The sequence below is a fragment of the Kineococcus sp. AC630 genome, from assembly GCF_979255925.1.
In genome coordinates, this window is the sequence record NZ_CEEDMJ010000002.1 from 56,486 (window position 1) to 111,147 (window position 54,662).

Consider the following 54,662-nt stretch of genomic DNA (forward strand, 5'->3'; position numbering starts at 1 on the left):
CGAGGAGCACGAGGTCGACGCCCGCGACACCAAGCTCGGGCCCGAGGAGATCACGCGGGACATCCCGAACGTGGCCGAGGAGGTGCTGGCCGACCTCGACGAGCGCGGGATCATCCGCATCGGCGCCGAGGTCCGTGACGGCGACCTGCTCGTCGGCAAGGTCACGCCCAAGGGCGAGACCGAGCTCACCCCGGAGGAGCGCCTGCTGCGCGCCATCTTCGGCGAGAAGGCCCGTGAGGTCCGCGACACCTCGCTGAAGGTGCCCCACGGCGAGACCGGCACCGTCATCGGCGTCAAGGTCTTCGACCGCGACGAGGGCGACGAACTGCCCCCGGGCGTGAACCAGCTGGTCCGCGTCTACGTGGCGAACAAGCGCAAGATCACCGACGGTGACAAGCTCGCCGGTCGTCACGGCAACAAGGGCGTCATCTCGAAGATCCTCCCCGTCGAGGACATGCCCTTCCTCGAGGACGGCACGCCCGTCGACGTCATCCTCAACCCGCTCGGTGTCCCGTCCCGCATGAACGTGGGTCAGGTCCTCGAGCTCCACCTCGGCTGGATCGCCAGCCGCGGCTGGAAGATCGAGGGCGAGCCGGACTGGGCGAAGCTCATCCCCGAGGAGATCCGCTCGGCCCCGGCCGGCTCCCGCATCGCGACCCCCGTCTTCGACGGTGCGCGCGAGGAGGAGATCACCGGTCTGCTCAGCTCGACCATCCCGACCCGGGACGGGGACCGTCTGGTCCAGGGCGACGGCAAGGCGCAGTTGTTCGACGGTCGCTCCGGGGAGCCCTTCCCGGAGCCGGTCGCGGTCGGCTACATGTACATCCTGAAGCTCCACCACCTGGTCGACGACAAGATCCACGCCCGTTCGACCGGTCCGTACTCGATGATCACCCAGCAGCCGCTGGGTGGTAAGGCGCAGTTCGGTGGACAGCGCTTCGGCGAGATGGAGGTCTGGGCCCTCGAGGCCTACGGCGCCGCCTACGCCCTGCAGGAGCTGCTGACGATCAAGTCCGACGACGTGCTCGGCCGCGTGAAGGTCTACGAGGCCATCGTCAAGGGCGAGAACATCCCTGAACCGGGCATCCCCGAGTCCTTCAAGGTGCTCATCAAGGAGATGCAGTCGCTCTGCCTGAACGTGGAGGTCCTCTCCTCCGACGGCATGGCCATCGAGATGCGCGACAGCGACGAGGACGTCTTCCGGGCGGCCGAGGAACTGGGCATCGACCTGGCCCGACGCGAGCCCAGCAGCGTCGAAGAGGTCTGACGGGGTGCGGGCCGGGGGAGTACCCCCGGCCCGCCACCGCCGGACGAACGGAGCCCCTGAGGGGTTCCACGGACAGAGTCAGACCTCGGAACACACGACAGAAAGAAGATTCCGTTGCTCGACGTCAACTTCTTCGACGAGCTGCGCATCGGGCTTGCCACCGCGGACGACATCCGCACGTGGTCGCACGGTGAGGTCAAGAAGCCCGAAACCATCAACTACCGCACCCTGAAGCCCGAGAAGGACGGACTCTTCTGCGAGAAGATCTTCGGCCCCACCCGGGACTGGGAGTGCTACTGCGGCAAGTACAAGCGCGTCCGCTTCAAGGGCATCATCTGCGAACGCTGTGGTGTCGAGGTCACGCGCGCCAAGGTGCGTCGTGAGCGCATGGGCCACATCGAGCTCGCCGCTCCCGTCACCCACATCTGGTACTTCAAGGGTGTCCCGAGCCGTCTGGGCTACCTGCTCGACCTCGCGCCGAAGGACCTCGAGAAGGTCATCTACTTCGCCGCGTACATGATCACGTCGGTCGACGACGAGGGACGTCAGCGCGACTTCTCCTCGCTCGAGGCCCAGATCGAGGTCGAGAAGCGTGAGGTCGAGAACCGTCGGGACTCCGACGTCGAGACCCGCGCCAAGACGCTCGAGACCGACCTGGCCGAGCTCGAGGCCGAGGGCGCGAAGTCGGACGTGCGCCGCAAGGTGCGCGAGTCCGCCGAACGCGAGATGGCGCAGATCCGCCGTCGCGCCGACGCGGAGATCGACCGTCTGACCACGATCTGGGACCGCTTCCGCACCCTCAAGGTCCAGGACCTCGAGGGTGACGAGGTGCTCTACCGCGCCATGCGCGAGCGCTTCGGCCTGTACTTCGAGGGCGGCATGGGTGCGGCGGCGCTGCAGAAGCGTCTGCAGGACTTCGACCTCGAGGCCGAAGCCGAGTCCCTGCGCGAGACCATCGCCACCGGCAAGGGGCAGCGCAAGACGCGTGCGCTCAAGCGCCTCAAGGTCGTCTCGGCGTTCCTCACCACCCGGAACTCGCCCGAGGGCATGGTCCTCGACTGCGTCCCGGTCATCCCGCCGGACCTGCGCCCGATGGTGCAGCTCGACGGTGGCCGCTTCGCGACGTCGGACCTGAACGACCTCTACCGCCGCGTCATCAACCGCAACAACCGGTTGAAGCGCCTGCTCGACCTCGGGGCTCCCGAGATCATCGTGAACAACGAGAAGCGCATGCTGCAGGAGGCCGTCGACGCGCTGTTCGACAACGGCCGCCGCGGCCGGCCGGTGACCGGGCCGGGCAACCGCCCGTTGAAGTCGCTGTCCGACATGCTCAAGGGCAAGCAGGGCCGGTTCCGCCAGAACCTGCTCGGCAAGCGCGTCGACTACTCGGGCCGTTCGGTCATCGTCGTCGGCCCGCAGCTGAAGCTGCACCAGTGCGGTCTGCCCAAGCAGATGGCCCTGGAGCTCTTCAAGCCCTTCGTCATGAAGCGGCTCGTCGACCTCAGCCACGCGCAGAACATCAAGTCGGCCAAGCGCATGGTCGAGCGCGCCCGCCCGGTGGTCTGGGACGTCCTGTCCGAGGTCATCACCGAGCACCCCGTGCTGCTCAACCGCGCGCCCACGCTGCACCGCCTCGGCATCCAGGCCTTCGAGCCCCAGCTGGTCGAGGGCAAGGCCATCCAGATCCACCCGCTCGTCTGCACCGCGTTCAACGCGGACTTCGACGGTGACCAGATGGCCGTGCACGTGCCGCTGAGCGCGGAGGCGCAGGCCGAGGCCCGCATCCTCATGCTGTCGTCGAACAACATCCTCAAGCCGGCGGACGGTCGCCCGGTGACCATGCCCACCCAGGACATGATCATCGGTCTGTACCACCTGACCGCCGACCGGGACGACGTCGCCGGGGAGGGCCGTCAGTTCTCCTCGCTGGCCGAGGCGATCATGGCCTTCGACGGCAAGCAGATGAACCTCAACGCCAAGGTGCGCATCCGTCTCTCGGGTGTCGTCCCGACGGCGAACATGGCGCTGCCCGAGGGCTGGGAGCAGGGCCAGGACCTCGACGTGGAGACCACGCTGGGTCGGGCGCTGTTCAACGAGACGCTGCCCGTCGACTACGAGTACGTGAACGTCGTCGTCGACAAGAAGCAGCTCTCGACGATCGTCAACGACCTCGCCGAGCGCTACCCGAAGGTCCAGGTGGCGGCGACGCTGGACGCCCTCAAGGAGGCCGGTTTCCACTGGGCCACCCGGTCGGGCACCACCGTCTCCATCGCCGACGTCGTGACCCCGCCCAACAAGCAGGCGATCCTCGAGCGCTACGAGGCCAAGGCCGAGAAGGTCCAGCAGCAGTACGAGCGCGGTCTGATCACCGACGACGAGCGTCGCCAGGAGCTCATCGAGATCTGGACCCAGGCCACCAACGAGGTCGCGAAGGACCTCGAGGCGGCGATGCCGACGCACAACACGATCCACCGCATGGTGAGCTCGGGTGCGCGAGGCAACTGGATGCAGATGCGTCAGCTCGCCGGCATGCGTGGCCTGATGGCGAACCCGAAGGGCGAGATCATCCCCCGCCCGGTCAAGGCCTCGTTCCGCGAGGGCCTGACCGTGGGTGAGTTCTTCATCACCACGCACGGCGCCCGCAAGGGGCTGGCGGACACCGCGCTGCGGACCGCCGACTCCGGGTACCTGACCCGTCGTCTCGTCGACGTCTCCCAGGACGTCATCGTCCGCGAGGACGACTGCGGCACCTTCCGCGGTCTGGCCATGCCCATCGCGGAGAAGAACTCCGACGGCACCCTGCGTCGCCACGACGACGTCGAGACCAGCGTCTACGCACGCACGCTGGCCACCGACGTCTCCGTCGACGGCGAGGTCGTGCTGCCGGCCGGTTCCGACCTCGGTGACGTGGTCATCGACGCCCTGGTCGCCCAGGGGGTCGAGAGCCTCAAGGTCCGCTCGGTGCTCACGTGCGAGTCGCGCGTCGGCACCTGTGCCCGCTGCTACGGCCGTTCGCTGGCCAGCGGCAAGCTCGTCGACATCGGCGAGGCCGTCGGCATCGTCGCGGCCCAGTCGATCGGCGAGCCCGGTACCCAGCTGACGATGCGTACCTTCCACACCGGTGGTGCCGCGTCCGAGGCCGGTGACATCACGCACGGTCTGCCGCGCGTGGTCGAGCTCTTCGAGGCCCGCACCCCCAAGGGGAACGCGCCGATCTCCGAGGTGTCGGGACGCACCCGCATCGAGGACACCGACAAGGGTCGCAAGATCGTCGTGACCCCCGACGACGGTGCCGAAGAGGTCGAGTACCCGGTGACGCGTCGTCAGCGGCTCCTGGTCGAGGACGGCACGCACGTCGAGGTCGGGCAGAAGCTCGTCCAGGGTGCGGTCGACCCCAAGCAGGTGCTGCGCATCCTCGGCCCGCGCCGGGTGCAGATGCACCTGGTCGACGAGGTGCAGGAGGTCTACCGCTCCCAGGGCGTGTCGATCCACGACAAGCACATCGAGGTCATCGTCCGCCAGATGCTCAAGCGGGTGACGATCATCGAGCAGAACGGCTCCGAGCTGCTGCCCGGTGAGCTCGTCGAACGTGCGCGCTTCGAGGAGGAGAACCGTCGGGTCATGGCCGAGGGCGGTCAGCCGTCCTCCGGTCGTCCGGAGCTGATGGGGATCACGAAGGCGTCGCTCGCGACGGACTCGTGGCTCTCCGCCGCCTCCTTCCAGGAGACGACGCGGGTCCTCACCAACGCCGCCATGGAGGGCAAGAGCGACCCGCTCCTGGGCCTCAAGGAGAACGTCATCATCGGCAAGCTCATCCCGGCCGGCACGGGGCTTCCCCGCTACCGCAACGTCCGGGTCGAGCCCACCGAGGAGGCCAAGGCGCAGATGTACTCGGTGCCCGGCTACGACGACGTGGACTACGCGCAGTTCGGTGTGGGCTCCGGCCAGGCCGTCCCGCTCGAGGAGTTCGACTACGGCTCCAGCGACTACCGCTGAGCAGTCCCACCGGGCCGTCCCCGTCCCCCGCAGCGGGGGAGGGGGACGGCCCCTCGGTGGGGGCTGCCCGAGCGTCCCCCACCTCGTTTTGACCATCGCCAGACGCGGCGGGTAGTCTCGTGTCCGCTTGACACGAGCGCGCCCGCAGCCCGGTGACAGGACGTCACCACCGCGGGACCTCGACCGAACGACACGCCCGACCTCGTGGGTCGGCGGGGGTCGAGCGCCGCCCACGACGGGTAGCGCGTCCCGATGACATCAGCCGACACACAAGATCGAAAAAGACGGAGACAGGGTGCCCACCATCCAGCAGCTGGTCCGCAAGGGCCGGGAGGACAAGGTCGTCAAGACCAAGACGCCCGCCCTGAAGGGCAGCCCGCAGCGACGCGGCGTGTGCACGCGCGTGTACACAACGACCCCGAAGAAGCCGAACTCGGCTCTGCGCAAGGTCGCCCGCGTCAAGCTGACGAGCGGCATCGAGGTCACCGCCTACATCCCGGGCGTCGGCCACAACCTCCAGGAGCACTCGATGGTCCTGGTGCGTGGCGGTCGAGTGAAGGACCTCCCCGGTGTCCGCTACAAGATCGTCCGCGGGTCGCTCGACACGCAGGGCGTGAAGAACCGCAAGCAGGCCCGCAGCCGCTACGGCGCGAAGAAGGAGAAGAGCTGACATGCCGCGCAAGGGCCCCGCACCCAAGCGTCCCCTCGTGGTGGACCCCGTCTACCAGTCTCCCCTGGTGACGCAGCTCGTGAACAAGATCCTCCTCGACGGCAAGAAGTCCGTCGCCGAGTCCATCGTCTACGGCGCGCTCGAGGGTGCCCGTGAGAAGACCGGTGGCGACCCCGTCGTCGTGCTGAAGCGCGCGCTGGACAACGTCAAGCCTGCGATCGAGGTCAAGTCCCGCCGCGTCGGTGGTTCGACCTACCAGGTGCCCATCGAGGTGCGCCCCACGCGTTCCACGACGCTGGCGCTGCGCTGGCTCGTGGGCTACTCGCGTCAGCGTCGCGAGAAGACGATGACCGAGCGTCTGCTCAACGAGATCCTGGACGCCTCGAACGGCCTCGGTGCCGCGGTGAAGCGTCGCGAGGACACCCACAAGATGGCCGAGTCGAACCGGGCCTTCGCGCACTACCGCTGGTGACCCCAGCGCCTGGCACGGTCGGCTCGTCCGACCGTGCCGGCCGACTCACCCCCTCGATCCCAGGGAAGAGGCAGTAAACCGTGGCACAGGACGTGCTGACGGACCTGACCAAGGTCCGCAACATCGGCATCATGGCTCACATCGACGCCGGCAAGACCACGACGACGGAGCGGATCCTCTTCTACACGGGGATCAACTACAAGATCGGCGAAGTGCACGACGGCGCGGCCACGATGGACTGGATGGCGCAGGAGCAGGAGCGGGGCATCACCATCACCTCCGCAGCCACCACCTGCTTCTGGGAGGGCACCCAGATCAACATCATCGACACCCCGGGCCACGTGGACTTCACGGTCGAGGTCGAGCGCTCGCTGCGCGTCCTCGACGGCGCGGTCGCCGTCTTCGACGGCAAGGAAGGTGTCGAACCGCAGTCCGAGACGGTGTGGCGGCAGGCGGACAAGTACGACGTCCCCCGCATCTGCTTCGTCAACAAGATGGACAAGCTGGGCGCCGACTTCTTCTTCACCGTCGACACCATCAAGGACCGCCTTGGTGCGGAACCCCTCGTGATGCAGCTCCCGATCGGTGCCGAGAACACGTTCTCCGGCATGATCGACCTCGTCTACATGCGTGCTCTCACGTGGCACGGTGAGGTCCAGATCGGTGCGGACTACACCATCGAGGAGATCCCGGCCGAGCTGCAGGAGCAGGCCGAGGAGTACCGCGCGAAGCTCGTCGAGCGCGTCGCGGAGACCGACGAGACCCTCCTGGAGAAGTACCTCGGCGGCGAGGAGATCACGCCCGAGGAGATCAAGGCTGCGGTCCGCAAGCTGACGATCAACTCCGAGCTGTACCCGATCTTCTGCGGCTCCGCGTTCAAGAACAAGGGCGTGCAGCCCATGCTCGACGCGGTCATCGACTACCTGCCCTCGCCGCTCGACGTGAAGCCGATGGTGGGCCACAAGGTCGGCGACGAGTCCGTCGAGATCATCCGCAAGCCCGACGCGACGGAGCCGTTCTCGGCCCTGGCGTTCAAGGTCGCGGCACACCCCTTCTTCGGCAAGCTGACCTACGTCCGGGTGTACTCCGGCGTGGTCGCGGCCGGCTCCGCGGTCGTGAACTCGACCAAGGGGAAGAAGGAGCGCATCGGGAAGCTCTTCCAGATGCACTCCAACAAGGAGAACCCCGTGGACGAGGCCCGTGCGGGTCACATCTACGCGATGATCGGCCTGAAGGAGACGACGACGGGGGACACCCTCTCCGACGCCGCCCAGCAGGTCGTCCTCGAGTCGATGACCTTCCCGGAGCCCGTGATCTCGGTCGCCATCGAGCCGAAGACCAAGGGCGACCAGGAGAAGCTCGGTACCGCGATCCAGCGCCTGGCCGAAGAGGACCCGACCTTCCAGGTCGAGCTCGACCAGGAGACCGGTCAGACGATCATCAAGGGGATGGGCGAGCTCCACCTCGACATCCTCGTCGACCGGATGAAGCGCGAGTACAAGGTCGAGGCCAACGTCGGCAAGCCCCAGGTGGCTTACCGCGAGACCATCCGTCGGGCGGTCCTCAAGGAGGACTACGTCCACAAGAAGCAGACGGGTGGTTCGGGCCAGTACGCGAAGGTCCAGGTCTCCATCGAGCCGCTGGACACCGCCGACGGCACGTTCTACGAGTTCGTGAACGCCGTCACCGGTGGTCGCGTCCCGCGTGAGTACATCCCCTCCGTGGACCAGGGCATCCAGGAAGCCATGCAGGAGGGTGTCGTCGCGGGTTACCCGCTCGTCGGCATCAAGGCCTCCCTCAACGACGGTGCGGCGCACGACGTCGACTCGTCGGAGATGGCCTTCAAGATCGCCGGCAAGATGGTTCTGCGCGAAGCTGTCCGCAAGGCGCAGCCCGTGCTCCTCGAGCCGGTCATGGCCGTCGAGGTGCGCACGCCCGCCGACTACATGGGCGAAGTCATCGGCGACCTGAACTCCCGCCGTGGGCAGATCGAGTCCATGGACGACGTCAGCGGGGCCAAGCTCGTCAAGGCCACCGTCCCGTTGTCGGAGATGTTCGGCTACGTCGGCGACCTCCGGTCCAAGACCCAGGGCCGCGCGGTCTACTCGATGCAGTTCTCCAACTACGCTGAAGTTCCGCGGAACGTGGCGGAAGAGATCGTCAAGAAGGTCCGCGGGGAATGACCCGCTCCTGACAGACCCGGGGGAGCGGTCCACCAGGACCGCTTCCCCACCCTGCACGACCCCTGGACCACCACCGCGTGGGCCAGTGACCAGCCAGGTCACCCACCCACCCGTTGACCGGGTCGGGAAGAAAACGATAGTCCGAGGAGGACCCCCAGTGGCGAAGGCGAAGTTCGAGCGGACCAAGCCGCACGTCAACATCGGCACGATTGGTCACATCGACCACGGGAAGACGACGTTGACCGCGGCGATCACCCGCGTGCTGCACGACAAGTTCCCGGAGCTGAACAAGGCCTCGGCGTTCGACCAGATCGACAAGGCCCCTGAGGAACGTCAGCGCGGCATCACGATCTCGATCGCACACGTCGAGTACCAGACCGAGGCGCGTCACTACGCCCACGTCGACTGCCCGGGTCACGCGGACTACATCAAGAACATGATCACGGGTGCGGCCCAGATGGACGGTGCGATCCTCGTGGTCGCGGCGACCGACGGCCCGATGCCGCAGACCAAGGAGCACGTCATCCTGGCTCGCCAGGTCGGCGTCCCCTACATCGTGGTCGCGCTGAACAAGGCCGACATGGTCGAGGACGAGGAACTCCTCGAGCTCGTCGAGATGGAGGTGCGTGAGCTCCTCACGTCCTACGAGTTCCCCGGTGACGACCTCCCCGTCGTCCGCGTCTCGGCGCTGAAGGCGCTCGAGGGCGACGCCGAGTGGGGCGAGAAGCTCATGGAGCTCATGGACGCGGTCGACACCGCGATCCCCGAGCCCGAGCGCGCCATCGACCAGCCGTTCCTGATGCCGATCGAGGACGTCTTCACGATCACCGGCCGCGGCACCGTCGTGACCGGGCGCATCGAGCGTGGCGTCCTGAACGTCAACCAGGAGGTCGAGGTCGTCGGCATCCGTCCGACGTCCGCCAAGACCACCGTGACCAGCATCGAGATGTTCAACAAGATGCTGGACAGCGGCCAGGCCGGCGACAACGCCGCCCTGCTCCTGCGTGGCCTCAAGCGTGACGACGTCGAGCGTGGCCAGGTCGTGGTCAAGCCCGGCAGCATCACGCCGCACACCGAGTTCGAGGGCCAGGCGTACATCCTGTCCAAGGACGAGGGTGGCCGTCACACGCCGTTCTACAACAACTACCGTCCGCAGTTCTACTTCCGGACGACCGACGTCACCGGCGTCGTCTCGCTGCCCGAGGGCACCGAGATGGTCATGCCCGGCGACAACACTGAGATGAAGGTCGACCTCATCCAGCCGATCGCCATGGAAGAGGGCCTGAAGTTCGCCATCCGTGAAGGTGGCCGCACCGTCGGCGCCGGCCGGGTCGTGAAGATCCTCAAGTGAGTTGATCCGTCGGGGGAGGTCCACCCTCTCCCGACGGGACGCTCCGCCAGACGGAGGGGCGGGTCCACTCGGACCCGCCCCTTCGTCGTGCAGCGCAACGCGTTGCAGACCACGCAGTAGCCACCACCGTTGCTGCCGCTGACTCGATTCGCCAACGGCCCCCTCCGTCTGGCAAACTGTCGGAGTTGCCGCGCCGCTGGTCCGCGCCTGGATCACGATTCCACCCGATCCGGGGACCGGACCAGGACCACGGAGCGTCAACCGCGAACGTCGAACGTCTCGTACGGGCGGCGGACGGTTCACCTGGACCTCCAGGGCAACCTGAACAGGACGACAGGACCAATCCGGGCAACCGGGAGACGGTGAAGATCGTGCGGAAGTGCGACACGCCCGACCTCGGGGGTCGGAGCACCAGCAGGTGCACCGCGCCGTGCGCGAGTCAGTAGCGGTACGAAGAGAGAGAGTCAGACGACGCCATGGCGGGACAGAAGATCCGCATCAGGCTCAAGGCCTACGACCACGAGGTCATCGACAGTTCGGCGCGCAAGATCGTCGACACGGTGACCCGGACGGGCGCCTCGGTCGCTGGGCCCGTGCCGCTGCCGACCGAGAAGAACGTCTACTGCGTCATCCGCTCGCCGCACAAGTACAAGGACAGCCGCGAGCACTTCGAGATGCGCACACACAAGCGCCTCATCGACATCATCGACCCCACGCCGAAGACCGTCGACTCGCTCATGCGACTCGACCTCCCGGCCGGTGTCGACATCGAGATCAAGCTCTGAGGGATTCCAACACCATGAGCGACAGGCAAGTGCGAGGGGTGCTCGGCACCAAGCTCGGCATGACGCAGCTGTGGGACGCGGACAACCGCATCGTTCCCGTGACCGTCGTCAAGGTCGAGCCCAACGTCGTCACCCAGATCCGCACCACTACCGACGACGGCTACGAAGCCGTCCAGCTGGCCACCACGGCCATCGCGCAGCGCAAGGCGAACAAGCCTGCTGCCGGCCACTTCGAGAAGGCCGGCGTCGCGCCGCGCCGTCACCTGGTGGAACTGCGCACGACGGACGCCGCGGAGTACTCCCTGGGACAGGAAGTCACCGCTGAGGCCTTCGCGGCCGGCGCCACCGTCGACGTGGTGGGCACCACCAAGGGCAAGGGCTTCGCCGGTGTCATGAAGCGTCACGGCTTCCACGGCGTCGGCGCCTCCCACGGTGCGCACCGCAACCACCGCAAGCCCGGGTCGATCGGCGGCTGCGCCACCCCGGGTCGCGTGTTCAAGGGCATGCGCATGGCCGGCCGCATGGGTGCGGCTCGCCAGACCACCCAGAACCTGACCGTGCAGGCCATCGACGTGGAGAAGGGTCTGCTGCTCATCACGGGCGCGATCCCCGGTCCCCGCGGCGGCCTCGTGCTCGTCAAGAGCGCGTCCAAGGCGCGCGTGAAGGAGGCCTGAGCCTGATGACAACCGAAACCGCTCAGACCGAGGCCATCACCGTCCCGCTGCGGACCGTCGACGGCGGCAGCAACGGCACCGTCGAGCTCCCCGCGAAGGACTTCGGCCGCCAGGCGAACATCTCGCTGATCCACCAGGTCGTGACCGCGCAGCTCGCGGCGGCACGCCAGGGCACGCACTCGACCAAGCGTCGTGGCGAGGTCCGTGGTGGCGGCAAGAAGCCGTACAAGCAGAAGGGCACCGGCCGCGCCCGTCAGGGTTCGCTGCGCGCCCCCCAGTTCACCGGCGGCGGGATCGTCCACGGGCCTAAGCCCCGCGACTACTCCCAGCGCACCCCGAAGAAGATGAAGGCGGCCGCTCTGCGCGGTGCCCTCTCCGACCGGGTGCGTCACGACCGTCTGCACGTCGTCGAAGGCCTCGCCTCGGGTGACGCCCCCTCGACGAAGACCGCGCGGACGCTCATCGCCACGCTGTCCGGTCGCAAGAACGTGCTCGTCGTGCTCACCCGCGACGACGAGGTGGCGGTCAAGAGCCTCCGCAACCTCGACAACGTGCACGTCCTGCCCCAGGACCAGCTGAACACCTACGACGTCATGAAGAGCGACGACGTCGTCTTCACCCGCGCGGCGCTCGACGCCTTCGTCGCGGGGCCGCCGACGGGTCGCAGCGCGACCGCGGTGGCAGCGGAGTCGGAAGGGAGCACCCTGTGAGTGCCATCGGTGGAACCCAGAAGGACCCGCGCGACATCCTGCTCGCGCCGGTCGTCTCGGAGAAGAGCTACGCGCTCATCGACGAGGGGAAGTACACGTTCCTGGTCGACCCGGGCGCGAACAAGACCGAGATCAAGGTCGCGGTCGAACGCGTCTTCGGCGTCAAGGTCTCGTCGGTGAACACCGCGAACCGGCAGGGCAAGAGCCGGCGCACCCGGTACGGCACGGGTAAGCGCAAGGACACCAAGCGGGCCATCGTGACGTTGCGCGAGGGCACGATCGACATCTTCGGCGGCTCGGTCGCCTGAGCCTGCGGGCTCGCACGACTGCCGTAGACAACCTTCGAACCCGAGGAAACGCTGCAATGGGAATCCGCAAGTACAAGCCGACGACACCGGGCCGCCGCGGCTCGTCCGTCGCCGACTTCGTCGAGATCACGCGGAGCGAGCCTGAGAAGTCGCTCGTTCGCCCGCTGTCCAAGACCGGTGGTCGCAACTCGTCCGGCCGCATCACCACCCGCCACATCGGTGGTGGCCACAAGCGCGCCTACCGCGTGATCGACTTCCGTCGTCACGACAAGGACGGCGTGCCGGCCAAGGTCGCGCACATCGAGTACGACCCGAACCGCACCGCGCGCATCGCGCTGCTGCACTACGTGGACGGCGAGAAGCGCTACATCATCGCGCCGGCCAAGCTCAAGCAGGGCGACCGGATCGAGAACGGCCCCGAGGCCGACATCAAGCCCGGCAACAACCTGCCGCTGCGCAACATCCCCGTCGGTACGGTGATCCACGCGATCGAGATCCGTCCCGGTGGGGGAGCGAAGATCGCCCGTTCCGCAGGCGCCAGCGTTCAGCTGGTCGCCCGCGAGGGCCGCTTCGCCCAGCTGCGCATGCCGTCCGGTGAGATCCGGAACGTCGACGTCCGCTGCCGCGCCACCATCGGCGAGGTCGGCAACGCCGAGCAGTCCAACATCAACTGGGGCAAGGCCGGCCGCATGCGCTGGAAGGGCAAGCGCCCGACCGTCCGTGGTGTCGCCATGAACCCGATCGACCACCCCCACGGTGGTGGTGAGGGGAAGACGTCCGGTGGTCGTCACCCCGTCAGCCCGTGGGGTCAGCCTGAGGGCCGTACGCGGCGTCCGGGCAAGGAGAGCGACAAGCTCATCGTTCGTCGCCGCCGCACCGGCAAGAAGCGCTGATAGGGAGTTCAGGCCATGCCTCGCAGCTTGAAGAAGGGCCCGTTCGTCGACGACCACCTTCAGAAGAAGGTGGACGCTCAGAACGAGGCCGGTACGCACAACGTCATCCGGACCTGGTCCCGCCGTTCGGTCGTCACGCCGGACTTCCTGGGCCACACGTTCGCGGTGCACGACGGCCGCAAGCACACCCCCGTCTTCGTCACTGAGTCGATGGTGGGGCACAAGCTCGGCGAGTTCGCGCCCACGCGCACGTTCAAGGGCCATGAGAAGGACGACCGCAAGGGTCGTCGCCGCTGAGCCTCCCGGCTCCGCGAGACAACCTTTCGAGACCGAAACCAGGAAGCAGGACAAGGATGGAAGCCAAGGCGCAGACGCGGTACCTCCGCGTCACGCCCCAGAAGGCGCGCCGAGTCGTCGACCTCGTCCGGGGCAAGCAGGCCACTGAGGCCGTCGCTGTGCTCTCGTTCGCCCCGCAGTCCGCGGCGGAACCCGTTCGCAAGCTCGTCGAGAGCGCCATGGCGAACGCGAAGTTCCACGCTGACAAGCACTCTGAGGCGTTCGACCCGGCCGAGTACGTCGTCAAGGCGATCCACGTCGACGAGGGCCCGACGATGAAGCGCTTCCGTCCCCGTGCCCAAGGGCGCGCGGGGCGCATCTTGAAGCGCACCAGCCACATCACCGTGGTCGTCGCACCCGCCGTCAAGGGCGCCAAGAAGACGAGGAGGACCCGCTGATGGGACAGAAGGTCAACCCGTTCGGGTTCCGACTGGGCATCACCACCGATCACCGCAGCCGGTGGTTCGCCGACTCCACCAAGACTGGTCAGCGTTACGCCGACTACGTCAAGGAAGACGTCGCGATCCGCAAGCTCATGGCCAAGGGCATGGAGCGGGCCGGCATCTCCAAGGTGGAGATCGAGCGCACCCGTGACCGGGTCCGCGTCGACATCCACACCGCACGACCGGGCATCGTCATCGGTCGTCGTGGGGCGGAAGCCGACCGCATCCGGACCGAGCTGGAGAAGCTCACCGGCAAGCAGGTGCAGCTGAACATCCTCGAGGTCAAGAACCCCGAGACCGATGCGCAGCTCGTCGCCCAGGGTGTCGCCGAGCAGCTCGCCAGCCGCGTCTCGTTCCGTCGCGCCATGCGCAAGGGGATGCAGACCACGATGCGTTCCGGGGCCAAGGGCATCCGTGTCCAGTGCGCCGGTCGTCTCGGCGGCGCCGAGATGAGCCGTTCCGAGTTCTACCGCGAAGGCCGTGTGCCGCTGCACACCCTCCGCGCGAACATCGACTACGGCTTCTACGAGGCCCGCACCACCTTCGGCCGCATCGGCGTGAAGGTCTGGATCTACCACGGCGACATCACCAGCCGTGAGCTCGCCCAGTCGCAGGCCGCCAACCCGCGCGCCCCGCGTCGTGGCGAGCGCAGCGACCGCCCCGACCGTGGTGCGCGTCGTCCTCGTCCCACCAGCGACGCCCCCGCGGCGGAGGCGGCCCCGGCCGCTGCCGCAGCGCCGGCGACCACCGGATCGGAGGCCTGAGTCGTGCTCATTCCGCGCCGAGTCAAGCACCGCAAGCAGCACCACCCCACGCGGCGTGGTGCGGCCTCCGGCGGCACCCGGGTCACCTTCGGTGAGTACGGGATCATGGCCGTCGAGGGCGGTTACGTCACCAACCGGCAGATCGAGTCCGCTCGTATCGCCATCACCCGCCACATCCGTCGTGGCGGCAAGGTCTGGATCAACATCTACCCGGACCGGCCGCTGACCAAGAAGCCCGCCGAGACCCGCATGGGTTCCGGCAAGGGCTCGCCGGAGTGGTGGATCGCGAACATCAAGCCCGGACGCGTGATGTTCGAACTGTCCTTCCCGACCGAGAAGATCGCTACGGAGGCGCTGACGCGCGCCATCCACAAGCTCCCGGTCAAGTGCAAGATCGTGCGTCGCGAGGGTGGTGAATGATGGCCGTCGGGACGAAGGGCCTGGGCGCCGACGAGCTGCGTGAGTTCGAGGACGCGAAGCTGGTCGACGAGCTCAAGAAGGCCAAGGAAGAGCTGTTCAACCTGCGCTTCCAGTCGGCGACCGGTCAGCTGGAGAACAACTCCCGGCTGAAGGCCGTCAAGCGGGACATCTCCCGCATCTACACGACGATGCGCGAGCGCGAGCTCGGCATCACCGAGGCGCCGATCACGAAGGAGGCTGCGAAGTGAGCGAGCAGACCAGCGCCGCCAGCACCACCGATCGTGGCGACCGCAAGACGCGCCGCGGTTACGTCGTCAGCGACAAGATGCAGAAGACCGTCGTGGTTGAGGTCGAGGACCGCGTGAAGCACCCGCTCTACGCGAAGGTCATCCGCCGCACCACGAAGGTCAAGGCGCACGACGAGGTCGAGACGGCCGGTGTGGGCGACCTCGTCCTCATCGCCGAGACTCGTCCCACGTCGGCGACCAAGCGCTGGCGCGTCGTCGAGGTCCTCGAACGCGCGAAGTGATTCGCGCGCTCTCGAGCGCAGCGACTGACGTCGGGTGGGCCGCTGTCGCGGCCCACCCCCAGATTCCATGTCCGTTCGGCCAGGCTCGCCCCCTCAACGGGTGGTCGAGAACCGGCGCGACGAAGGAGTAGAGAGTGATCCAGCAGGAGTCGCGGCTCAAGGTCGCCGACAACACGGGTGCCAAGGAGATCTTGTGCATCCGCGTGCTCGGTGGCTCCGGCCGCCGCTACGCCGGCATCGGTGACGTGATCGTGGCAACGGTCAAGGACGCCATCCCCGGTGGAAACGTCAAGAAGGGCGATGTGGTCAAGGCCGTCATCGTCCGTACCAAGAAGGAGCGTCGGCGCGCCGACGGTTCGTACATCCGATTCGACGAGAACGCTGCGGTGATCCTCCGCGCGGACGGCGACCCGCGTGGCACCCGAATCTTCGGGCCCGTCGGTCGTGAACTGCGCGAGAAGAAGTTCATGCGCATCATCTCGCTGGCGCCGGAGGTGCTCTGACCATGGGGAAGACCCGCATCAAGAAGGGTGACCTGGTCCAGGTCATCACCCGCGTTCGCGGTCGTCGCAACGAGGACGGGACCAAGACGTCCGACCTCGGCAAGCAGGGCAAGGTCCTGGACGTCAACGGGGAGACCCAGCGCGTCCTCGTCGAGGGTGTGAACCGCATCAAGCGTCACACCAAGGCTCGTCCGGGCACGGAGGGTGGCATCGTCGAGCGCGAGGCCCCCATTCACATCTCGAACGTGCAGCTCGTCGACCCGGAGACCAAGAAGCCGACCCGTGTGGGCATCCGCACGGAGCAGGTGGAACGCGACGGTCGCACCAAGACCAACCGCATCCGCGTCGCCAAGCGTTCCGGCAAGGACATCTGATGACCACGACGACTGAAACCCGTGCGTTGCCGCGTCTGAAGCAGCGCTACCGCGAAGAGATCAAGGGTCAGCTGCACGAGCAGTTCGCCTACCCGAACGTCATGCAGATCCCCGGCCTGGTCAAGGTCGTGGTGAACATGGGTGTCGGCGAGGCGGCTCGTGACTCCAAGCTCATCGACGGCGCTGTCCGCGACCTGACGGCCATCACCGGTCAGAAGCCGCAGGTCACCAAGGCCCGCAAGTCGATCGCGCAGTTCAAGCTGCGCGAGGGCATGCCGATCGGTTGCCACACCACGCTGCGGGGCGACCGCATGTGGGAGTTCCTCGACCGTCTGACGTCGCTGGCGCTCCCGCGCATCCGCGACTTCCGTGGTCTCTCGCCGAAGCAGTTCGACGGGAACGGCAACTACACCTTCGGTCTCAACGAGCAGTCCATGTTCCACGAGATCGACCAGGACAGGATCGACCGCGTCCGCGGTATGGACATCACGGTCGTGACGACGGCGAAGACCGACGACGAAGGCCGTGCGCTGCTGCGTGCTCTGGGCTTCCCGTTCAAGGAGAACTGACCGTGGCGAAGACCGCTCTGATCACCAAGGCCGCACGCAAGCCGAAGTTCAAGGTTCGTGGCTACACCCGTTGCCAGAAGTGCGGGCGTCCCCACGCCGTGTACAAGAAGTTCGGCCTGTGCCGAATCTGTGTGCGCGAGATGGCACACGCGGGCGAGCTGCCCGGTGTGACCAAGAGCAGCTGGTGAGTGGGATCGACCTGCTGGTGACTCCTGACATCATTTCGACGACGCCGAAGGTCCGGAGCGCACACCGCGCACCGGAAACCCCGGCGAGGAAGGGCGGACGAGCCCGATGACGATGACTGACCCCATCGCCGACATGTTGACGCGCTTGCGTAACGCCAACTCGGCGTACCACGACACCGTGTCCATGCCGTACAGCAAGCTGAAGTCGCACATCGCCGAGATCCTGCAGGCCGAGGGCTACATCGCCTCCTGGTCCGTGGAGGACGCCGAAGTCGGCAAGAAGCTGTCCATGGAGCTGAAGTTCGGCCCCAACCGCGAGCGTTCGATCGCCGGCCTGCGCCGTGTGAGCAAGCCCGGTCTCCGGGTGTACGCGAAGTCGACCAACCTGCCCCGCGTTCTGGGCGGCCTGGGCGTGGCGATCCTGTCCACCTCCTCGGGTCTCCTGACCGACAAGCAGGCCAACAAGAAGGGCGTGGGTGGGGAAGTCCTCGCCTACGTCTGGTGAGGGAGGAGGACTCATGTCGCGCATCGGTCGACTCCCGATCACCGTCCCCACGGGCGTGGACGTGACCATCGACGGCCTCGCCGTCACGGTCAAGGGCCCCAAGGGCGAGCTGAACCACACCATCGCGTCCCCGATCTCCGTCGAACGTGGCGAAGACGGCACGCTGCTGGTCAAGCGTCCGGACGACGAGCGCGTCTCGCGCTCGCTGCACGGACTCACCCGCACCCTGCTGGCCAACATGGTCGAGGGTGTGACGAAGGGCTACGAGAAGAAGCTCGAGATCGTCGGTACCGGTTACCGCGTGACGCCGAAGGGTTCGGACCTCGAGTTCGCCCTCGGCTTCAGCCACCCGGTCGTGGTGAAGGCTCCGGCCGGCATCACCTTCGCCGTCGAGAACAACACGCGCTTCTCCGTCGCCGGCATCGACAAGCAGCAGGTGGGCGAGATCGCCGCCAACATCCGCAAGCTGCGCAAGCCCGACCCCTACAAGGGCAAGGGCGTTCGCTACGCCGGCGAGCAGATCCGCCGCAAGGTCGGAAAGGCTGGTAAGTGACGATGGGTCTCTCCACTCAGCGCACCACGAAGGGCAAGGCGGCTTCGCTCAAGCGCCGTCACACCCGAGTGCGCAAGAAGGTCGTGGGCACCGCAGTGCGTCCGCGTCTCGTCGTCACCCGGTCCGCCCGGCACGTGTTCGTCCAGGTCATCGACGACGCACAGGGTCACACCCTCGCGTCGGCCTCGACCATGGAGACGGACCTGCGCGCGAGCAGCGACGACAAGTCGGCCAAGGCGAAGGCTGTCGGCGTCCTCGTCGGCGAGCGGGCCAAGGCGGCCGGCATCGAAGCCGTGGTCTTCGACCGCGGTGGGAACCGGTACGCGGGTCGAGTCGCGGCCATCGCCGACGGCGCCCGGGAAGCCGGGTTGGCCCTGTGACCCGAGCACTCGAAGAGATGAGGAACGTCTGATGCCTGGACCCCAGCGCCGAGGCGCCGGTGGCGCCGGTGCGGCCGGCGGAAACAACGACAACCGTGGTGGCGGCAGCGGCGACAACCGCGGCCGTCGCGACAACGCCGGTGGCGGCCGTGACCGCGGACGGGGCGATGCGGGCGACCGCAGCAACTTCGTCGAGCGCGTCGTGACCATCAACCGTGTCGCCAAGGTCGTCAAGGGCGGCCGTCGCTTCAGCTTCACGGCCCTCGTGGTCGTGGGTGACGGCGACGGAACCGTCGGTGTCGGCTACGGCAAGGCCAAGGAGGTGCCCGCGGCGATCGCCAAGGGTGTCGAAGAGGCCAAGAAGAACTTCTTCCGCGTGCCGCGGATCCAGGGCACCATCCCGCACCCCATCCAGGGTGAGAAGGCGGCCGGCGTGGTCATGCTGCGTCCGGCTTCCCCGGGCACCGGCGTCATCGCCGGTGGTCCCGTCCGCGCGGTGCTCGAGTGCGCCGGCGTGCACGACGTCCTGTCGAAGTCCCTGGGCAGCAGCAACGCGATCAACATCGTGCACGCGACGATCGAGGCCCTCCGTGGCCTCGAGCGTCCCGAGCAGGTGGCGGCGCGTCGTGGTCTGCCCGTCGAGCACGTCGCCCCGGTCGCGCTGCTGCGCGCCCAGGCTGCGGGGGTGACCTCCTGATGGCTCGTCTCAAGGTGACCCAGATCAACTCGGGCATCGGCCGCAAGCAGAACCAGCGCGAGACGCTGCGCAGCCTCGGCCTGCACAAGATCGGGCAGTCGGTCGTCAAGGACGACAAGCCCGAGTTCCGCGGGATGGTCAACACCGTCTCGCACCTCGTGACCGTGGAGGAGGTCGACTGATGGCCAACCAGGGTGAACACGTCCTGAAGCTGCACCACCTGCGTCCGGCTCCGGGTTCGAACACCGCCAAGACCCGTGTGGGTCGCGGTGAGGGCAGCAAGGGCAAGACCGCCGGTCGTGGGACCAAGGGCACCAAGGCTCGTTACTCGGTGCCCGAGGCCTTCGAGGGCGGCCAGATGCCCCTGCACATGCGCCTGCCGAAGCTGCGCGGGTTCAAGAACCCGTTCCGCGTCGAGTACCAGGTCGTCAACCTCGACAAGCTCGGCTCCCTCTTCCCCGAGGGCGGCACCATCGGTGTCGACGAGCTCGTCGCCAGTGGCGCGGTCCGCAAGGGCCAGCTCGTCAAGGTGCTGGGCACGGGGGAGATCTCCGTGGCTCTGCAGGTGACGGCCGACAAGTTCTCGACGTCGGCGGCCGAGAAGATCGCGGCTGCGGGCGGTTCCACCACCGTTCGCTGACCCAGCGACGACACAGCCCACGCGGCGGTAGCGACGAGTGATCGTCCGCTACCGCCGCGTGTGCGTTTGTGGCGAGGTAGGGTCCTCTGTGGGCTGCGTGCGTGCGACGTGTCGCACGTCCGGCCCAACCGTCCGATCTGTCAGTGACGAACCCGCCCTTCCCGCGCACCGCGGGGGAGTGCGGTGCAGGAGGTTGTAGTGCTCACCGCAATCGGTCGCGCCTTCCGGACGCCCGACCTGCGCCGCAAGCTGCTCTTCACGCTGGGGATCATCGTGCTGGTGCGGCTCGGCTCGTTCGTCCCGGCCCCAGGGGTCTCCTACAGCGCCGTCCAGTCGTGCATCAAGGCGTCGCAGTCGGGCAACGACCTGCTGGGCCTGGTGAACCTGTTCTCCGGCGGCGCGCTGCTGCAGCTGAGCATCTTCGCGCTCGGGATCATGCCGTACATCACAGCGAGCATCATCATCCAGCTGCTGACGGTGGTCATCCCGCGCTTCGAGGACCTCAAGAAGGAGGGCCAGCAGGGGACGACCAAGCTCACGCAGTACACGCGGTACCTGACGATCGGTCTCGCGGTCCTGCAGTCGACCACCTACGTGACCATCGCCAAGGACCCCTCGCGCCTCTTCGGCACGGCGTGCAACGCCCAGGTCCTCCCCGACCAGAGCGTCCAGACGATCGTGCTGATGGTCATGACCATGACCGCAGGCACCGGCCTGATCATGTGGATGGGTGAGCTCGTCACCGAGCGCGGCATCGGCAACGGCATGTCCCTGCTGATCTTCGCCCAGATCGCCGCGGGCTTCCCCTCCGCGCTCTGGGGCATCCAGAACCAGCAGGGCTGGGGCACCTTCGTCGCGGTCCTCGCGATCATCGTCGTGGTGGTCGCCCTCGTCGTGGCCGTCGAGCAGTCCCAGCGCCGGGTGCCCGTCCAGTACGCCAAACGGATGATCGGCCGCCGCATGTACGGGGGCACCTCGACCTACATCCCGCTCAAGGTCAACATGGCCGGCGTCATCCCGGTGATCTTCGCGTCGTCGCTGCTGTACCTGCCGGCGCTGGTGGGCCAGTTCAGCGACCCGAACGCGGGTTGGGTCATCTGGATCAACGACAACCTGACCAAGGGCGACCACCCGCTGTACATGGTCACGTACTTCTTGCTGATCATCTTCTTCGCGTACTTCTACGTCGCGATCACGTTCAACCCGGACGAGGTCGCCGAGAACATGCGCAAGTACGGCGGTTTCATCCCCGGGGTGCGCGCCGGCCGGCCCACCGCCGAGTACCTGGACTACATCCTCACCCGCATCACCCTGCCAGGATCGCTGTACCTGGGACTGATCGCACTGCTCCCGCTCATCGCTATCGTGCTCTTCAACGCCAGCACGAACCTGCCCTTCGGGGGCACGTCGATCCTGATCATTGTCGGGGTCGGGCTCGAGACGGTGAAGCAGATCGAGTCCCAGCTCCAACAGCGCAACTACGAAGGGTTCTTGCGATGACTCGTCTCGTCCTCCTCGGTCCGCCGGGTGCCGGCAAGGGCACCCAGGCCAAGCTCCTCTCCGCCCGCCTGGGGGTGCCGGCCATCTCCACCGGCGACATCTTCCGGACCCACGTCGCGGAGCAGACCGAACTGGGCAAGACCGTCCAGGAGTACCTGGACGCCGGCAAGTACGTGCCGGACACCGTGACCAACGCGATGGTCCACGACCGCCTCGAGCAGCCCGACGCCACCGAGGGCTTCATCCTCGACGGCTACCCCCGCACGACGGACCAGGTCCGCGAGCTCGACGAGATGCTCTCCGGGTTCGGCGTGAAGCTCGAGCACGTGCTCGAGATCACGGCGGACACCGACGAGCTCGTCCGTCGGCTGACGCACCGCGCGCTGGAGCAGGGGCGCAGCGACGACACCGAAGAGGTCGTCCGCACCCGCCAGCAGGTCTACCTGGACCAGACCGCGCCCCTCGTGAAGGTCTACTCCGACCGCGGGCTGCTGCGCAGCGTCGACGGCCTCGGCGGGATCGCCGAGGTCACCTCGCGCCTGGTCGCCGCCCTCGGCCTCCCGAACTGACGCGCCGCCACCGTGCTCGGACGTGAACGGGTCGAGATCAAGACCCCCGAACAGATCCAGAAGATGCGTGCGGCGGGGCTGCTGACGTCCGCGGCCCTGGAGTCGGTGCGGGCCGCCCTGCGGCCCGGGATCACCCCGAAGGAGCTGGACGCCATCGGCGCGGAGGTCATCCGCGCCGGTGGTGGGACGTCCAACTTCCTCGGGTACCACGGCTACCCGGCCACGCTCTGCATCTCGGTCAACGAGGTCGTCGTGCACGGGATCCCCGGCGACACCCGGCTCGTCGCGGGCGACGTCGTCTCGATCGACGGGGGAGCGGTGGTCGACGGCTGGCACGGCGACTCCGCCTTCACCGCGATCGTGGGTGAACCGGACGACGCCGGCGACGCGGAACTGGTCGAGATCACCCGCCAGGCGCTCTGGGCGGGCATCGCGGCCCTCGACGCACGGGGGAGGGTCGGCGACGTCGGCGCGGCCGTGGAGGACGCTGTGGACGGCCGCCTGGGCATCGTCGACGGCTACACCGGCCACGGGATCGGTACGGCCATGCACATGGCGCCCGACGTCCTGAACTACCGGGTCCGCGAGAAGGGCCCCAAGGTCCGTCCCGGCATGGTGCTGGCCATCGAACCGATGTGCACCCGCGGGGGGATCGAGACCGACGTCCTGCCGGACGACTGGACCGTGGTCACCTCCGACGGCACCCGCGCCGCGCACTGGGAGCACACCGTGGCCGTCCTCGACGAGGGCCTCTGGGTGCTGACCGCACCCGACGGGGGCGCCTCGGAGCTCGCGGCGTTCGGGGTCCAGGTCCCTTCCGCCTGACACCGGGAGGGGCCGCGACGCCGACCCCCGCGGTCGGGTGCGCCGTCTCTTGTGTTGCACCCCAGCCCACTTCAGCGGCATCATCGCCCGATTTCGTCTCAGGCGCGCCGTCACGTAAGCTTGACCGTCGGTCCGCCATGCCTCCTCGTTCGCACGTTCCGTGCTCACGAGGGCCGGGCTGATCCCGAACCGACACTTGATGGAAAAGCGGAGGACATGCCGAAGAAGGACGGCGTCATCGAGATCGAAGGCACCGTGATCGAAGCCCTGCCGAACGCGATGTTTCGCGTCGAGCTGAGCAACGGTCACAAGGTGCTCGCCCACATCTCGGGGAAGATGCGCCAGCACTACATCCGCATCCTCCCGGAGGACCGGGTGGTCGTCGAGCTCAGCCCCTACGACCTGTCCCGCGGGCGCATCGTCTACCGCTACAAGTGACCCACCCACTGGCCGCCGATCCCCGCTCCGCGCGGGCGGGGTCAGCACGACCGGAGAAGCGATGAAGGTCAAGCCGAGCGTCAAGAAGATCTGCGACAAGTGCAAGGTGATCCGCCGTCACGGTCGGGTCATGATCATCTGCGACAACCTGCGTCACAAGCAGCGTCAGGGCTGAGCTCCGGCTCACCCCAGCAGTCGATCCACGGAAAGGCCACCGCACGCAGACGGTGGCACCCAGCGCAGGACCCTCCGACCGCAGCACGAGCCGCGGTCGGTGACACCCCCGGTCGGAGGCCGGGGACCCGCAGGAGACGGCGGGGCAGGTCCTGCACCAGACCTCCGCGACAGATAGGGACCATCCCGCATGGCACGTCTCGTCGGCGTCGACCTCCCCCGCGAAAAGCGGCTGGAGATCGCGCTCACGTACATCTACGGCGTCGGTCGCACGCGAGCCCAGGAAACCCTGGCCGCGACGGGCGTGAGTCCGGACTTGCGCGTCCGCGACCTCACGGACGACGACCTGGTCGCGCTCCGCGACCACATCGAGGGCAACTACCGCGTCGAGGGTGACCTCCGCCGCGAGGTGGCCGCCGACATCCGCCGCAAGGTGGAGATCGGTTGCTACCAGGGCCTGCGGCACCGCCGCGGTCTGCCCGTCCGCGGGCAGCGCACCAAGACCAACGCGCGCACCCGCAAGGGCCCGAAGCGCACCGTGGCCGGCAAGAAGAAGGCCGGTCGCAAGTAACCGTCGCAGTCTGACGGCGCGGTCCGCCAGCGGGCCGCCTCGCGAACCCACGGGTTCGCCCTCGATCTCAGTCGCCGCAGTACACCAGGAGCCCGGAGAGCATGCCTCCCAAGAGCCGTACGGCCACGGCGACGCGCAAGCCGCGTCGCAAGGAGAAGAAGAACGTCGCGCACGGTCACGCGCACATCAAGTCGACGTTCAACAACACGATCGTCTCGATCACCGACCCGACGGGCGCGGTCATCGCGTGGGCGTCGGCCGGTCAGGTCGGGTTCAAGGGGTCCCGCAAGTCGACCCCGTTCGCTGCGCAGATGGCCGCCGAGGCGGCCGCGCGTCGTGCGCAGGAGCACGGCATGCGCAAGGTCGACGTCTTCGTCAAGGGACCGGGTTCCGGCCGCGAGACCGCGATCCGTTCCCTGCAGGCCACCGGCCTGGAGGTCGGCGCGATCCAGGACGTCACCCCCAGCCCGCACAACGGCTGCCGGCCGCCCAAGCGTCGGCGCGTCTGACGTCGGTGCGGTCCCGCAGGCCCAGGCCTGCGGGACCCACCTGATCGGACCAGTTCTCTGATCGAGTCAGACCCCGTCGGCGGACCGATGCTGACGGGCGTGCGGGGCGTCATATGGCGGACGCCCGCGGGAAGGAACCTCCGTGCTGATCGCACAGCGCCCCACCCTCACCGAGGACGTCGTCGACGAGTACCGCTCGCGCTTCGTCATCGAACCCCTCGAACCCGGCTTCGGGTACACCCTCGGCAACTCGCTGCGCCGCACGCTGCTGTCGTCCATCCCGGGCGCTGCCGTGACGAGCCTGCGGATCGACGGTGTGCTCCACGAGTTCACCTCCGTGCCGGGGGTCAAGGAGGACGTCACCGAGATCGTCCTCAACGTCAAGAACCTCGTGGTCTCCTCGGAGCACGACGAACCCGTCGTGATGTACCTGCGCAAGCAGGGGCCGGGCGCGGTCACCGCGGCCGACATCGCCCCGCCCGCGGGGGTCGAGGTCCACAACCCCGACCTGCACATCGCGACGCTCAACGGCAAGGGCAAGCTCGAGCTGGAGCTGACGGTCGAACGCGGCCGCGGCTACGTCTCGGCGGCGCAGAACAAGACGGGTGAGCAGGAGATCGGCCGCATCCCGGTCGACTCGATCTACTCGCCCGTCCTGAAGGTGACGTACAAGGTCGAGGCGACCCGCGTCGAGCAGCGGACGGACTTCGACCGTCTCGTCGTCGACGTCGAGACCAAGCACGCCATCACCCCGCGCGACGCCGTGGCGTCCGCGGGCAAGACGCTGACCGAGCTGTTCGGTCTGGCCCGTGAGCTCAACGTCGAGGCCGAAGGCATCGACATGGGTCCCTCGCCGACCGACGCCGCGCTGGCGGCGGACCTCGCGCTGGAGATCGAGGCGCTGGACCTCACCGTCCGGTCCTACAACTGCCTCAAGCGCGAGGGCATCCACACCGTCGGGGAACTGGTCTCGCGCAGCGAGGCCGACCTGCTCGACATCCGCAACTTCGGGCAGAAGTCCATCGACGAGGTGAAGGCCAAGCTGGTCGGCATGGGCCTGCACCTCAAGGACTCCCCGCCCGGGTTCGACCCGAGCGCCGTCGTCAACGACTTCGAGGACGACGACGCGTCGTTCGCCGAGGACGAGCAGCTCTGACCGTCCGTCGCCCCTCCCCCCGCTGACGCGGGGGAGGGGTAAAACCGAGGAGACAACAACATGCCCACCCCCACCAAGGGTCCGCGGCTCGGCGGCGGGCCGGCCCACGAGAAGCTGATCATCGCCAACCTGGCGACGGCCCTCTTCGAGCACCGCAGCATCACCACCACCGAGGCCAAGGCCAAGCGGATGCGTCCGTACGCCGAACGCCTGATCACCTTCGCGAAGAAGGGTGACCTGGCGGCCCGCCGCGAGGTCATGAAGACGATCCGCGACAAGTCCGTCGTGCACTTCCTCTTCACCGAGATCGCGCCGGCCATGGCCGAGCGCAACGGTGGGTACACCCGCATCGTCAAGATCGGGCCCCGCAAGGGCGACAACGCCCCCATGGCCGTGATCCAGCTCGTCATGGAGCCGGTCAGCGCCAAGCAGGGTGTCGTCCGCGAGGCGGAGCGCGCCGCCGCGGCGACCGCTCCGGCGGCCGACGAGGTCGTCGTCGGCGACGAGGCCCCCGCGGCCGAGTCCACCGACGCCACCCAGGTCGAGGCCGGCAGCGTGGACCAGCCCGACACCCTCCCCGACGCGGACGCCCCGGCGACCGCTGACGAGGGTGTCGAGGTCGACGCCGCCGAGGCCGACCCGAGCGACGAGAACACGAAGGACCAGGCCTGAGCGCCTCCCTTCACCCCGACGAGCCCGTCCTCCCCGACACCGGGGAGGGCGGGCTCGTCCGCGTTCCCCCCGGCGTCGTGCGGGTGCGCCTGGACCTCGGCTACGACGGCACCGCCTTCTCCGGCTGGGCCGAGCAGCCGGGGTTGCGCACCGTCCAGGGCGAGCTGACCGCCGGGCTGGCCCGGGTCCTGCGCCTGGACCCCGCTCCCCGGCTCACCGTGGCGGGGCGCACCGACGCCGGGGTGCACGCGAGCGGCCAGGTGGCCCACGTCGACGTCCCGCGCGCCCTCTGGGACGCCGTCCCGGGCCGGTCGGGCACGGAGCCCGCAGCGGCCCTCGTGCGGCGCCTGGCGGGCGTCCTGCCGCCCGACGTGCGGGTGCACCGGGCCGGGCTCGCCCCCGAGGGTTTCGACGCCCGCTTCAGCGCCCTGCGCCGCCGCTACGCGTACCGCGTCTGCGACGACCCCGCGGGGCTCCCGCCGTTGCGGCGCTTCGACGTCCTGCACCACCGCCGCCCCCTCGACCTGGGCGCGATGGACCTCGCGGCGCGCAGCCTCGTCGGCCTGCGCGAGTTCGCCGCGTTCTGCCGGCCCCGGGAGGGCGCCACGACCGTGCGGACCCTGCTGGCGTACTCGTGGACCCGGGACGGCGACGGTCTGCTCGTGGCCGACGTGCAGGCGGACGCCTTCTGCCACTCGATGGTGCGCGCGCTCGTCGGCGCCGCGCTGGCCGTGGGCGACGGCCGTCGCGACGTCGCCTGGCCCCGGCTGGTGCAGGACGCCGCGGTGCGCGACCCCACCGTCGCGGTCGTCGCAGCGCAGGGACTGACCCTCGAGGAGGTCGTCTACCCCGCCGACGGGGACCTGGCCGCGCGCGCCCACGAGGCCCGTGCGGTGCGCACGCTCCCCTGAGCGGGTGGCCCGGGCGACGCGTCCGGGTGGTCGTGGGGCAGGGTGGTGGGTGTGCCCACGCTCGTCGTCGTCCGCCACGCGAAGGCCGATTCGCCGGTAGGACTCCAGGACATCGCCCGCCCCCTCGCCGAACGGGGGAAGGCCGACGCCGTCGAGGCCGGCCGGTGGCTCGCGGAGAACGTCGGTGGCTGCGACCTGCTGCTGACCTCGCCCGCCCGCCGGACCGAGGAGACCACCGCGCGCCTGCTGGACGGGTGGGGCGTCGCTCCGGTCGTCGTCGACGAGGAGCGGCTCTACGAGGCCTCGCTCGGTGACCTGCTGCGCATCGTGCGGGGTCTGGACACCGACCGCCCCGACGCGACCGTCGTGATCGTCGCGCACAACCCCGGCGTGAGCTCCCTCGTCGAGGCCCTCACCGGTGAGGTGAGCCAGCTGCGCACCGGGGGCATCGCCGTCGTCGCGGTGCAGGGGGAGTGGGCCGACGCGGACACCACCAGCTGCAGCCTGACCCACCAGCACACCGCCCGCGCGGAAACCGGCGGCGAGCACTAGCCACCGCACGGCAGACTGGTCGCCCGTGGCGGGATCTGGGAACAGCGGTGGGCACGTCGACGTCTCGGGGGTCGGGCACGAACTGCCCGACGGGCGCCCCCTCCTCGACGGGGTGTCGTTCCGCGTCGCCGACGGGTCGACGACCGCGCTGATCGGTCCCAACGGCACCGGCAAGACGACCCTGCTGCGGCTCATCGCCGGGGACGAACCGGTGCAGGAGGGCGCGATCGCCCGCAGCGGCGGGCTCGGCGTGATGCGCCAGTTCGTCGGTTCCGTCCGCGACGAGACCTCGGTGGCCGAACTCCTCGTCTCCGTCGCCCCCGAGGCCCTGCGCCGGGCGTTCGCGGCCGTCGAGACCGCCGAGACGGCGATGGTCGAGGAGGAGTCGGAGAAGTCGCAGATGCGCTACGCGCAGGCCCTGGCCGACTTCGGCGACGCCGGCGGGTACGAGCAGGAGGTCCTCTGGGACGAGTGCACCTCGGCCGCCCTGGGGATGTCGTTCGAGGCCTGCCGGTACCGGCCGGTGCGGACCCTCTCCGGCGGGGAGCAGAAGCGTCTCGTCCTGGAGGCGTTGTTGCGCGGACCCGAAGGCGTCCTGCTGCTCGACGAACCCGACAACTACCTCGACGTCCCCGGCAAGCGGTGGCTCGAGGAACAGCTCCGCGCCACGACGAAGTCGGTGCTGCTGGTGAGCCACGACCGGGAACTGCTCTCCGCTGCGGCGGAACGCATCGTGACGCTGGAACCCGGTGCGCTGGGTGCGGTCTCCTGGACCCACGGGGGTTCCTTCGCCGACTACGGCGCGGCCCGCCAGGCCCGCGGTGAACGGCTGGAGGAACTCCGGCGGCGCTGGGACGAGGAACGCGTCAAGCTCCGCACCCTCGTCGTGACCCTGCGGGAGAAGTCGAAGTTCAACGACGGCATGGCCTCGCGCTACGCCGCCGCCCAGACCCGGCTCGCGAAGTTCGAGGAGGCCGGTCCGCCGCAGGCGCCCCCGGCGGCCCAGGACGTCCGGATGCGGTTGCAGGGCGGGCGGACCGGCAAGCGCGCCGTGGTCGTGGAGGGCCTGGAGCTGACGGGCCTCATGAAGCCCTTCGACGCCGAGCTGTGGCTGGGGGACCGGGTCGCGGTCCTCGGGGCGAACGGTTCCGGCAAGTCGCACTTCCTGCGGTTGCTGGCCGCCGGCGGCTCCGACCCCGACGCCGAGCACCGTCCGGTGGACGAACACGTCCCCGACCCCGTCGCGCACCGCGGTTCCGCACGCCTCGGGGCGCGGGTGCGGCCGGGGTGGTTCGCCCAGACCCACGAGCAGCCCTCGCTGGTCGGCAAGACCCTGCTGGACGTCCTGCACCGCGGGAACTCCCACCGCTCGGGCCTGGACCGCGAGGCGGCCTCGCGGGCGCTGGACCGCTACGGCCTGGCCGAGGCCGCGGAACAGCGCTTCGAGCACCTCTCCGGGGGTCAGCAGGCCCGGTTGCAGATCCTGCTGCTGGAGCTGTCCGGGGCGACGCTGCTGCTGCTGGACGAACCGACCGACAACCTCGACCTGCACTCCGCGGAGGCGCTGGAGCAGGCCCTGGGGGTCTTCGAGGGGACGGTCGTGGCCGTCACCCACGACCGCTGGTTCGCGCGCGGTTTCGACCGCTTCCTGCTCTTCGGCGAGGACGGTCGGGTCGTGGAGACACCGGAGCCCGTGTGGGACGTCAGCCGGGTCGAGCGAGCGCGCTGACCTCGCGCTGACCTCGCGCTGACCACGTGCTGACCACGTGCTGACCCCGTGTCGAGCACGGCCGCGGCGGAGCCGTTTTGACCCGCGGCGTGGACGACAGGTACCGTCGGGAGTCGTTGTGCCCACGCAGTGCCTGCCGTCAGCGCCCGGTCTCATGACCTGCGCGCTGCAGGATCTCGAGCGCGGGCCGGTCCGCAATTCGTCTCGAGGAGATGGGCAACCCCCGTGCGCACGTTCACCCCGAAGCCAGGCGACATCGATCACCGCTGGCTCGTCATCGACGCGGAGGACGTCGTGCTGGGCCGCCTCGCGGTGCAGACCGCGACGCTCCTGCGCGGCAAGCACAAGGCGACCTACGCGCCGCACGTCGACGGTGGCGACTTCGTCATCATCGTCAACGCCGCCAAGGTGGCCCTCACCGGCTCCAAGCGCGAGCAGAAGGTCGCCTACCGCCACTCGGGCTACCCGGGCGGCCTGAAGGCCACCAGCTACGTCGACCTGCTGGAGAAGAACCCGGAGAAGGCCGTCGAGAAGGCCATCCGCGGCATGATCCCCCGGAACTCCCTCGGTCGTCAGGTCATGAGCAAGCTCAAGGTCTACGCCGGCCCGGAGCACCCGCACGCGGCTCAGCAGCCCGTGCCGTACACGATCCACCAGGTCGCGCAGTGAGCCGCGGCAGTCACACCGCCGCACACCCGGCAAACTGAGCGAGGAGCATCGTGAGCACCGATTTCACCCCTGAGGTCGTCGAGGACATCACCGAGTCCGACGAGTTCACCGGCACGTACACCTCCGAGTCGTCCACCCCGGCGACCGGCGGCAACAGCATCATCGCTCCCGGCGGGGCCACCGGCCGCCGTAAGGAAGCCGTCGCCCGCGTCCGCATCGTGCCGGGTACCGGCAAGTGGACGATCAACGGTCGCGAGCTGGACAACTACTTCCCGAACAAGGTGCACCAGCAGCTCGTCAACGAGCCGTTCCGCGTCACCGCGCTCGAGGGGTCGTTCGACGTCATCGCCCGCATCCACGGTGGTGGCTCCTCCGGTCAGGCCGGCGCGCTGCGTCTCGGTGTCGCCCGCGCGCTGAACGCGATCGACCTCGAGGCCAACCGCCCGTCGCTGAAGAAGGCCGGGTTCCTGACCCGCGACCCGCGCGCCATCGAGCGCAAGAAGGCCGGGCTCAAGAAGGCCCGCAAGGCGCCGCAGTTCAGCAAGCGCTGATCCAGCGCTCAGCGAGTACCGTCACGACGGCCCCGGGAGTCCTCCCGGGGCCGTCGTGTCACGTCCGGCCGGTGTCGGCCGTGTGGGGGAGGAACAGAGGGTGGCGCGGCTCTTCGGGACCGATGGTGTGCGGGGGCTGGCGAACGTCGACCTCACCGCCGACATGGCACTGGGACTGGCGGTCGCCGCGGCGACCGTCCTGGTCGAACCGGGTGGGAGCGCGCACCCGCGGGCGCTCGTGGCCCGCGACCCCCGCGCGTCGGGGGAGTTCCTCTCCGCCGCGGTCGTGGCCGGCCTGGCGAGCGCCGGGGTCGACGTCCTCGACGTCGGCGTCGTGCCGACGCCGGCACTGGCCCACCTGGTGGACACCTCCGGCGCCGACTTCGGTGTCATGCTGTCCGCCTCGCACAACCCCATGCCCGACAACGGGTTGAAGATCTTCGCCCGCGGTGGGGTGAAGCTCCCCGACGACGTCGAGGACGCCGTGGAGCGCGCCTACCGCGAGGGCGGCGGGCGTCGTCCGACGGGGGCCGCCGTGGGGCGGGTCCACGCCGGACCGGACGTGGAGCAGGACGCGCAGGACACCTACGTCGCGCACCTGCTCTCCACCCTGCCGGGCGGACCGGGGTCGCTGGCCGGGCTGCACGTGGTCGTCGACTGCGCCAACGGCGCCGCCAGCGCGATCTCCCCGCGGGTGCTGGCCGAGGCCGGTGCCACGGTGACGACGCTGTACGCCGCGCCCGACGGGCTGAACATCAACGACGGCTGCGGCTCCACGCACCTCGAACCCCTCACCGCGGCCGTCCTGGCCCACGGCGCCGACATCGGCCTCGCCCACGACGGCGACGCCGACCGCTGCCTGGCCGTGGACGCCGCCGGCCACACGATCGACGGCGACCAGATCATGGCCGTCCTGACCCTGGCCCTGCGCGACCGCGGTCAGCTCGTCGAGGACACCCTCGTCGCCACCGTCATGAGCAACCTCGGTCTGCGCCTCGCGATGCAGCGCGAGGGCGTCACGATGATCGAGACCGGCGTCGGCGACCGCTACGTCCTGGAGGCCCTGAGCGCGGGGAAGTGGAGCATCGGCGGCGAGCAGAGCGGCCACGTCGTCCTGCCCGAGCACGCGACGACGGGCGACGGCGTCCTCACCGGTCTGCACCTGCTGGCGCGGATGGCCGAGACCGGCCGCACCCTCGAGGACCTCGCCGGGGTCGTCCAGCGGTTGCCGCAGGTCCTCATCAACGTCCGGGGGGTGGACAAGTCCCGCGCCGGCAGCGACGCGGAACTGCTCGCGGCCGTCGGTGACGCCGAACGCGAACTCGGCGAGACCGGCCGGGTGCTGCTGCGCCCCAGCGGGACCGAACCCCTCGTGCGGGTCATGGTCGAGGCCGCGCACACCGAGCACGCCCAGGACGTCGCCGGTCGTCTGGCCGAGGTCGTCCGGAAACGACTCGCGCTCTGAACCTCCGGTCTGGCTGACTGGACCGCGTGGAGCTCACCTCGACGACGAACGCCGCCCCCGACCGCGCGACGTGGGCGGCGCAGCACTTCGACGACTGGTACGACGTCCTGGCCGCGGCCGAGGCGCAGGACCGCCCCGATCCCTCGACCTGGCGGCGCGGTGAGCTCCGGGCCGAGCTGGAGCGGGGGAGCGCGGAGGAGGAGGTCCACCACGTGCTGGCCCGCGAGGGCGGTGTCCCCGTCGGCGTCGCCGAGGTGCGCTTCACCCTGCTGGACAACACCCGCACCGCCTGGGTCCAGGTCGGCGTCCTGCCGGACCACCGGCGACGCGGGGTCGGTACCGCGCTGCTGGAGCACGCCCTCGACCTCGCCGAGGCCGCCGGCCGCAGCACGGTGCGGATCTCCGTCGACCGTCCGGTGACCCACCCCGAGGGGACCTGGCCGGGGTCACGCGCCGCGCGGGCCTGGGGTTTCACCCGCGGTCAGCTCGAAGCCCGTCGCCAGCTCCCGCTGCCGGTGCCGCCGGAGCGACTGGCGGCGTTGGCGGCCGCGGCCCGCCCGCACGCGGCGGGGTACCGGCTGCGCAGCTTCGCCGGCCGGGTCCCCGAGGCGGACCTCGACGTGATGGCCGCCCTCACCGCGCGGATGAGCACCGACGCCCCGATGGGCGACCTCGAGGTCGAACCCGAGGTGTGGGACGGTGACCGGATCCGCGAGGTCGAGGCCGCCCGGGCGGCGCAGGGTCGGCACCAGTGGGTGGCGGTGGCCGAGGACCCGGGCGGTGCGGCCGTCGGCTACAGCGTCCTGGTGCGGTCCGACCACGAACCGGAACGGCTCATCCAGCTCGACACCCTGGTGCTGCGCGAACACCGCGGACACCGGCTCGGGATGCTGCTGAAACTCGAGTGCCTGCGCACCGCCCTGGTGGACAACCCTGCGGCGCAACGGGTCTCGACGTGGAACGCGGTGTCGAACACGCCGATGATCGCGGTCAACGAGCAGCTCGGTTTCGTCCTCGACGAACTCGTCGAGGAACTCGAGGCGGCCGTGGCCGAGATCCGTCACACCCTGCGGGATCACACCCTGAGGGATCACACTTTGCGCAACCGCACCTGACGCACCGAGTGGTCGGGCCCCTTCTGCAGCACGCAGGTGGCCCGGCCCCGGGTGGGCAGGACGTTCTCGGCGAGGTTCGGGCCGTTGATGTCGTTCCAGATCCGGCGGGCGCGTTCCACGGCCTCGTCGTCGGTGAGCGAGGCGTAGCGGTGGAAGTAGGACTGCGGCTTCGAGAACGCCGTCCGCCGCAGTTCCAGGAACCGGTCGACGTACCAGTTCCGCACGTCCTCGCTGCGGGCGTCGACGTAGAGGGAGAAGTCGAAGTAGTCGCTGACCGCGACGCCCTGCGTCCCGTCGTCGCGGACCCGGGCCGGTTGCAGGACGTTCAGGCCCTCGACGATGAGCACGTCGGGGCGGTGCACGACGACCTCCTCGCCGGGGACGATGTCGTAGACGAGGTGGGAGTAGACCGGGGCCCGGACCTCGGGGACCCCGGACTTCACCGCCGCGACGAAGCGCAGCAGCGCCCGCCGGTCGTAGCTCTCGGGGAACCCCTTGCGGTGCAGGATCCCGCGGCGTTCCAGCTCGGCGTTGGGCAGCAGGAACCCGTCGGTGGTGATGAGCTCGACCCGGGGGGTCTCGGGCCAGTGCGAGAGCAGTTCACGCAGCACGCGGGCCGTCGTGGACTTGCCCACGGCCACCGACCCGGCGATCCCGATGACGAACGGGGTCCGCGCCACGGCCTCCCCCAGGAAGGTCGACGTCGCGGCGTGCAGGGAACCGGCGGAACGGTCGTAGAGGGTCAGCAGCCGCGACAGCGGGAGGTAGACCTCCTCGACCTCGCGCAGGTCGACCCGGTCGCCGAGACCGCGCAGGCGGGTGACGTCCTCGGCCGTGAGGGTCAGCGGGGTCGAGGCGCGCAGCGCGCTCCAGTGCTCGCGGTCCAGGACCACGTAGGGGTTGGCGGAGCTCGGGTGTGAGTTCACGGGGACGTGCATGGGTGCGCCGGTGCTCACCGGCGTGAGGGTACCGGGTGACGCGTCCCGCTCGGTTGACCAGGACTGCGCCGCCCGGACCGTACCCTCGATCCCATGTGCGGAATCGTCGGGTACGTGGGGGCAGCGCAGCACGGGAGCGAGGTCGTCCTCGAAGGACTGCGTCGGCTGGAGTACCGGGGCTACGACTCCGCGGGCATCGCGGTGCTGACCCCCGGCGGTGTGCAGACCCGCAAGAAGGCCGGGAAGCTGGCCAACCTCGTCGAGCTCCTCGACGCCGACCCGCTGCCCGCGGCGGGCACCGCCATCGGGCACACCCGCTGGGCCACCCATGGCGGCCCGACGGACGGCAACGCCCACCCCCACGTCGGGCAGGGCGGCCGGCTCGCGCTCATCCACAACGGCATCGTCGAGAACTTCGCGACGCTGCGCACCGAGCTGCTCGGGGCCGGTGTCGAGTTCACCAGCGAGACCGACACCGAGGTCGTCGCGCACCTGCTCGCCCGGGCCTACGACGCGGACGCCGCGGGGGACCTGACCGCCGCGATGCGTGCCGTCTGCGCCCGCCTCGAGGGCGCGTTCACGCTGCTCGCGGTGCACGCCGACGAACCCGGCACGATCGTCGGCGCCCGCCGCAACTCCCCGCTGGTGGTGGGGCTCGGTGAGCACGCGAACTACCTCGGCTCCGACGTCGCGGCGTTCATCGCCCACACCCGCGAGGCGCTGGAACTGGGCCAGGACCAGATCGTCACCATCACCCCCGACGACGTCGTCGTCACCGGCTTCGACGGCTCGCCCAGCCAGGGCCGTCGCTTCCACGTCGACTGGGACGCCGCGGCCGCCGAGAAGGGCGGGTTCCCGTCCTTCATGGCCAAGGAGATCCACGACCAGCCGCAGGCCATCGCCGACACCCTGCTCGGGCGGACCGACGCGAACGGCCGGCTGCAGCTGGACGAGATGAAGATCTCCGAGGCGCAGCTGCGCAGCATCGACAAGATCGTCGTCATCGCCTGCGGGACGGCCGCCTACGCCGGTCAGGTCGCGAAGTACGCCATCGAGCACTGGTGCCGCATCCCCGTCGAGGTGGAACTCGCCCACGAGTTCCGCTACCGCGACCCCGTCGTCTCCGAGCGCACGCTCGTCGTCGCGATCTCGCAGTCGGGGGAGACGATGGACACGATCATGGCCGTCCGCCACGCCCGCGAACAGGGCGCGAAGGTGCTGGCGATCTGCAACACCAACGGCTCGACGATCCCGCGCGAGTCCGACGCGGCGCTCTACACCCACGCCGGACCGGAGATCGCAGTCGCCTCGACGAAGGCGTTCCTCGCCCAGATCACCGCCTGCTACCTGCTCGGCCTGTACCTGGCCCAGTTGCGCGGCAACAAGTTCGCCGACGAGATCGCCCAGGTCCTCGCGGAACTCCAGGAGATCCCGGCCCAGGTCCGCCAGGTCCTCGACGGGTTGGAGCAGGTGCGCGAGATCGCCCGCTACATGGCCGACACCCGCTCGGTGCTCTTCCTCGGCCGCCACGTCGGCTACCCGGTGGCGATGGAGGGGGCGCTGAAGCTCAAGGAACTCGCCTACATCCACGCCGAGGGTTTCGCGGCCGGTGAGCTCAAGCACGGGCCGATCGCGCTGGTGGAACCCGGGACCCCCGTGTTCGTCGTCGTGCCCAGCCCGCGCGGGCGGGACTCCCTGCACGCGAAGGTCGTCTCCAACATCCAGGAGGTCCGGGCCCGCGGCGCGCGCACCCTGGTCATCGCCGAACAGGGCGACACCGCCGTGGAACCCTTCGCCGACGTCGTGATCCGCATCCCGCAGACCTCGACGCTGCTGTCCCCGCTGCTGGCCGTGGTGCCGCTGCAGGTGTTCGCCTGCGAGCTCGCGACCGCCAAGGGCCTCGACGTCGACCAGCCCCGCAACCTCGCGAAGTCCGTCACCGTGGAGTGACCCCCGCCGTCGGGCGTCACCCGCCCTCGTGGGACGGTGACGCCCGGCGGAGGGGGATCAACCAATGATCATCGGAGTGGGCATCGACGTCGTCGACGTCGCGCGCTTCAAACGTCAGGTCGAACGGACACCGTTGCTGCTGGAACGCCTCTTCGGCGACGGCGAGCGGAACCTGCCCGCGGAGTCCCTCGCGGCCCGGTTCGCGGCCAAGGAGGCCGTGGCGAAGTCGCTCGGCGCGCCCGTCGGGCTCGTGTGGCGCGACGTCGTCGTCGAACGCGAGGACGGCCACCGGCCGGAGATCATGGTCCGCGGGAGCGCCAAGAAGATCGCCGACGAGGCGGGAGTGTCGGTCTTCCACCTCTCGCTCTCCCACGACGCCGGGATCGCGACGGCCATGGTCGTGGCCGAGAGCCGCTGACGTGATCGCCGCGCACCGCGTCGCCGACGTCCGCGCCGCCGAGCGGGCGACCATGGCCGGGCTCCCCGAGGGCGCGCTCATGCAGCGGGCCGCGGCGGCCCTCGACGTCGAGTGCGCGCGGATCCTGCGCGAGGCCACCGGCGGGGTCAGCGGCCGTTCGGTGCTCGTCCTCGCGGGGTCCGGCGACAACGGCGGCGACGCCCTGTACGCCGCGGCCCGCCTCGCCGCCCGCGGGGTCGGGGTCACCGCGCTCACGACCTCCGACCGCGTCCACGGCGACTCGCTGCGCTCGGCCCGCCGGGCGGGCGTGCGCACCCGGCCCTGGCGAGCCGGCGACGAGGACGTCTGCGCCGCCGCGGACCTGGTCCTCGACGGGATCACCGGCATCGGCGGTCACGGTGGTCTGCGCCCGGACTTCGAAGGGCTCAGCGCCCTCGACGGACCGGTCGTCGTGGCCGTCGACGTCCCCTCCGGTCTCGACGCCGACACCGGTGCGCTCACCGGCGAACTGATGGCCGCCGACGTCACCGTCACCTTCGGCACGGCGAAGCCCGCGCACCTGCTGGCCCCGGCCGCGGCCCGCTGCGGCCGGCTCGTCGTCGTCGACCTCGGCACCTCCCACCACCTCCCGGAACCGGCGGTCCGGCGGGTCGAGCCGCAGGACGTCGCCGCCCGCTGGCGCCGCGCCGTCCCCGGCGACGACAAGTACTCCCGCGGCGTCGTCGGCGTCGTCGCGGGCGGGCCGGACTACACCGGCGCCGCGGTCCTCGCCGTCGAGGCCGCCGTCCGGGCCGGGGCCGGGATGGTGCGCTACCTCGGTCCGCGCCACCCCACCGAACTCGTCCGGCAACGACGTCCCGAGGTCGTCGCGGGTCCGGGCCGGGTCCAGGCCTGGGTGCTCGGGCCCGGGGTCTCCCCGGACGACCCGGAGCAGCAGGACCGCATCCGCGACGCGCTCGCCTCGGGCGAACCCGCCGTCGTCGACGCCGGCGCCCTCGGCGGCCTGCCCGACACCCTCGGCCCGCAGCACGTCCTCACCCCCCACGCCGGGGAACTGGCCCGCCTGCTCGGGGCCGAGCGCCGCGACGTCGAGGCCGACCCGCTGACCCACGCCCGCCGCGTCCACGAGCGGACCGGGGCCACGGTCCTGCTCAAGGGGTCGGTCACCACCGTCGTCGGCGCGCACGGCGTGTTCACCGCCGCGTCCGCGCCGACCTGGCTCGCCACCGCCGGGGCCGGTGACGTCCTCGCCGGGATCCTCGGCGCGGCCCTCGCGGGTCGCCCCGACGAGGACCCCGCGCAGGTCGCCGCGGACGCCGCGGTGCTGCACGGCCGGGCCGCCGCCCTCGCCTCGGCCGGCGGTCCGCTCGCCGCCCTCGACGTCGCCGACGCCGTCCCCGCGGCGCTCACCTCCCTGCCTGGCTGGTGAACCGTGGGCGGGTACCGTCGAGTCGTGCAACCACGACCCGGGGTGCCCGCGGAGGCCGTCGTCGACCTCGACGCGATCGCGCACAACGTCGCCGTCGTGCGTGAGCGGGTCGGTCGCGTCGAGGTGATGGCCGTCGTGAAGGCCGACGCCTACGGCCACGGGCTCGTCCCGGTCGCCCGGGCGGCGCTCGCGGGCGGGGCCACGTGGCTGGGGGTGGCCCACGTGCACGAGGCCACGGCCCTGCGCGAGGCGGGCGTCGACGCCGACCTCCTCGCCTGGATCCTCACTCCCGGAACGGACCTCGTCCCGGCCGTGCGGGCCCGGGTGGACCTCTCGGTGGCCGCGGTGTGGGCCCTGGAGATGGTCGTCGAGGCGGCCCGCACGACCGGGACGACGGCCCGGGTGCACCTCGAGGTCGACACCGGGATGTCGCGCGGGGGAGCGTCCCCGGCCGAGTGGCCCGCGCTGCTGGACGCCGTGGCCAAGCACGTCGCGGACGGGACTGTCCAGGTCCGGGGGACCTGGGCGCACTTCGCCAGCGCCGACGTCCCCGGTGACCCCTCCGTCCCCGCCCAGCTCGAGGCCTTCGAGGCGGCGCTGCAGACCGCCCGCGACCACGGGGTCGACCCGGGCCTGCGCCACCACGCGAACTCCGCCGCCGCGATGTTCGTCCCGGAGTCGCGCTACGACCTCGTCCGCGTCGGACTCGCCGTCTACGGGCTCTCGCCCGCTCCCGAACGGGCCACCGGGACGGAGCTGGGGCTGGTCCCCGCGATGACGCTGGCCGCCCGCCTCGCCCACGTCCGCCGCGTCCCCCGCGGGGCCGGTGTCTCCTACGGCCTGACCTACACCGCCGGGGCCGACACCACCCTCGGGCTGGTCCCGCTCGGCTACGGCGACGGGGTCCCGCGGCACGCCTCCTGGAACGGTGCCGGGTCGGGGGAGGTCCTCGTGGCCGGCGCCCGGCGGCGGATCGCCGGCCGGGTCTGCATGGACCAGGTCGTCGTCGACCTCGGTGACGACGTCGCCGCCCCCGGTGACCCCGCGATCGTCTTCGGCCCCGGCCTGGACGGGGAGGCCACGGCCGACGACTGGGCCCAGGCGGCCGGGACGATCTCCTGGGAGATCGTCACCCGCATCGGCTCCCGCGTCCCGCGCCGCTACACCGGCCGGCTCGCCGAGGTGCCCGCGTGAGGGCGGCGCTGCGTCCCGCCCGCCGGCACCGCCCCACGGTGCGCGGCGAGGAACTCCAGTCGCTGACCGGCGAACCCGTCGAGGTCGAGACCGACGACGGGGTCCGGCTGCACGTCGAGGTCGACCCCGCGGACCGCCCGGACGCGCCCACCGTCGTGTTCCAGCACGGCTACGCGCTGACCGCGGACAGCTGGCACTTCCAGCGCCTGGCGCTGCGCGGGCGGTACCGCCTCGTGCTGCCGGAACTGCGCGGGCACGGCCGCTCCGCCCGCGGCCCGGCCGGCCCGGTCACCATCGCCCGCCTCGCCGACGACCTCGGCCAGGTCATCGACGCGGTCGCCCCGGAGGGACCCGTCGTGCTCGTCGGGCACTCCCTCGGCGGGATGACGGTCATGGAGCTGACCGTCCGCCGCCCCGACCTGCTGGACCGCCTCGAGGGGGTCGCCCTCGTCGCCACCAGCGCCGGCGGGATGGCCGCCGTCGACCACGGACTGCCGATGCTCGGCCACCACCTCGTCCGCTGGGCCGAACTGGCCCTGGAACGCGCCGCGGGCCGGACCGACGTGCTCGAACGCAGCCGCCGCGTCGGCGGGGACCTCGAGCAACGACTCGTCCGGCACTGGAACTTCGCCGGACCGGTCACCCCGGAACTCCTGCGGCTCGCGGCCCGGATGATGGCCGGGACCCCCGTCGACGTCATCGCGGACCTGCTGCCCGCCTTCGGCACCCTCGACGAACGCGAGGCGCTCGCGAACCTCGCCGGTCGTCCCGTCCTGGTGCTCGCCGCCGAACGCGACCTGATGACCCCCGCGGCCCACGGCCGGGAGATCGCCGAGGCCGTCCCCGGCGCCGAGCACGTCCTGGTCCGCGGGGCCGGGCACCTCGTGATGCTGGAGCACCCGAGCGTGGTCACCGCGCGGCTGGAGCGGCTGCTCGAGCGCGTGGGGACCCAGCGCGTCCCCTCCGCCGACGAGGTCGTCGTCCCGGTGCCCGGGCCCCGCACCCGCCGGAGGCGACGGTGAGCGAGGCGGAACTCGTCCTGGCCGCCCCGGAGGACACCGTCGCCTTCGGCGCCCGGGTGGGGAAGGCCCTGCGGGCCGGTGACCTCGTCCTGCTCTCGGGGGACCTGGGCGCGGGGAAGACGACGTTCACCCGCGGTCTCGCCGACGCCCTCGGCGTCCGCGGTCCGGTGACCTCGCCGACGTTCGTCATCGCCCGCGTGCACCCCTCCCTCGTGGGCGGGCCGGAACTCGTCCACGTCGACGCCTACCGGCTCGGCTCCCTCGCCGAGGTCGACGACCTCGACCTCGACACCGACGCGCAGGACGCCGTCACGGTGGTCGAGTGGGGCCGCGGACTGGTCGAGGGGCTCACCGGCGACCGGCTCGAGATCGACCTGCTCCGCCCGCACGGCGGGGTCCCCGGCGCCGAGGGCGAGGAACCCGTCGAACCGCGCCGGGTCCGCGTCCGGACGGTCGGCGCCCGCTGGGACGGGGTGGACCTCACGTGAACCTCAGCGAGACCACCGACGACGAGCGCGTCCGGGGGTTCTCCCGCCGCCACGCCGCCCGCTCCCGCGTCGGGGTCCTCGTCGTGCACGGGTTCACGGCGACCCCGCTGACCGTCGCCGGCTGGGCGGAGGAGTTCCACGCGGCCGGGTTCGACGTCGAGGTGCCGCTGCTGCCCGGCCACGGCACCACCGCCGACGACTGCGACGTGAGCACCTGGGCCGACTGGCTCGGCGGGGCCGCGGCGGCCCTGGCCCGGCTGGAGAACGAGTTCGTCGTGGTCGCCGGGATCTCGATGGGCGGCGGCCTCGTGCTGCGGTTGGCGCAACTGCACCCCGCCCGCGTCCACGCCGTCGTCCTGGCCAACCCGGCCGTCGGGCTCGATCCGCTGCGGGCGCTCGCCGTCCAGACGCTGGGGCGGGTCCTCTCCACCTGGCCCGCGATCGCGGGGGACCTCGCGGACCCCTCGGTGCGCGTCCTCGCCTACGACAGCACCCCGTTGCGGGCGTTGGTGTCGCAGGCCGCGGGCTGGCACGACGTGCGTCGCGACCTGGCCCGGGTGCGCCAGCCGGTGCTGCTGCTGCGGTCCCGCGTCGACCACGTGGTGCCCGCGTCGTCGTCCCGGACCGTCCTGGCCGGGATCTCCTCCCGCGACGTCACCGAAGTGGTCTACGCCAACAGCTTCCACGAACTCACGTCGGACGTGGACTCGCCGTCGGTGTTCGCGGAATCGGTGCGGTTCGCTCGACGCGTCGGCGGCTGAGGCGTTCCAGGGGGAGGAACGCGGCCCAGCAGACGACCGTCGGCAGGAAGTGGATGCCGAGGGTCAGGTAGGTCGAGAGGTGGAACACCACCACGGCCCCCAGGGCCACCCCGAGCATTCGGCGCCGCAGGAAGAGGGCGACCGGGGCGAGGAACTCGCAGCAGAGCACCACCCACTGCACGGCGACGAGGAACTGCGGGACCTCCAGCAGGAGGCGCGACACCGCGTTCCCGCGGCGGGTCAGCGCCCACACCGTGACGGCGCCGTCGGCCCACGCCGCGGGGGTCCCGCTGCGGACCCACTTGCTCACCGCGGAACCGGTGTAGGTCATCACCGTGGCGATCTGCACGCACCGCACCGCCCACCCGGCGCTCCGGCTGGGGCGCAGGTCGTCGGCGTCGGCGCGCCCCGCGCTCAGCAGCGCGAACACCGCCACGACGATCGCCATGTGGTCGTGGGCGACGTAGCCGAACCCCATGCTCCAGAACACCCAGGGCAGGTAACCGACGGCGGTGCAGACCCATCCGATGTGCCCCAGCCGACGGGTGAGGCTCAGGGCGAAACCCGCGGCCATGAGGACGAGGGCGGTCGTCGCGGTCAGCGACGTCGGCGGCGGCAGGTGCAGGGTGCGCCCGACGATCCCCGGGTGCCAGAACGCGGCGACGTGGACGTGCTGCAGGACGTGGTTCGTGAACAGCGTCGCGTCGAGGAGGACGAACCCCGCCAGGATCCGGCGCAACCACGCGACCCGGGCGGCCGGGACGGCCGGGACCAGCCAGTCGAGGACCGTCACCGCGACCACTGCGCCAGGACCGTCAGTTCCGGCGCGCCGGAGGCGGTCGCGTCGCGCAGCCGCTGGGAGGAGCGGACGAGCCGCAGCCCGTCCAGCACCGGGGCCGAGGGGTGCAGGGCCGCGCGGGAGCGGGCGAGGTCGCCGAGGAGTTCCGGGTGGTCGATGACGCGCAGCTGCTGGCTCTCCAGCTCGGAACGGGAGAGCCCGACCGACCCGGGGCTGAGCGCGACCCGCACGACCTCGCCGTCGGCGGTGGTGCCCTCGAGGTAGATGGAGACGACGGTGCCGTCGGACGCCCGGGGGGTCGCGTACTGCGACAGCGAACCGAGCGGGAACCAGTCGTTGGTGTCGCGCAGCTGCGCGCCGAGCAGGACGGCGAGGCCGACGACGAGGACGAGCACCCGCCACGCCGAACGCGGGACGGACAACCGCGGCGGACCGTCGACCACGAAACCCCCTGCTGCTGCTGCGTTCCCGACCGAGCGGCCACTGTAGTGACCCGGCTACCCTGCTCGCGTGCTCCTGCTCGCGATCGACACGGCCACCGCCGGGGTGGCGGTCGCCGTCCACGACGGCGACCGGGTCCTGGCCGCCGCCCGCGCGGGGGACGCGCGCCACCACAACGAGGTGCTCGTCCCCACGATCGCCGCCGTCCTCGAGGAGGCCGGCCGGGAGCGGACCGAGGTCACCGACGTCGCGGTGGGGGTCGGTCCCGGCCCCTACACCGGGCTGAGGGTCGGGCTGGCGACGGCGCGCACGCTGGCCCTGGCCTGGGGGGCCCGGGTCCACGGGGTCTGCTCGCTCGACGTGCTGGCCGCGCAGGCCGTCGCCGAGGGGCTGAGCGGGGAGTTCCTCGTCGCCACCGACGCCCGCCGCCGCGAGGTCCACACCGCGCGCTACCTCGCCACGGCCGAGGGGGTGCGGCGGACCGCCGGTCCCGACGTCGTCGCCCCGGCGTCGCTGACCCCCGACGTGCCCGTCGTGGGCGCCGGCACCCGCCTCTACCCCGACTCCCTCGGTCCTGCCCGGGCTCCGTTCGACGCCGACGGTGGTGCGCTGGCGCACCTGGTCGTCGACACCCTCGCCGGCCGGGCGACGTGGGAACTGCTGGCCCCCGAACCGCTGTACCTGCGACGCCCCGACGCCGTGGAGCCGGGAGCGCGCAAGCGCGTCACGGCGTGACGGAGCACGACTCGGCGTAACCTGTCGATCGATACAGCGGGAAGTCTCGACGAGGAGGTCTCCATGTCAGCGACGACGCCGGCCGCACCGTCCGGAACCGTGCTCGCCTCGGCCGTCAGTCGGGCGACCAGACGGCTGATGCCGATGATCGTGATCCTCTACGTGGTCGCGTTCCTGGACCGCACCAACGTGGGGTTCGCGACGAAGGGCCTCGAGCTGGACCGCGGGATCTCCGCCGCGGCGTACGCGTTCGGCGCCGGGGTGTTCTTCATCGGCTACGCGATCTTCGAGATCCCCAGCAACCTCGCCCTGCAGCGCTTCGGGGCGAAGCTGTGGCTGGCCCGCATCGCGATCACCTGGGGCATCGTCTCAGCGTGCTTCGGCTTCGTGCAGGGCGAGAAGTCGTTCATCGTGCTGCGCTTCCTGCTCGGGGTCACCGAGGCCGGTCTGTTCCCCGGCATCATCATGTACCTCTCGGAGTGGTTCCCGAACCGGGACCGGGTGCGGCTGTTCGCGATCTTCTACCTGGCCCAGCCGTTCTCGCAGATCATCGGTTCCCCGCTGTCGGGGCTCCTCATCGACGTGGGGAACGCCTCGGCCGGCGGCGTCACCGGGTGGCAGTTGATGTTCGCCGTCGAGGGCCTGTTGGCCGTGGTCGCCGGCGTGGCCGCGATCTTCCTCCTGGTGGACTCCCCCGAGAAGGCGACGTTCCTCTCCGCGCCGCAGAAGACCGCCCTGCGCGAGGCGATGGCCGGGGAGGACGAGCTGCGCCGCAGCGACGGACCCAGCGGGGTGTGGGCGGCCATGCGCAACGGCCGGGTCTGGTACTTCACCGTCATCTACTTCTGCCTGCAGATCGCGGTGTACGGGGTGACGTTCAACCTGCCGGACCAGGTGTCCAGCCTGGTGGGCCGCGACGTCGGCTGGCAGGTCGGGCTGATCGCCGCGATCCCGTGGACCGTCGGCATCTTCGCCTGCTACCTCACCGGCAAGAACGCGGTGACCGTGGCCCGCCGCCGGGTCTGGGGCGCGCTGCTGTTCGTCAGCACCGGGATCTTCGTCTTCGGTTCCGCGTGGGCCGGAGCCAACGGGTACGCACTGCTGGGCATCCTCTTCATCACCATCGCGGTGTCGTCGTTCCTCAGCATCGGCCCCATCACCTGGTCCTTCCCGACGGCGTTCCTCACCGGACCGGCCGCCGCGGCCGGCATCGGGCTCATCAACTCCCTGGGCAACCTCGGCGGCTTCGTGGCCCCGAACCTGCGGGAGGGGATCGCCAGCGCCACCGACTCCGACGCGCTGGGGATCGCCGCGCTGGGCGTCCTGCCGTTCCTGGCCGCGGCGATGATGCTGGGTACCAAGCGGTTCCGCACGAGTTCCGACCGGTTGCTGGTGGACGTGCGTGGGGAGCGTGCGGACCGCAAGGCCTGACCGGAGGAGGGGAACGTTCGGCGGCCCGGACCGCTCCGGGAGCCGCCGAACGTTCCCCTTCCCGGGCCGCGTCAGTGACGCGCGTCCCACCACTGCAGCACCCGGGTCCCGAGGAACGTGAGCCAGCGCGAAGGTTCTCCGACCTCGCCGTCGACCTCGAACCACGACCGCCCGGGGTGGCGGTGCTCCAGCAACCACGTCCCGTCCTCCCGGCGGTCGGCGCGCACGACCTCGACGGCCTCGGCCAGCCGCGGATCGGGGGCGCCCCCGTCGTGCAGGTTCGCGGCCCGGAAGTGGTCGAGGGCGTTGAGGGCGTTGTACTCCCAGCGCAGCGGGAAGGCGAAGCGGCTCACCCAGGGTCCGACGCGTTCCCCGGTCGAGAGCCGGTGCAGCAGACGGCGCTCCAGCAGGTACTCCTCCCCGGCGTGGCGGGCCGCCCGGAGTTCCCCCAACCCCCCGGTGGCCCGTTCGTGGGCCAGCAACCCCTTGAGGGAGTTCAGCGTGGAGTGGAACGAGGAGCGGGTGGAACCGTCCACCCACGCGCAGTTCCAGCCGCCGTCGGGCAGCCGGTGGTCCACGAACCACCGCGCGATCCCTGAGACGTCCGCTCCGAGCCACGTCCCGTTGGCCAGCGTCCACGCGTTGACGCAGCAGTCGACCTCGCCACCCCAGTAGGGCAGACCGTCGTACTCCCAGCGGGAGTTCTCGGCGAGGGCGTCGGCGGTGCCGGTCAGCGCCGAGGCGTCCACCCCCCACTCGCGCAGGTCGTTGAGCGCCCACGTCGTGGCCGTCCAGGGTTGTCCATCCTCCGCGGGGCTCGCGTCCGCCGGGAAGTACGCCCCGCCGGCCCACTGCCCGTCGGCGTCCTGCGCGGCCAGCAGGCGTGCGCCGAAACCCTCGGTCGGGACGCGGTCGCGGGTGGTCTCCCAGACCTGCGGCGGGGCGCCGAGCAGGTCGCGTTCGACCTGCCAGCGCAGGGCGGGGTCGGAGTCGAGCAGCCAGTCCAGCGTCGCCTGCGGCAGCACCATGCGCCCAGGCTAGTCAGCGGGGCTCAGCCGGCGAGGCGACGCGCGGTGGCGAGGTGGAGGGCGCCCATCACGGCGGGGGCCAGCGCCATCCCGGGGTTGCGCCGCTGGATCCCCAGCAGGGAATCACCGAGCTGCACCGCACCGGCGATCGCCAGCAGGGTCGGGATGGACCGGTCACCGCGGGCCAACGACACCAGCAGGGGGACGGCGACGGCCGCGGTGCGGACGGCCGAGGACGCGGCCCAGAACGATGCCAGCGGGTCGGCTGACCTGTTCGGCTGCACGTACTCCGGCCGCAGCACACCCCGCACGGCGAAGCCCGCGGCCGCGGCAGCACCCATCGCGTTGAGCGCCAGGACCGATCTCCGCACCGAGGACACCCCGGGATCCAACCACCTACCCTGACCCGGTGGGAACCGTCGAACTGCACGAGATGCGCTGGTGGCACGTCGCCGACGTCCACGCCCTCGAACAGGACCTCTTCGGCTCGACGGCCTGGTCGCTGGAGTCGTTCTGGGGTGAGCTGGCGCGGCCGAACCGGAGCTTCCTCGTCGCCCTGCAGGACGGGCGCGTCGTCGGCTACGGCGGGGTCGTGGTGACCGGTGCCGACGCCGACGTGCAGACCATCGGCGTCGCCCGCGACCAGCAGGGCCGGGGAACCGGCCGGACGCTGCTGCGGGCCCTGCGCGAGGAGGTCGTCGCCCGGGGCGCGACCCACCTGCTGCTGGAGGTCCGCGCCGACAACACCCCGGCGCAGAACCTCTACCTCAGCGAGGGTTTCGTCCAGATCGCCCGCCGGGCCCGCTACTACCAGCCCGACGACGTCGACGCGCTGATCCTGCGGGCCGACGTCAGGCGTCCTGGGAACTGACCCGGGAGTGGTGGCGGCGGGCCTTCATCCGGTTGCCGCACACCGCCATCGAGCACCAACGTCCCGTCCCGGCCCGGGAGCGGTCGACGAAGAACAGCCGGCACTCGGAGTTCGCGCAGGGCCGCAGCCGTCCCGGGCGCTCGCGTTCGAGGGCGTCCCAGGCCAGGACGGCGCGCACCACCGACGGGTTCGCGTCGGCCGTCCACAGGACGCGCTCGACGCCCCGGGGGCCCACGGAGGCCGTCCAGGTGACGCCGACCAGCAGTTCCTGCAGCAGGGACGCGTCCCCGTCGCCGCGGACCACCGACTGCAGCAGGTCCCGAGCCCGCACCAGGGCGGGTCGTTCGCCCGCGTCCGCGGTGAGCAGGTCCTGCGGCCGGCCGTCGAGCACCGGGGTGCTGTTGAGCAGGCCGAGCAGCAGTTCCTCGTCCGGATCGGTCATCTAACCCTCCTCGTCGACTTGACAGGTTAGCAGTACCGGGCGACTCTAACCGCTCCAGACCACTAGAGAGGTTAGACGATGACCACGCACCACCGCTACGCCGAGGTCGACGGGTTCCAGCTCTTCTACCGGGAGGCGGGCGCTCCCGACGCGCCCGTGGTCGTGCTGCTGCACGGCTACCCGACGAGCTCGTTCATGTTCCGCGAGCTGATCCCCCGCCTGGCCGACCGGTACCGGGTCATCGCCCCCGACCTGCTCGGGTTCGGGCTCTCCGACGCCCCCGCGGTCGAGGAGTTCGACTACTCCTTCGCCGCGCTCGCGGACCTCACCGGCCGCCTGCTGGACCGGCTCGGCGTCGCGCGGTTCGCGGTCTACGTCCAGGACTACGGCGCCCCCGTCGGCTGGCGCCTGCTGCTGGAGCGCCCGGACGCCGTCACGGCCGTCGTCAGCCAGAACGGCAACGGTCACGAGGCGGGTTTCGTCCCGGAGTTCTGGGCGCCGATCTGGGCGCACGGCGAACTCCGGACGGCCGAGACGGAGGAGGCGCTGCGCCCGGCGCTGGGCGTCGACGCGATCCGCTGGCAGTACACCCACGGGGTTCCCGACCCGAGCGTGGTGAGCCCGGACACCTGGCACCACGACGCGGCCGCGCTGGCCCGTCCCGGCAACGACCGGGTGCAGTTGGCGCTGTTCGCCGACTACGCGAGCAACGTCCCGCTCTACCGACCCGTCCAGGAACTCCTGCGCACCCGGGGGATCCCGCTGCTGGCCGTGTGGGGGCGCGACGACGAGATCTTCGGGCCGGCCGGGGCCACGGCGCTGGCCGAGGCGGTCGGCGGAGAGGTCCGACTGGTCGACGGCGGGCACTTCCTGCTCGAGAGCGCCCTCGACGAGGTCACCGACCACGTGCGGGAGTTCCTCGCCCGCGTCACGGGGTGACGGGTTCCACCACCAGCACGCTCTGCTTCCCCGCGATCCGGGTCAGCACGATGGTCGCGGTGCGCGAGCCCTTGAGCGCCAGCTGCCTGCGGAACTGGTCCGGGTCGACGGCCGTCCCGCGCTTCTTCACGGTCAGGGTTCCGACGTCGAGTTCGCGCAGCCGGGCGCGCAGGGGCTTCAGCCCGAACGGCATGACCTCCAGCACCCGGAACGCCCGGGTGAACGGGGAGGTCCGGGACGAGTCCGTGCTCACGTAGGCGATCGTCTCGTCGACCAGTCGCCCGTCCAGGTCGGCCGCGACCTTCGCCACCAACCCCGAACGGATCACCGCCCCGTCGGGTTCGTGCAGGAACTCACCGACCGCTCCGACCGGGGCCACCGGGAGGTCGGCGTCGTCGATCTCGTGGGCGGTGGCACCCCGCACGACACGGGCGCTGCGCACGAGACCCGGCCGGGCCAGCGGTCCGCACCACAGCGCGCACTCGACGACCTCCCCGTCGACCGACGTCCACTGCGCCTCGGCGCCGGCCGGGACCAGTTCGTGCGGCAGACCGGGGGCGAGCTTCGCGCCGGTCGCCGGGACCCGGGCGGCCGTAGCGAGGACGAAGGAGAGCGGGGGAGAGGTCGCCTCCGGGTCGAAGAGGCGCCGCCCCCCGGAGGTCCGCCGCGCCGGGTCGAACCAGGCGCCGTCCCCGGGGCCGAGCTCGTCGACAACCCCGGCCGTGACGTCCGCGCAGCGGACCTCGCGCCCCAGGTTGTGCGCCGCCACCGCGACCGTCGTGGGGTCGGCGTCGACGGGCAGGACGTCGAGCCCGGCGTCCAGGAACGCCAGCGAGTCCGCGCCGATCCCGCAGCCCAGGTCCGCGACCCGGTGCACCCCGGCGGCGGCGAAGCGGCGGGCGTGCTCGGCCGCCACCACGGCGCGGGTGGCCTGCTCGGCACCGGCCGCCGTGAAGAGCAGCCCGTCCGCGCGGGGCCCGAACTTCGTGGCGGCCTTCGCGCGCAGTCGCGACTGCGTCGTGGCGAGCGCGGCGAGGGCGGGATCGTGCCCCGCGCGGCGCAACCGGGCGGCCAGCGCGACGGGGTCCTCGCCGGCCGTCCCCGCCAGCTCGGCCAGCAGGGCCCGTCCCTGCGGGGAGGTCAGGGCGTCGACGTCGGAAACGTTCACCCGGTCGATGCTGCCAGGAGGGGCACCGGATCTGGCACTCGCCCGCCCTGAGTGCTAGCGTCTCGCGCAGCGTCGGTGGCACTCCCCCCTGGAGAGTGCCAACCGGGGCAGCGGCCGTCCGGCACCCGCGACGACGGTCGTCCGCTCCCCGAACCGACCGTCCGTGCCAGTTCGCTGAAGCAGAAGGGGAGGGCCGCACCAGTGTCGGTCTCCATCACTCCGCTCGAGGACCGCATCGTCGTCAAGCCGCTCGACGCGGAGCAGACGACCGCATCCGGTCTCGTCATCCCGGACACCGCCAAGGAGAAGCCCCAGGAGGGCGAAGTCCTGGCTGTGGGTCCGGGCCGCGTCGACGACAACGGCAACCGCGTGCCGATCGACGTCGCCGTCGGCGACAAGGTCATCTACTCCAAGTACGGCGGCACCGAGGTCAAGTACGGCGGCGACGAGCTGCTGATCCTCTCGGCGCGCGACGTGCTCGCCAAGGTCGCCAAGTAAGCGACTGACAGGTCCAGACGCCCCGGGCGCCCGCACTCCGGGTGCCCGGGGCGTCTCCTGTTCCCGCCCCGAAGCTCGCCACTGAACGGAAAGGTCCGCACACATGGCCAAGCAGCTGCTGTTCGACGACACCGCCCGCAAGGCGCTGGAGCGTGGCGTCGACGCGCTCGCCAACGCCGTCAAGGTCACCCTGGGGCCCAAGGGCCGCAACGTCGTGATCGACAAGAAGTGGGGTGCGCCGACGATCACGAACGACGGCGTCACCATCGCCCGCGAGATCGAGCTCGACGACCCCTACGAGAACCTCGGCGCCCAGCTCGCGAAGGAGGTCGCCACCAAGACGAACGACGTCGCCGGTGACGGCACCACCACCGCGACCGTGCTCGCCCAGGCCCTCGTGCACGAAGGTCTGCGCAACGTCGCCGCCGGTGCGGCCCCCTCGGGCCTCAAGCGCGGCATCGACAAGGCCGTCGACGCGGTGAGCGAGAAGCTCCTGTCGATGGCCCGCGAGGTCGACGGCAAGGGTGACATCGCGCACGTCGCGACGATCTCCGCCCAGGACGCGAGCGTCGGCGAGCTGCTGGCCGACGCGTTCGACAAGGTCGGCAAGGACGGCGTCATCACGGTCGAGGAGTCCTCCACGACCGCGCTGGAGCTGGACTTCACCGAGGGCATGCAGTTCGACAAGGGCTACATCTCCCCGTACTTCGTGACCGACGCCGAGCGTCAGGAAGCGATCCTCGAGGACGCCTACGTGCTCGTGCACCAGGGCAAGATCTCCACGGTCCAGGACCTGCTGCCGCTGCTCGAGAAGGTCCTCAAGGCCTCCAAGCCGCTGCTGATCATCGCCGAGGACGTCGACGGCGAAGCGCTGTCGACCCTCGTCGTCAACAAGATCCGCGGCACCTTCAACGCCGTCGCGGTGAAGGCCCCCGGCTTCGGGGACCGCCGCAAGGCGATCCTGCAGGACATCGCCACCCTCACCGGCGCGCAGGTCGTCGCCGAGGAGGTCGGCCTCAAGCTCGACCAGATCGACCTCGACGCGCTGGGCACCGCCCGCCGCATCACCGTCACCAAGGACGACACCACCATCGTCGACGGTGCCGGTACATCCGAGGACATCTCGGGTCGCGTCGCCCAGATCAAGGCCGAGGTCGAGCGCACCGACTCCGACTGGGACCGCGAGAAGCTCCAGGAGCGTCTGGCGAAGCTCTCCGGCGGTGTCGTCGTCATCAAGGTCGGCGCGCACACCGAGGTCGAGCTCAAGGAGAAGAAGCACCGCATCGAGGACGCCGTCTCCGCGACGCGCGCCGCGATCGAGGAGGGGATCGTCGCCGGCGGCGGTTCCGCTCTCGTCCACGCGGTGTCCGTGCTCGAGGACAACCTCGGTCTCGTCGGTGACGAGGCCACCGGTGTCGCCCTCGTCCGCAAGGCGGCCTCCGAGCCGCTGCGCTGGATCGCCGAGAACGCGGGCCTCGAGGGCTACGTCGTCGTCGAGAAGGTCCGTGCGCTCGAGGCCGGTCACGGCCTCAACGCCCAGACCGGCGAGTACGTCGACCTGCTCGCGACCGGCGTCCTCGACCCGGTCAAGGTCACCCGCTCGGCGCTGCGCAACGCCGCGTCGATCGCGTCGATGGTCCTGACCACCGACACCCTCGTCGTGGACAAGAAGGAAGAGGACCTCGCCGTCAACGGCGGCGGCCACGGTCACGGCCACGGCCACTGACCGCTCTCCCTGAACGACGAAGGGCCCGGCTCCCCCTCGGGGGGCCGGGCCCTTTCACGTTCTCCGCACGCCGCACCACACCGCGCACGGGTGGAACAGGGGTCAGCTGGCGATGCGCAGTCCGCGACGGCGTTCGGTGGCGTAGACGGCTTCGCGGTCGTCCTCGGTGAGGCCACCCCACACGCCGTAGGGCTCACGGACCTTCAGCGCGTGCTTGCGGCACATCTCCAGGACGGGGCAGCCACCGCACACGGCCTGGGCCGCGGCGTCGCGGTTGCGACGGGCCGGGCCACGCTCGCCCTCGGGGTGGAAGAACAGGTTCGGGTCGGCCTCGCGGCAGGCTCCGTCGAGCTGCCACTCCCAGACGTCGGCGACGGGTCCGGGGAGGCGGGAGATCTCGGCCATGGTGCGCTCCTGGTTCGGGAGGGATCTTGCTGACTGGTCATGAACGTACAACCGCGTCAGAAGTTGTTCAAGCCCCTGGTCGGAACTTGTTCAACCAATCTGCCCGTGCGGGGGTGACCGGGACGTGGCGCGGGGGTGAACAACCTCTGCCCAACGTGCTGAACAAGGTGCAGATCCCCGGTGCCTCCGCCACCCGAACGCCGTGAACAAGGCTGAACAACCCTGACCAACGGGGCGAGTGGCGAACGGCCCCCGACGTTGGGACACTGCAGCCATGTCCCCCGCCGCACCCTCCGAGGGAGCTGCCGTGCCTCCGGCCCCGCGCATGACGTTGACGGTGGCCGCCGTCGCGCGCCGCCTCGGGGTGGCCCCGGCCACGCTGCGGACCTGGGACCGCCGGTACGGCCTCGGCCCCTCCGAGCACACCGCGGGTGCGCACCGCCGCTACTCCTCCTCCGACCTGGCCCGCCTCGTCGTGATGCGCCGGCTGACCCTGGAGGGCGTCGCGCCGTCCGAGGCGGCGCAGCTGGCCGCGACCACCGCCGTCGCCGACGGGGGTTTCGCGCTGGCGAGCGTCTCGACGATCCCGGCGGCGGTCATCGAGGCCGCCGTGACCGACGCGGTGGCCATCGCCGGCCCCGGTTCCGGGCTCGACCCGGCCCTCGAGGTCACCGCAGCGGACGAGGCGCCCGCGCTCTCCGCGCTCTCCGGGCCCGACGAGTCCGAGGACGCCGAGAGCCTGCCCGGGCACCACGGACGACCCACCGACGCCGTGGACTGGGCCGTCAGCAGCCTCGCCGACCGCTTCGCCGAGGAGATCCGCAGCCGGGGGGTCGCACCGGCCTGGGACGCCGTCCTGCGTCCCGCGCTCGTCACCCGCGACGCGGCCATGCACGCGGCCGTCGCCCGGGCGCTGGCCGCGCTGCCCGTCGCGACCGGGGACCGCGCGGTCCTGCTGGCCGCGCTGCACGACCCGGCCGCCCAGGTGGCCCGCGGTCCCGTGCTGCTCGCCGCGGCCGCCGCCCTGGCCGAGGCCGGCGCCGGTGCGCGCAGCGTGGGGGAGGGGGTCCCCGTGCGGATGCTCGCCGCCGCGGTGCGCCGGGTGCGCCCGCCCGCCCTCCTCCTGCACACCGACGCGGAACCCGCCGCCGACGTCGTCGAGGACCTGCTGGCCCTGGCCCGGGTCCGTCCCGCGCCGCTCGTCGTCCTCCTGGGGGACGGGTGGACGCCGGCGCTCAAGGACCGGCTGCGCGGCGCCGAGGTGGCCACGGGGCTCGCCGACGCCGTCGCGAGGTGCGTCGAGGCCTCGACCGCCTGACCAGCGGGTTCACCGGGACCGCCGTGCACCTGAACGCTCAGGTCGGCGCTCCCGCGTGCCGACAACTCTTCCTGTGGGGCACCCGACGTGCTCCACGGCGGGGCCACGGACGGCCGCGCTCCACCCACACAGGGAAGAGGTTTGTGGTGGCAACGGTTCTGGTCTGCGATGACCTTCCGCTGGCGCGCGAGGCCATGCGTCGCATGGTGGCTGCCGTCCCCGGCGTCACTCGGGTCGTGGGTGCGAGCTCGGGCGAAGAAGCGCTCCAGCGCTGGCCCGTCGAGCGGCCCTCGCTGGTGATCATGGATGTCCGGATGCCCGGGATCGGCGGTGTCGAAGCAGCGCGCCGGCTGCTCGCCCGTCACCCCGAGGCGAACGTGCTCATGGCCACGATGGCGGAGGACGGTGACGGAGTGGCCCGCGCGGTCGCGGCCGGAGCCCGCGGGTACCTCGTCAAGGACGTCTCGCGCGAGGAGCTCGCCACCGCGGTGCTCCAGGCGCTGCAGGACGTCAGCCGTCGTCGTGGCGGCAACCGCACGCGTGCGGTGCTCACGGGCCGGGCGCCCGTGCTCACCGAGCGGGAGCAGCAGGTGCTCGTCGGCATGAGCCGCGGGCGCAGCAACGCGGAGATCGGGCGCGAGCTCTTCCTCTCCGAGGACACGGTCAAGACCCACGCTCGTCGACTGTTCCGCAAGCTCGAGGCGGCCGACCGCGCTCAAGCGGTGGCTGTGGGATTCCGCTGGGGTCTCGTACGGTAGGTGGGTGAGCCCCGGGGGCGACGAGTCAGTCGGAGTTGGTGCCGGCGGCCGGCCCGACGCAGACGCCAGCAGGCGTGACGTCGGTGCTGCCGTCGCTCCCGACGTCCCCCGGGTCCAGTTCTCGGGGGACGACGACGCCGTCGCGCGCCCCGGGGCCGGTCCCACCGACCTCCGCACCGATCTTCCGGGTGACCTCGGCGACGCCGCCGAGGCCCCTGGCGGGGGCGACGGAACCAGGGCGGCGCAGGGTGTAACACCCGTGCGGCCTGCAGCGATGAACAGTTCGG

67 protein-coding genes (2 of these 67 running past the window's edge) are annotated in these 54,662 nt (G+C 70.7%); 59 read left to right on the plus strand and 8 right to left on the minus strand.

Going from position 1 to position 54,662, the window contains the following annotated elements; translation table 11 throughout:
- From rpoB to AC0I8G_RS02350, 43 genes are all read left to right on the plus strand, one after another.
- On the plus strand, nt 1–1,267 hold the end of the coding sequence (gene rpoB, locus AC0I8G_RS02140; RefSeq protein ID WP_328294639.1) for a DNA-directed RNA polymerase subunit beta. It extends 2,234 nt beyond the left edge of the window; only the last 1,267 of its 3,501 coding nucleotides appear in the window; its start codon lies beyond the left edge, outside the window; its stop codon occupies nt 1,265–1,267.
- Nucleotides 1,268–1,381: 114 nt separating this feature from the next.
- A complete protein-coding gene (locus AC0I8G_RS02145) occupies nt 1,382–5,263 on the plus strand; it encodes a DNA-directed RNA polymerase subunit beta' (RefSeq protein WP_471728494.1) in 3,882 nt (1,293 codons plus the stop codon).
- A gap of 295 nt (nt 5,264–5,558) precedes the next feature.
- Nucleotides 5,559–5,933 (plus strand): 30S ribosomal protein S12, encoded by a 375-nt coding sequence (gene rpsL / locus AC0I8G_RS02150; RefSeq protein ID WP_012084987.1) that lies wholly within the window; start codon nt 5,559–5,561, stop codon nt 5,931–5,933.
- 1 nt (nt 5,934) lies between these two features.
- Nucleotides 5,935–6,405, plus strand: coding sequence for a 30S ribosomal protein S7 (gene rpsG / locus AC0I8G_RS02155; RefSeq protein WP_328294641.1), 471 nt, complete (start codon nt 5,935–5,937; stop codon nt 6,403–6,405).
- A gap of 80 nt (nt 6,406–6,485) precedes the next feature.
- Nucleotides 6,486–8,588 (plus strand): elongation factor G, encoded by a 2,103-nt coding sequence (gene fusA, locus AC0I8G_RS02160; protein ID WP_471728495.1) that lies wholly within the window; start codon nt 6,486–6,488, stop codon nt 8,586–8,588.
- 157 nt (nt 8,589–8,745) lie between these two features.
- The gene (tuf, locus tag AC0I8G_RS02165) at nt 8,746–9,939 is read left to right on the plus strand and encodes an elongation factor Tu (RefSeq protein ID WP_328294643.1); all 1,194 of its coding nucleotides are present in this window, start codon (nt 8,746–8,748) and stop codon (nt 9,937–9,939) included.
- A gap of 476 nt (nt 9,940–10,415) precedes the next feature.
- A complete protein-coding gene (rpsJ, locus tag AC0I8G_RS02170) occupies nt 10,416–10,724 on the plus strand; it encodes a 30S ribosomal protein S10 (protein ID WP_012084982.1) in 309 nt (102 codons plus the stop codon).
- Between the two features lie 14 nt (nt 10,725–10,738).
- Nucleotides 10,739–11,398, plus strand: a complete 660-nt coding sequence (gene rplC, locus AC0I8G_RS02175; RefSeq protein ID WP_328294644.1) for a 50S ribosomal protein L3 — start codon at nt 10,739–10,741, stop codon at nt 11,396–11,398.
- Between the two features lie 5 nt (nt 11,399–11,403).
- The gene (gene rplD, locus AC0I8G_RS02180) at nt 11,404–12,108 is read left to right on the plus strand and encodes a 50S ribosomal protein L4 (protein ID WP_328294645.1); all 705 of its coding nucleotides are present in this window, start codon (nt 11,404–11,406) and stop codon (nt 12,106–12,108) included.
- A gap of 5 nt (nt 12,109–12,113) precedes the next feature.
- Complete coding sequence (gene rplW / locus AC0I8G_RS02185) at nt 12,114–12,416, plus strand: 50S ribosomal protein L23 (protein WP_328296261.1); 303 nt, start codon at nt 12,114–12,116, stop codon at nt 12,414–12,416.
- A 56-nt stretch (nt 12,417–12,472) separates the two neighbouring features.
- The gene (gene rplB, locus AC0I8G_RS02190) at nt 12,473–13,309 is read left to right on the plus strand and encodes a 50S ribosomal protein L2 (protein WP_328294646.1); all 837 of its coding nucleotides are present in this window, start codon (nt 12,473–12,475) and stop codon (nt 13,307–13,309) included.
- Nucleotides 13,310–13,324: 15 nt separating this feature from the next.
- The gene (gene rpsS / locus AC0I8G_RS02195; protein WP_012084977.1) at nt 13,325–13,606 is read left to right on the plus strand and encodes a 30S ribosomal protein S19; all 282 of its coding nucleotides are present in this window, start codon (nt 13,325–13,327) and stop codon (nt 13,604–13,606) included.
- Nucleotides 13,607–13,662: 56 nt separating this feature from the next.
- Nucleotides 13,663–14,043 carry a 50S ribosomal protein L22 gene (gene rplV, locus AC0I8G_RS02200; RefSeq protein WP_012084976.1) on the plus strand — a complete coding sequence of 127 codons (381 nt, stop codon included), beginning with the start codon at nt 13,663–13,665 and terminating at the stop codon, nt 14,041–14,043.
- On the plus strand, nt 14,043–14,852 hold the full coding sequence (gene rpsC, locus AC0I8G_RS02205) for a 30S ribosomal protein S3 (RefSeq protein ID WP_328294647.1): 810 nt from the start codon (nt 14,043–14,045) through the stop codon (nt 14,850–14,852). Before rplV ends, rpsC begins: the two co-directional genes overlap by 1 nt.
- A gap of 3 nt (nt 14,853–14,855) precedes the next feature.
- Entirely contained in the window at nt 14,856–15,272 is a 417-nt protein-coding gene (gene rplP, locus AC0I8G_RS02210; RefSeq protein WP_328294648.1) for a 50S ribosomal protein L16, read from the plus strand.
- Nucleotides 15,272–15,520 (plus strand): 50S ribosomal protein L29, encoded by a 249-nt coding sequence (gene rpmC / locus AC0I8G_RS02215; RefSeq protein WP_328294649.1) that lies wholly within the window; start codon nt 15,272–15,274, stop codon nt 15,518–15,520. Before rplP ends, rpmC begins: the two co-directional genes overlap by 1 nt.
- Nucleotides 15,517–15,801, plus strand: a complete 285-nt coding sequence (gene rpsQ / locus AC0I8G_RS02220; protein WP_328294650.1) for a 30S ribosomal protein S17 — start codon at nt 15,517–15,519, stop codon at nt 15,799–15,801. Before rpmC ends, rpsQ begins: the two co-directional genes overlap by 4 nt.
- A gap of 134 nt (nt 15,802–15,935) precedes the next feature.
- Nucleotides 15,936–16,304: a 50S ribosomal protein L14 gene (gene rplN, locus AC0I8G_RS02225; RefSeq protein WP_012084971.1), complete on the plus strand. Its 369-nt coding sequence runs from the start codon at nt 15,936–15,938 to the stop codon at nt 16,302–16,304.
- A 2-nt stretch (nt 16,305–16,306) separates the two neighbouring features.
- Nucleotides 16,307–16,678 (plus strand): 50S ribosomal protein L24, encoded by a 372-nt coding sequence (gene rplX / locus AC0I8G_RS02230; protein ID WP_328294651.1) that lies wholly within the window; start codon nt 16,307–16,309, stop codon nt 16,676–16,678.
- Nucleotides 16,678–17,247, plus strand: a complete 570-nt coding sequence (gene rplE / locus AC0I8G_RS02235) for a 50S ribosomal protein L5 (protein ID WP_328294652.1) — start codon at nt 16,678–16,680, stop codon at nt 17,245–17,247. Before rplX ends, rplE begins: the two co-directional genes overlap by 1 nt.
- Before the next feature lie 2 nt (nt 17,248–17,249).
- The gene (locus tag AC0I8G_RS02240; protein ID WP_328294653.1) at nt 17,250–17,435 is read left to right on the plus strand and encodes a type Z 30S ribosomal protein S14; all 186 of its coding nucleotides are present in this window, start codon (nt 17,250–17,252) and stop codon (nt 17,433–17,435) included.
- Nucleotides 17,436–17,541: 106 nt separating this feature from the next.
- The gene (gene rpsH, locus AC0I8G_RS02245) at nt 17,542–17,940 is read left to right on the plus strand and encodes a 30S ribosomal protein S8 (RefSeq protein WP_328294654.1); all 399 of its coding nucleotides are present in this window, start codon (nt 17,542–17,544) and stop codon (nt 17,938–17,940) included.
- 13 nt (nt 17,941–17,953) lie between these two features.
- Nucleotides 17,954–18,493, plus strand: coding sequence for a 50S ribosomal protein L6 (gene rplF / locus AC0I8G_RS02250; RefSeq protein ID WP_328294655.1), 540 nt, complete (start codon nt 17,954–17,956; stop codon nt 18,491–18,493).
- Between the two features lie 2 nt (nt 18,494–18,495).
- A complete protein-coding gene (rplR, locus tag AC0I8G_RS02255) occupies nt 18,496–18,873 on the plus strand; it encodes a 50S ribosomal protein L18 (RefSeq protein ID WP_328294656.1) in 378 nt (125 codons plus the stop codon).
- Between the two features lie 31 nt (nt 18,874–18,904).
- Nucleotides 18,905–19,570, plus strand: a complete 666-nt coding sequence (gene rpsE, locus AC0I8G_RS02260; RefSeq protein WP_380259848.1) for a 30S ribosomal protein S5 — start codon at nt 18,905–18,907, stop codon at nt 19,568–19,570.
- On the plus strand, nt 19,570–19,752 hold the full coding sequence (rpmD, locus tag AC0I8G_RS02265) for a 50S ribosomal protein L30 (protein ID WP_012084962.1): 183 nt from the start codon (nt 19,570–19,572) through the stop codon (nt 19,750–19,752). Before rpsE ends, rpmD begins: the two co-directional genes overlap by 1 nt.
- Nucleotides 19,752–20,210 (plus strand): 50S ribosomal protein L15, encoded by a 459-nt coding sequence (rplO, locus tag AC0I8G_RS02270; RefSeq protein WP_380158424.1) that lies wholly within the window; start codon nt 19,752–19,754, stop codon nt 20,208–20,210. Before rpmD ends, rplO begins: the two co-directional genes overlap by 1 nt.
- A gap of 198 nt (nt 20,211–20,408) precedes the next feature.
- Nucleotides 20,409–21,710 carry a preprotein translocase subunit SecY gene (secY, locus tag AC0I8G_RS02275; protein ID WP_328294657.1) on the plus strand — a complete coding sequence of 434 codons (1,302 nt, stop codon included), beginning with the start codon at nt 20,409–20,411 and terminating at the stop codon, nt 21,708–21,710.
- Nucleotides 21,707–22,279, plus strand: coding sequence for an adenylate kinase (locus tag AC0I8G_RS02280; protein ID WP_328294658.1), 573 nt, complete (start codon nt 21,707–21,709; stop codon nt 22,277–22,279). Before secY ends, AC0I8G_RS02280 begins: the two co-directional genes overlap by 4 nt.
- A gap of 12 nt (nt 22,280–22,291) precedes the next feature.
- Entirely contained in the window at nt 22,292–23,104 is an 813-nt protein-coding gene (gene map / locus AC0I8G_RS02285; protein WP_471728496.1) for a type I methionyl aminopeptidase, read from the plus strand.
- A gap of 216 nt (nt 23,105–23,320) precedes the next feature.
- Entirely contained in the window at nt 23,321–23,542 is a 222-nt protein-coding gene (gene infA / locus AC0I8G_RS02290; protein WP_012084955.1) for a translation initiation factor IF-1, read from the plus strand.
- 61 nt (nt 23,543–23,603) lie between these two features.
- Complete coding sequence (rpmJ, locus tag AC0I8G_RS02295; RefSeq protein WP_106209588.1) at nt 23,604–23,717, plus strand: 50S ribosomal protein L36; 114 nt, start codon at nt 23,604–23,606, stop codon at nt 23,715–23,717.
- Nucleotides 23,718–23,906: 189 nt separating this feature from the next.
- Nucleotides 23,907–24,287, plus strand: coding sequence for a 30S ribosomal protein S13 (rpsM, locus tag AC0I8G_RS02300; RefSeq protein ID WP_328294660.1), 381 nt, complete (start codon nt 23,907–23,909; stop codon nt 24,285–24,287).
- A 101-nt stretch (nt 24,288–24,388) separates the two neighbouring features.
- A complete protein-coding gene (gene rpsK / locus AC0I8G_RS02305; RefSeq protein WP_328294661.1) occupies nt 24,389–24,796 on the plus strand; it encodes a 30S ribosomal protein S11 in 408 nt (135 codons plus the stop codon).
- Between the two features lie 142 nt (nt 24,797–24,938).
- A complete protein-coding gene (locus AC0I8G_RS02310) occupies nt 24,939–25,952 on the plus strand; it encodes a DNA-directed RNA polymerase subunit alpha (protein WP_328294662.1) in 1,014 nt (337 codons plus the stop codon).
- A 60-nt stretch (nt 25,953–26,012) separates the two neighbouring features.
- A complete protein-coding gene (gene rplQ, locus AC0I8G_RS02315; RefSeq protein ID WP_380259850.1) occupies nt 26,013–26,624 on the plus strand; it encodes a 50S ribosomal protein L17 in 612 nt (203 codons plus the stop codon).
- 77 nt (nt 26,625–26,701) lie between these two features.
- Nucleotides 26,702–27,535 carry a tRNA pseudouridine synthase A gene (locus tag AC0I8G_RS02320; RefSeq protein WP_471728497.1) on the plus strand — a complete coding sequence of 278 codons (834 nt, stop codon included), beginning with the start codon at nt 26,702–26,704 and terminating at the stop codon, nt 27,533–27,535.
- A 51-nt stretch (nt 27,536–27,586) separates the two neighbouring features.
- Nucleotides 27,587–28,087 (plus strand): SixA phosphatase family protein, encoded by a 501-nt coding sequence (locus AC0I8G_RS02325; RefSeq protein WP_328294664.1) that lies wholly within the window; start codon nt 27,587–27,589, stop codon nt 28,085–28,087.
- 25 nt (nt 28,088–28,112) lie between these two features.
- Nucleotides 28,113–29,816 carry an ABC-F family ATP-binding cassette domain-containing protein gene (locus tag AC0I8G_RS02330; RefSeq protein WP_328294665.1) on the plus strand — a complete coding sequence of 568 codons (1,704 nt, stop codon included), beginning with the start codon at nt 28,113–28,115 and terminating at the stop codon, nt 29,814–29,816.
- 225 nt (nt 29,817–30,041) lie between these two features.
- Nucleotides 30,042–30,485, plus strand: coding sequence for a 50S ribosomal protein L13 (gene rplM / locus AC0I8G_RS02335; protein ID WP_328294666.1), 444 nt, complete (start codon nt 30,042–30,044; stop codon nt 30,483–30,485).
- Between the two features lie 86 nt (nt 30,486–30,571).
- Nucleotides 30,572–31,036, plus strand: coding sequence for a 30S ribosomal protein S9 (gene rpsI, locus AC0I8G_RS02340; RefSeq protein WP_380162235.1), 465 nt, complete (start codon nt 30,572–30,574; stop codon nt 31,034–31,036).
- A 100-nt stretch (nt 31,037–31,136) separates the two neighbouring features.
- Nucleotides 31,137–32,501 (plus strand): phosphoglucosamine mutase, encoded by a 1,365-nt coding sequence (glmM, locus tag AC0I8G_RS02345; RefSeq protein ID WP_380259853.1) that lies wholly within the window; start codon nt 31,137–31,139, stop codon nt 32,499–32,501.
- Between the two features lie 26 nt (nt 32,502–32,527).
- A complete protein-coding gene (locus AC0I8G_RS02350; protein ID WP_471728498.1) occupies nt 32,528–33,616 on the plus strand; it encodes a GNAT family N-acetyltransferase in 1,089 nt (362 codons plus the stop codon).
- Here AC0I8G_RS02350 and coaA read toward each other — a convergent pair.
- Complete coding sequence (coaA, locus tag AC0I8G_RS02355) at nt 33,592–34,554, minus strand: type I pantothenate kinase (protein ID WP_471728699.1); 963 nt, start codon at nt 34,552–34,554, stop codon at nt 33,592–33,594. The two genes, AC0I8G_RS02350 and coaA, sit on opposite strands and share 25 nt — an antisense overlap.
- Nucleotides 34,555–34,647: 93 nt before the next feature.
- Here coaA and glmS point away from each other — a divergent pair, with 93 nt between their 5' ends.
- The 7 genes from glmS (at nt 34,648) to AC0I8G_RS02390 (ending at nt 41,816) form a co-directional block, all read left to right on the plus strand.
- Entirely contained in the window at nt 34,648–36,504 is a 1,857-nt protein-coding gene (gene glmS / locus AC0I8G_RS02360) for a glutamine--fructose-6-phosphate transaminase (isomerizing) (RefSeq protein ID WP_328294670.1), read from the plus strand.
- A gap of 64 nt (nt 36,505–36,568) precedes the next feature.
- Nucleotides 36,569–36,922, plus strand: coding sequence for a holo-ACP synthase (locus AC0I8G_RS02365; RefSeq protein WP_380158405.1), 354 nt, complete (start codon nt 36,569–36,571; stop codon nt 36,920–36,922).
- A 1-nt stretch (nt 36,923) separates the two neighbouring features.
- Nucleotides 36,924–38,351 carry an NAD(P)H-hydrate epimerase gene (locus AC0I8G_RS02370; RefSeq protein ID WP_471728499.1) on the plus strand — a complete coding sequence of 476 codons (1,428 nt, stop codon included), beginning with the start codon at nt 36,924–36,926 and terminating at the stop codon, nt 38,349–38,351.
- A 24-nt stretch (nt 38,352–38,375) separates the two neighbouring features.
- Nucleotides 38,376–39,545 carry an alanine racemase gene (alr, locus tag AC0I8G_RS02375; protein WP_471728500.1) on the plus strand — a complete coding sequence of 390 codons (1,170 nt, stop codon included), beginning with the start codon at nt 38,376–38,378 and terminating at the stop codon, nt 39,543–39,545.
- Nucleotides 39,542–40,567: an alpha/beta fold hydrolase gene (locus AC0I8G_RS02380; protein WP_471728501.1), complete on the plus strand. Its 1,026-nt coding sequence runs from the start codon at nt 39,542–39,544 to the stop codon at nt 40,565–40,567. The genes alr and AC0I8G_RS02380 overlap by 4 nt, the downstream gene beginning before the upstream one ends.
- Nucleotides 40,564–41,055, plus strand: a complete 492-nt coding sequence (tsaE, locus tag AC0I8G_RS02385; RefSeq protein ID WP_471728502.1) for a tRNA (adenosine(37)-N6)-threonylcarbamoyltransferase complex ATPase subunit type 1 TsaE — start codon at nt 40,564–40,566, stop codon at nt 41,053–41,055. Before AC0I8G_RS02380 ends, tsaE begins: the two co-directional genes overlap by 4 nt.
- Entirely contained in the window at nt 41,052–41,816 is a 765-nt protein-coding gene (locus AC0I8G_RS02390; protein WP_471728503.1) for an alpha/beta hydrolase, read from the plus strand. The genes tsaE and AC0I8G_RS02390 overlap by 4 nt, the downstream gene beginning before the upstream one ends.
- Here the strand turns inward: AC0I8G_RS02390 and AC0I8G_RS02395 are convergent.
- Both AC0I8G_RS02395 and AC0I8G_RS02400 read right to left on the minus strand, forming a co-directional pair.
- The gene (locus AC0I8G_RS02395) at nt 41,746–42,609 is read right to left on the minus strand and encodes a hypothetical protein (protein WP_471728504.1); all 864 of its coding nucleotides are present in this window, start codon (nt 42,607–42,609) and stop codon (nt 41,746–41,748) included. The two genes, AC0I8G_RS02390 and AC0I8G_RS02395, sit on opposite strands and share 71 nt — an antisense overlap.
- On the minus strand, nt 42,606–43,058 hold the full coding sequence (locus AC0I8G_RS02400; RefSeq protein WP_471728505.1) for a hypothetical protein: 453 nt from the start codon (nt 43,056–43,058) through the stop codon (nt 42,606–42,608). Before AC0I8G_RS02400 ends, AC0I8G_RS02395 begins: the two co-directional genes overlap by 4 nt.
- A 67-nt stretch (nt 43,059–43,125) precedes the next feature.
- On the opposite strand from AC0I8G_RS02400, the gene tsaB reads away from it, so the two are divergent.
- Both tsaB and AC0I8G_RS02410 read left to right on the plus strand, forming a co-directional pair.
- Nucleotides 43,126–43,791, plus strand: a complete 666-nt coding sequence (tsaB, locus tag AC0I8G_RS02405; RefSeq protein WP_471728506.1) for a tRNA (adenosine(37)-N6)-threonylcarbamoyltransferase complex dimerization subunit type 1 TsaB — start codon at nt 43,126–43,128, stop codon at nt 43,789–43,791.
- 63 nt (nt 43,792–43,854) lie between these two features.
- Nucleotides 43,855–45,222, plus strand: a complete 1,368-nt coding sequence (locus AC0I8G_RS02410) for an MFS transporter (protein WP_471728507.1) — start codon at nt 43,855–43,857, stop codon at nt 45,220–45,222.
- Nucleotides 45,223–45,293: 71 nt separating this feature from the next.
- Here AC0I8G_RS02410 and AC0I8G_RS02415 read toward each other — a convergent pair whose 3' ends face one another.
- Complete coding sequence (locus AC0I8G_RS02415; RefSeq protein WP_471728508.1) at nt 45,294–46,250, minus strand: squalene cyclase; 957 nt, start codon at nt 46,248–46,250, stop codon at nt 45,294–45,296.
- A 23-nt stretch (nt 46,251–46,273) separates the two neighbouring features.
- Entirely contained in the window at nt 46,274–46,630 is a 357-nt protein-coding gene (locus AC0I8G_RS02420) for a hypothetical protein (protein ID WP_471728509.1), read from the minus strand.
- A 29-nt stretch (nt 46,631–46,659) separates the two neighbouring features.
- On the opposite strand from AC0I8G_RS02420, the gene rimI reads away from it, so the two are divergent.
- On the plus strand, nt 46,660–47,121 hold the full coding sequence (gene rimI, locus AC0I8G_RS02425) for a ribosomal protein S18-alanine N-acetyltransferase (RefSeq protein ID WP_380259867.1): 462 nt from the start codon (nt 46,660–46,662) through the stop codon (nt 47,119–47,121).
- Here the strand turns inward: rimI and AC0I8G_RS02430 are convergent.
- A complete protein-coding gene (locus AC0I8G_RS02430) occupies nt 47,102–47,563 on the minus strand; it encodes a CGNR zinc finger domain-containing protein (protein ID WP_471728510.1) in 462 nt (153 codons plus the stop codon). The genes rimI and AC0I8G_RS02430 overlap by 20 nt on opposite strands.
- A gap of 78 nt (nt 47,564–47,641) precedes the next feature.
- On the opposite strand from AC0I8G_RS02430, the gene AC0I8G_RS02435 reads away from it, so the two are divergent.
- Nucleotides 47,642–48,502, plus strand: coding sequence for an alpha/beta fold hydrolase (locus AC0I8G_RS02435; protein WP_471728511.1), 861 nt, complete (start codon nt 47,642–47,644; stop codon nt 48,500–48,502).
- On the opposite strand, the gene AC0I8G_RS02440 is transcribed toward AC0I8G_RS02435, so the two are convergent.
- On the minus strand, nt 48,492–49,670 hold the full coding sequence (locus tag AC0I8G_RS02440; RefSeq protein ID WP_471728512.1) for a THUMP-like domain-containing protein: 1,179 nt from the start codon (nt 49,668–49,670) through the stop codon (nt 48,492–48,494). The genes AC0I8G_RS02435 and AC0I8G_RS02440 overlap by 11 nt on opposite strands.
- Before the next feature lie 201 nt (nt 49,671–49,871).
- Here AC0I8G_RS02440 and groES point away from each other — a divergent pair, with 201 nt between their 5' ends.
- Together groES and groL are read left to right on the plus strand one after the other, a co-directional pair.
- Nucleotides 49,872–50,168, plus strand: a complete 297-nt coding sequence (groES, locus tag AC0I8G_RS02445) for a co-chaperone GroES (protein ID WP_328294688.1) — start codon at nt 49,872–49,874, stop codon at nt 50,166–50,168.
- A 103-nt stretch (nt 50,169–50,271) separates the two neighbouring features.
- Nucleotides 50,272–51,894: a chaperonin GroEL gene (gene groL / locus AC0I8G_RS02450; protein WP_328294689.1), complete on the plus strand. Its 1,623-nt coding sequence runs from the start codon at nt 50,272–50,274 to the stop codon at nt 51,892–51,894.
- Between the two features lie 102 nt (nt 51,895–51,996).
- On the opposite strand, the gene AC0I8G_RS02455 is transcribed toward groL, so the two are convergent.
- Complete coding sequence (locus tag AC0I8G_RS02455; RefSeq protein WP_328294690.1) at nt 51,997–52,299, minus strand: WhiB family transcriptional regulator; 303 nt, start codon at nt 52,297–52,299, stop codon at nt 51,997–51,999.
- Between the two features lie 325 nt (nt 52,300–52,624).
- On the opposite strand from AC0I8G_RS02455, the gene AC0I8G_RS02460 reads away from it, so the two are divergent.
- The 3 genes from AC0I8G_RS02460 to shbA form a co-directional block, all read left to right on the plus strand.
- Nucleotides 52,625–53,617, plus strand: a complete 993-nt coding sequence (locus AC0I8G_RS02460; RefSeq protein WP_471728700.1) for a MerR family transcriptional regulator — start codon at nt 52,625–52,627, stop codon at nt 53,615–53,617.
- A 146-nt stretch (nt 53,618–53,763) separates the two neighbouring features.
- Complete coding sequence (locus AC0I8G_RS02465; protein ID WP_179750673.1) at nt 53,764–54,375, plus strand: response regulator transcription factor; 612 nt, start codon at nt 53,764–53,766, stop codon at nt 54,373–54,375.
- Nucleotides 54,376–54,649: 274 nt separating this feature from the next.
- A protein-coding gene (gene shbA / locus AC0I8G_RS02470; protein ID WP_380158378.1) for an RNA polymerase sigma factor ShbA crosses the window boundary here: on the plus strand, nt 54,650–54,662 show its 5' portion. 572 nt of this gene lie beyond the right edge of the window; 13 of the gene's 585 nt are visible here — the first part of the coding sequence; it begins with the start codon at nt 54,650–54,652; the stop codon falls past the right edge of the window.

Excerpts from the sequence above, each read along its gene's own strand:
- rpsG (WP_328294641.1), top strand. The coding sequence starts at position 5,935 with ATGCCGCGCAAGGGCCCCGCACCCAAGCGTCCCCTCGTGGTGGACCCC.
- rpsJ (WP_012084982.1), top strand. The coding sequence starts at position 10,416 with ATGGCGGGACAGAAGATCCGCATCAGGCTCAAGGCCTACGACCACGAG.
- rplC (WP_328294644.1), top strand. The coding sequence starts at position 10,739 with ATGAGCGACAGGCAAGTGCGAGGGGTGCTCGGCACCAAGCTCGGCATG.
- rplD (WP_328294645.1), top strand. The coding sequence starts at position 11,404 with ATGACAACCGAAACCGCTCAGACCGAGGCCATCACCGTCCCGCTGCGG.
- rplB (WP_328294646.1), top strand. The coding sequence starts at position 12,473 with ATGGGAATCCGCAAGTACAAGCCGACGACACCGGGCCGCCGCGGCTCG.
- rpsS (WP_012084977.1), top strand. The coding sequence starts at position 13,325 with ATGCCTCGCAGCTTGAAGAAGGGCCCGTTCGTCGACGACCACCTTCAG.
- rplV (WP_012084976.1), top strand. The coding sequence starts at position 13,663 with ATGGAAGCCAAGGCGCAGACGCGGTACCTCCGCGTCACGCCCCAGAAG.
- rpsC (WP_328294647.1), top strand. The coding sequence starts at position 14,043 with ATGGGACAGAAGGTCAACCCGTTCGGGTTCCGACTGGGCATCACCACC.
- rpmC (WP_328294649.1), top strand. The coding sequence starts at position 15,272 with ATGGCCGTCGGGACGAAGGGCCTGGGCGCCGACGAGCTGCGTGAGTTC.
- rplX (WP_328294651.1), top strand. The coding sequence starts at position 16,307 with ATGGGGAAGACCCGCATCAAGAAGGGTGACCTGGTCCAGGTCATCACC.
- rplE (WP_328294652.1), top strand. The coding sequence starts at position 16,678 with ATGACCACGACGACTGAAACCCGTGCGTTGCCGCGTCTGAAGCAGCGC.
- rpsH (WP_328294654.1), top strand. The coding sequence starts at position 17,542 with ATGACGATGACTGACCCCATCGCCGACATGTTGACGCGCTTGCGTAAC.
- rplF (WP_328294655.1), top strand. The coding sequence starts at position 17,954 with ATGTCGCGCATCGGTCGACTCCCGATCACCGTCCCCACGGGCGTGGAC.
- rplR (WP_328294656.1), top strand. The coding sequence starts at position 18,496 with ATGGGTCTCTCCACTCAGCGCACCACGAAGGGCAAGGCGGCTTCGCTC.
- rpsE (WP_380259848.1), top strand. The coding sequence starts at position 18,905 with ATGCCTGGACCCCAGCGCCGAGGCGCCGGTGGCGCCGGTGCGGCCGGC.
- rpmD (WP_012084962.1), top strand. The coding sequence starts at position 19,570 with ATGGCTCGTCTCAAGGTGACCCAGATCAACTCGGGCATCGGCCGCAAG.
- rplO (WP_380158424.1), top strand. The coding sequence starts at position 19,752 with ATGGCCAACCAGGGTGAACACGTCCTGAAGCTGCACCACCTGCGTCCG.
- AC0I8G_RS02280 (WP_328294658.1), top strand. The coding sequence starts at position 21,707 with ATGACTCGTCTCGTCCTCCTCGGTCCGCCGGGTGCCGGCAAGGGCACC.
- infA (WP_012084955.1), top strand. The coding sequence starts at position 23,321 with ATGCCGAAGAAGGACGGCGTCATCGAGATCGAAGGCACCGTGATCGAA.
- rpmJ (WP_106209588.1), top strand. The coding sequence starts at position 23,604 with ATGAAGGTCAAGCCGAGCGTCAAGAAGATCTGCGACAAGTGCAAGGTG.
- rpsM (WP_328294660.1), top strand. The coding sequence starts at position 23,907 with ATGGCACGTCTCGTCGGCGTCGACCTCCCCCGCGAAAAGCGGCTGGAG.
- rpsK (WP_328294661.1), top strand. The coding sequence starts at position 24,389 with ATGCCTCCCAAGAGCCGTACGGCCACGGCGACGCGCAAGCCGCGTCGC.
- rplQ (WP_380259850.1), top strand. The coding sequence starts at position 26,013 with ATGCCCACCCCCACCAAGGGTCCGCGGCTCGGCGGCGGGCCGGCCCAC.
- coaA (WP_471728699.1), bottom strand. The coding sequence starts at position 34,554 with ATGCACGTCCCCGTGAACTCACACCCGAGCTCCGCCAACCCCTACGTG.
- glmS (WP_328294670.1), top strand. The coding sequence starts at position 34,648 with ATGTGCGGAATCGTCGGGTACGTGGGGGCAGCGCAGCACGGGAGCGAG.
- AC0I8G_RS02365 (WP_380158405.1), top strand. The coding sequence starts at position 36,569 with ATGATCATCGGAGTGGGCATCGACGTCGTCGACGTCGCGCGCTTCAAA.
- AC0I8G_RS02410 (WP_471728507.1), top strand. The coding sequence starts at position 43,855 with ATGTCAGCGACGACGCCGGCCGCACCGTCCGGAACCGTGCTCGCCTCG.
- AC0I8G_RS02415 (WP_471728508.1), bottom strand. The coding sequence starts at position 46,250 with ATGGTGCTGCCGCAGGCGACGCTGGACTGGCTGCTCGACTCCGACCCC.
- AC0I8G_RS02430 (WP_471728510.1), bottom strand. The coding sequence starts at position 47,563 with ATGACCGATCCGGACGAGGAACTGCTGCTCGGCCTGCTCAACAGCACC.
- AC0I8G_RS02435 (WP_471728511.1), top strand. The coding sequence starts at position 47,642 with ATGACCACGCACCACCGCTACGCCGAGGTCGACGGGTTCCAGCTCTTC.
- groL (WP_328294689.1), top strand. The coding sequence starts at position 50,272 with ATGGCCAAGCAGCTGCTGTTCGACGACACCGCCCGCAAGGCGCTGGAG.
- AC0I8G_RS02455 (WP_328294690.1), bottom strand. The coding sequence starts at position 52,299 with ATGGCCGAGATCTCCCGCCTCCCCGGACCCGTCGCCGACGTCTGGGAG.
- AC0I8G_RS02460 (WP_471728700.1), top strand. The coding sequence starts at position 52,625 with ATGACGTTGACGGTGGCCGCCGTCGCGCGCCGCCTCGGGGTGGCCCCG.